At 67.7% G+C, this 51,049-nt stretch carries 62 protein-coding genes; 34 read left to right on the top strand and 28 right to left on the bottom strand.

Annotated features, from left to right (window positions below; all coding sequences use genetic code 11):
* On the top strand, positions 1 to 131 hold a 131-nt coding region (locus H5U26_RS13155), incomplete at its 5' end, for an IS3 family transposase (protein ID WP_366055942.1).
* Between the two features lie 150 nt (positions 132 to 281).
* Here the strand turns inward: H5U26_RS13155 and H5U26_RS13150 are convergent.
* From H5U26_RS13150 to nifH, 6 genes are all read right to left on the bottom strand, one after another.
* Entirely contained in the window at positions 282 to 725 is a 444-nt protein-coding gene (locus H5U26_RS13150; protein WP_290620437.1) for a hypothetical protein, read from the bottom strand.
* 80 nt (positions 726 to 805) lie between these two features.
* Entirely contained in the window at positions 806 to 1,273 is a 468-nt protein-coding gene (locus H5U26_RS13145; RefSeq protein WP_290620434.1) for a hypothetical protein, read from the bottom strand.
* Between the two features lie 30 nt (positions 1,274 to 1,303).
* The gene (locus H5U26_RS13140; RefSeq protein WP_290620432.1) at positions 1,304 to 1,627 is read right to left on the bottom strand and encodes a hypothetical protein; all 324 of its coding nucleotides are present in this window, start codon (positions 1,625 to 1,627) and stop codon (positions 1,304 to 1,306) included.
* A 274-nt stretch (positions 1,628 to 1,901) separates the two neighbouring features.
* Positions 1,902 to 3,461 (bottom strand): nitrogenase molybdenum-iron protein subunit beta, encoded by a 1,560-nt coding sequence (gene nifK / locus H5U26_RS13135; RefSeq protein ID WP_290620430.1) that lies wholly within the window; start codon positions 3,459 to 3,461, stop codon positions 1,902 to 1,904.
* Between the two features lie 107 nt (positions 3,462 to 3,568).
* Positions 3,569 to 5,023 (bottom strand): nitrogenase molybdenum-iron protein alpha chain, encoded by a 1,455-nt coding sequence (gene nifD / locus H5U26_RS13130; RefSeq protein WP_290620428.1) that lies wholly within the window; start codon positions 5,021 to 5,023, stop codon positions 3,569 to 3,571.
* A 146-nt stretch (positions 5,024 to 5,169) separates the two neighbouring features.
* Positions 5,170 to 6,075 (bottom strand): nitrogenase iron protein, encoded by a 906-nt coding sequence (nifH, locus tag H5U26_RS13125; RefSeq protein WP_068802292.1) that lies wholly within the window; start codon positions 6,073 to 6,075, stop codon positions 5,170 to 5,172.
* A 487-nt stretch (positions 6,076 to 6,562) separates the two neighbouring features.
* Between nifH and H5U26_RS13120 the strand changes: the two genes are divergently transcribed.
* The 3 genes from H5U26_RS13120 (at position 6,563) to H5U26_RS13110 (ending at position 8,400) form a co-directional block, all read left to right on the top strand.
* Entirely contained in the window at positions 6,563 to 6,976 is a 414-nt protein-coding gene (locus H5U26_RS13120) for a hypothetical protein (protein ID WP_290620425.1), read from the top strand.
* 126 nt (positions 6,977 to 7,102) lie between these two features.
* Positions 7,103 to 8,023 carry an ADP-ribosyl-[dinitrogen reductase] hydrolase gene (draG, locus tag H5U26_RS13115; protein WP_290620423.1) on the top strand — a complete coding sequence of 307 codons (921 nt, stop codon included), beginning with the start codon at positions 7,103 to 7,105 and terminating at the stop codon, positions 8,021 to 8,023.
* Positions 8,014 to 8,400 (top strand): ArsC/Spx/MgsR family protein, encoded by a 387-nt coding sequence (locus tag H5U26_RS13110; RefSeq protein ID WP_290620421.1) that lies wholly within the window; start codon positions 8,014 to 8,016, stop codon positions 8,398 to 8,400. The genes draG and H5U26_RS13110 overlap by 10 nt, the downstream gene beginning before the upstream one ends.
* Here the strand turns inward: H5U26_RS13110 and H5U26_RS13105 are convergent, their stop codons facing one another.
* The gene (locus tag H5U26_RS13105) at positions 8,401 to 9,825 is read right to left on the bottom strand and encodes a PLP-dependent aminotransferase family protein (protein ID WP_290620419.1); all 1,425 of its coding nucleotides are present in this window, start codon (positions 9,823 to 9,825) and stop codon (positions 8,401 to 8,403) included. It abuts the gene before it with no gap.
* 144 nt (positions 9,826 to 9,969) lie between these two features.
* Between H5U26_RS13105 and H5U26_RS13100 the strand changes: the two genes are divergently transcribed.
* The 9 genes from H5U26_RS13100 to H5U26_RS13060 all read left to right on the top strand — a co-directional run bounded on the left by H5U26_RS13100 (position 9,970) and on the right by H5U26_RS13060 (position 15,290).
* Positions 9,970 to 10,761 carry a PhzF family phenazine biosynthesis protein gene (locus H5U26_RS13100; RefSeq protein ID WP_290620417.1) on the top strand — a complete coding sequence of 264 codons (792 nt, stop codon included), beginning with the start codon at positions 9,970 to 9,972 and terminating at the stop codon, positions 10,759 to 10,761.
* Between the two features lie 45 nt (positions 10,762 to 10,806).
* Positions 10,807 to 11,328 carry a DinB family protein gene (locus H5U26_RS13095; protein ID WP_290620415.1) on the top strand — a complete coding sequence of 174 codons (522 nt, stop codon included), beginning with the start codon at positions 10,807 to 10,809 and terminating at the stop codon, positions 11,326 to 11,328.
* Positions 11,325 to 11,723 (top strand): nuclear transport factor 2 family protein, encoded by a 399-nt coding sequence (locus tag H5U26_RS13090; protein ID WP_290620413.1) that lies wholly within the window; start codon positions 11,325 to 11,327, stop codon positions 11,721 to 11,723. The genes H5U26_RS13095 and H5U26_RS13090 overlap by 4 nt, the downstream gene beginning before the upstream one ends.
* Complete coding sequence (locus H5U26_RS13085; RefSeq protein WP_290620411.1) at positions 11,704 to 12,147, top strand: PaaI family thioesterase; 444 nt, start codon at positions 11,704 to 11,706, stop codon at positions 12,145 to 12,147. The genes H5U26_RS13090 and H5U26_RS13085 overlap by 20 nt, the downstream gene beginning before the upstream one ends.
* Before the next feature lie 25 nt (positions 12,148 to 12,172).
* The gene (locus H5U26_RS13080; protein WP_290620409.1) at positions 12,173 to 12,529 is read left to right on the top strand and encodes a nuclear transport factor 2 family protein; all 357 of its coding nucleotides are present in this window, start codon (positions 12,173 to 12,175) and stop codon (positions 12,527 to 12,529) included.
* Positions 12,530 to 12,544: 15 nt separating this feature from the next.
* Complete coding sequence (locus H5U26_RS13075) at positions 12,545 to 13,036, top strand: cupin domain-containing protein (protein ID WP_290620407.1); 492 nt, start codon at positions 12,545 to 12,547, stop codon at positions 13,034 to 13,036.
* Positions 13,037 to 13,060: 24 nt separating this feature from the next.
* Positions 13,061 to 13,666: a 2-hydroxychromene-2-carboxylate isomerase gene (locus H5U26_RS13070; RefSeq protein ID WP_290620405.1), complete on the top strand. Its 606-nt coding sequence runs from the start codon at positions 13,061 to 13,063 to the stop codon at positions 13,664 to 13,666.
* Positions 13,667 to 13,879: 213 nt separating this feature from the next.
* Positions 13,880 to 14,599, top strand: coding sequence for an SIMPL domain-containing protein (locus H5U26_RS13065; protein ID WP_366055960.1), 720 nt, complete (start codon positions 13,880 to 13,882; stop codon positions 14,597 to 14,599).
* Between the two features lie 154 nt (positions 14,600 to 14,753).
* The gene (locus tag H5U26_RS13060) at positions 14,754 to 15,290 is read left to right on the top strand and encodes a DUF924 family protein (protein WP_290620401.1); all 537 of its coding nucleotides are present in this window, start codon (positions 14,754 to 14,756) and stop codon (positions 15,288 to 15,290) included.
* A 6-nt stretch (positions 15,291 to 15,296) separates the two neighbouring features.
* Here H5U26_RS13060 and H5U26_RS13055 read toward each other — a convergent pair whose 3' ends face one another.
* The 14 genes from H5U26_RS13055 to nifB form a co-directional block, all read right to left on the bottom strand.
* Positions 15,297 to 16,148, bottom strand: coding sequence for an SIR2 family protein (locus H5U26_RS13055; RefSeq protein ID WP_290620399.1), 852 nt, complete (start codon positions 16,146 to 16,148; stop codon positions 15,297 to 15,299).
* Positions 16,148 to 16,369, bottom strand: a complete 222-nt coding sequence (locus H5U26_RS13050; RefSeq protein WP_290620397.1) for a hypothetical protein — start codon at positions 16,367 to 16,369, stop codon at positions 16,148 to 16,150. The genes H5U26_RS13055 and H5U26_RS13050 overlap by 1 nt, the downstream gene beginning before the upstream one ends.
* A 39-nt stretch (positions 16,370 to 16,408) precedes the next feature.
* Positions 16,409 to 16,714, bottom strand: a complete 306-nt coding sequence (locus H5U26_RS13045; protein ID WP_290620395.1) for a 2Fe-2S iron-sulfur cluster-binding protein — start codon at positions 16,712 to 16,714, stop codon at positions 16,409 to 16,411.
* 25 nt (positions 16,715 to 16,739) lie between these two features.
* On the bottom strand, positions 16,740 to 17,894 hold the full coding sequence (locus H5U26_RS13040) for a DegT/DnrJ/EryC1/StrS family aminotransferase (protein ID WP_290620393.1): 1,155 nt from the start codon (positions 17,892 to 17,894) through the stop codon (positions 16,740 to 16,742).
* Positions 17,891 to 18,142: a DUF6129 family protein gene (locus tag H5U26_RS13035; RefSeq protein WP_290620391.1), complete on the bottom strand. Its 252-nt coding sequence runs from the start codon at positions 18,140 to 18,142 to the stop codon at positions 17,891 to 17,893. Before H5U26_RS13035 ends, H5U26_RS13040 begins: the two co-directional genes overlap by 4 nt.
* Before the next feature lie 10 nt (positions 18,143 to 18,152).
* Entirely contained in the window at positions 18,153 to 18,365 is a 213-nt protein-coding gene (gene nifT, locus H5U26_RS13030) for a putative nitrogen fixation protein NifT (protein WP_290620389.1), read from the bottom strand.
* Between the two features lie 34 nt (positions 18,366 to 18,399).
* Positions 18,400 to 18,762 carry a hypothetical protein gene (locus H5U26_RS13025; protein WP_290620387.1) on the bottom strand — a complete coding sequence of 121 codons (363 nt, stop codon included), beginning with the start codon at positions 18,760 to 18,762 and terminating at the stop codon, positions 18,400 to 18,402.
* Between the two features lie 10 nt (positions 18,763 to 18,772).
* Entirely contained in the window at positions 18,773 to 19,012 is a 240-nt protein-coding gene (locus tag H5U26_RS13020; protein ID WP_290620385.1) for a nitrogen fixation protein NifZ, read from the bottom strand.
* Positions 19,009 to 19,329, bottom strand: a complete 321-nt coding sequence (locus tag H5U26_RS13015; protein ID WP_290620383.1) for a nitrogen fixation protein NifZ — start codon at positions 19,327 to 19,329, stop codon at positions 19,009 to 19,011. The genes H5U26_RS13020 and H5U26_RS13015 overlap by 4 nt, the downstream gene beginning before the upstream one ends.
* Complete coding sequence (locus H5U26_RS13010) at positions 19,322 to 20,119, bottom strand: 4Fe4S-binding leucine-rich repeat protein (protein ID WP_290620381.1); 798 nt, start codon at positions 20,117 to 20,119, stop codon at positions 19,322 to 19,324. The genes H5U26_RS13015 and H5U26_RS13010 overlap by 8 nt, the downstream gene beginning before the upstream one ends.
* On the bottom strand, positions 20,106 to 20,600 hold the full coding sequence (locus tag H5U26_RS13005) for a hypothetical protein (protein WP_366055959.1): 495 nt from the start codon (positions 20,598 to 20,600) through the stop codon (positions 20,106 to 20,108). Before H5U26_RS13005 ends, H5U26_RS13010 begins: the two co-directional genes overlap by 14 nt.
* An 87-nt stretch (positions 20,601 to 20,687) precedes the next feature.
* Positions 20,688 to 21,068, bottom strand: coding sequence for an iron-sulfur cluster assembly accessory protein (locus H5U26_RS13000; protein ID WP_068802278.1), 381 nt, complete (start codon positions 21,066 to 21,068; stop codon positions 20,688 to 20,690).
* A gap of 8 nt (positions 21,069 to 21,076) precedes the next feature.
* On the bottom strand, positions 21,077 to 21,301 hold the full coding sequence (locus H5U26_RS12995; RefSeq protein WP_290620375.1) for a 4Fe-4S binding protein: 225 nt from the start codon (positions 21,299 to 21,301) through the stop codon (positions 21,077 to 21,079).
* A gap of 29 nt (positions 21,302 to 21,330) precedes the next feature.
* The gene (nifB, locus tag H5U26_RS12990; RefSeq protein WP_290620373.1) at positions 21,331 to 22,890 is read right to left on the bottom strand and encodes a nitrogenase cofactor biosynthesis protein NifB; all 1,560 of its coding nucleotides are present in this window, start codon (positions 22,888 to 22,890) and stop codon (positions 21,331 to 21,333) included.
* A gap of 1,129 nt (positions 22,891 to 24,019) precedes the next feature.
* On the opposite strand from nifB, the gene H5U26_RS12985 reads away from it, so the two are divergent.
* The 8 genes from H5U26_RS12985 to H5U26_RS12950 all read left to right on the top strand — a co-directional run bounded on the left by H5U26_RS12985 (position 24,020) and on the right by H5U26_RS12950 (position 32,225).
* Complete coding sequence (locus H5U26_RS12985) at positions 24,020 to 24,811, top strand: enoyl-CoA hydratase-related protein (RefSeq protein WP_290620371.1); 792 nt, start codon at positions 24,020 to 24,022, stop codon at positions 24,809 to 24,811.
* Positions 24,812 to 24,855: 44 nt separating this feature from the next.
* A complete protein-coding gene (locus H5U26_RS12980) occupies positions 24,856 to 25,635 on the top strand; it encodes an enoyl-CoA hydratase-related protein (protein WP_290620369.1) in 780 nt (259 codons plus the stop codon).
* 7 nt (positions 25,636 to 25,642) lie between these two features.
* Positions 25,643 to 26,104 (top strand): MaoC/PaaZ C-terminal domain-containing protein, encoded by a 462-nt coding sequence (locus H5U26_RS12975; RefSeq protein WP_290620368.1) that lies wholly within the window; start codon positions 25,643 to 25,645, stop codon positions 26,102 to 26,104.
* Between the two features lie 38 nt (positions 26,105 to 26,142).
* Positions 26,143 to 28,278, top strand: coding sequence for an indolepyruvate ferredoxin oxidoreductase subunit alpha (locus H5U26_RS12970; RefSeq protein ID WP_290620366.1), 2,136 nt, complete (start codon positions 26,143 to 26,145; stop codon positions 28,276 to 28,278).
* A 15-nt stretch (positions 28,279 to 28,293) separates the two neighbouring features.
* Entirely contained in the window at positions 28,294 to 29,883 is a 1,590-nt protein-coding gene (locus tag H5U26_RS12965; protein WP_290620363.1) for an indolepyruvate oxidoreductase subunit beta family protein, read from the top strand.
* A gap of 10 nt (positions 29,884 to 29,893) precedes the next feature.
* Positions 29,894 to 30,223: a 2Fe-2S iron-sulfur cluster-binding protein gene (locus H5U26_RS12960; protein ID WP_290620362.1), complete on the top strand. Its 330-nt coding sequence runs from the start codon at positions 29,894 to 29,896 to the stop codon at positions 30,221 to 30,223.
* Between the two features lie 55 nt (positions 30,224 to 30,278).
* Complete coding sequence (locus tag H5U26_RS12955; RefSeq protein ID WP_290620361.1) at positions 30,279 to 31,205, top strand: VOC family protein; 927 nt, start codon at positions 30,279 to 30,281, stop codon at positions 31,203 to 31,205.
* A gap of 63 nt (positions 31,206 to 31,268) precedes the next feature.
* The gene (locus tag H5U26_RS12950) at positions 31,269 to 32,225 is read left to right on the top strand and encodes a VOC family protein (RefSeq protein WP_290620360.1); all 957 of its coding nucleotides are present in this window, start codon (positions 31,269 to 31,271) and stop codon (positions 32,223 to 32,225) included.
* Between the two features lie 167 nt (positions 32,226 to 32,392).
* Here the strand turns inward: H5U26_RS12950 and nifA are convergent, their stop codons facing one another.
* A complete protein-coding gene (nifA, locus tag H5U26_RS12945) occupies positions 32,393 to 34,036 on the bottom strand; it encodes a nif-specific transcriptional activator NifA (protein ID WP_290620359.1) in 1,644 nt (547 codons plus the stop codon).
* Positions 34,037 to 34,385: 349 nt separating this feature from the next.
* Between nifA and H5U26_RS12940 the strand changes: the two genes are divergently transcribed.
* From H5U26_RS12940 to iscX, 8 genes are read left to right on the top strand one after another with little or no spacing between them, the layout of a single operon-like run.
* A complete protein-coding gene (locus H5U26_RS12940; protein WP_290620358.1) occupies positions 34,386 to 35,597 on the top strand; it encodes an IscS subfamily cysteine desulfurase in 1,212 nt (403 codons plus the stop codon).
* Between the two features lie 27 nt (positions 35,598 to 35,624).
* Positions 35,625 to 36,014 carry a Fe-S cluster assembly scaffold IscU gene (gene iscU, locus H5U26_RS12935; protein WP_290620356.1) on the top strand — a complete coding sequence of 130 codons (390 nt, stop codon included), beginning with the start codon at positions 35,625 to 35,627 and terminating at the stop codon, positions 36,012 to 36,014.
* Between the two features lie 12 nt (positions 36,015 to 36,026).
* Positions 36,027 to 36,368, top strand: coding sequence for an iron-sulfur cluster insertion protein ErpA (gene erpA / locus H5U26_RS12930; RefSeq protein ID WP_290620354.1), 342 nt, complete (start codon positions 36,027 to 36,029; stop codon positions 36,366 to 36,368).
* A 12-nt stretch (positions 36,369 to 36,380) separates the two neighbouring features.
* The gene (gene iscA / locus H5U26_RS12925; protein WP_290620352.1) at positions 36,381 to 36,704 is read left to right on the top strand and encodes an iron-sulfur cluster assembly protein IscA; all 324 of its coding nucleotides are present in this window, start codon (positions 36,381 to 36,383) and stop codon (positions 36,702 to 36,704) included.
* 5 nt (positions 36,705 to 36,709) lie between these two features.
* Positions 36,710 to 37,225, top strand: coding sequence for a Fe-S protein assembly co-chaperone HscB (hscB, locus tag H5U26_RS12920; RefSeq protein ID WP_290620350.1), 516 nt, complete (start codon positions 36,710 to 36,712; stop codon positions 37,223 to 37,225).
* A complete protein-coding gene (gene hscA, locus H5U26_RS12915; protein ID WP_290620349.1) occupies positions 37,225 to 39,081 on the top strand; it encodes a Fe-S protein assembly chaperone HscA in 1,857 nt (618 codons plus the stop codon). The genes hscB and hscA overlap by 1 nt, the downstream gene beginning before the upstream one ends.
* Positions 39,081 to 39,419: an ISC system 2Fe-2S type ferredoxin gene (gene fdx / locus H5U26_RS12910; RefSeq protein ID WP_290620347.1), complete on the top strand. Its 339-nt coding sequence runs from the start codon at positions 39,081 to 39,083 to the stop codon at positions 39,417 to 39,419. The genes hscA and fdx overlap by 1 nt, the downstream gene beginning before the upstream one ends.
* The gene (iscX, locus tag H5U26_RS12905; protein ID WP_290620345.1) at positions 39,416 to 39,610 is read left to right on the top strand and encodes a Fe-S cluster assembly protein IscX; all 195 of its coding nucleotides are present in this window, start codon (positions 39,416 to 39,418) and stop codon (positions 39,608 to 39,610) included. Before fdx ends, iscX begins: the two co-directional genes overlap by 4 nt.
* Before the next feature lie 104 nt (positions 39,611 to 39,714).
* On the opposite strand, the gene yihA is transcribed toward iscX, so the two are convergent.
* Positions 39,715 to 40,332 (bottom strand): ribosome biogenesis GTP-binding protein YihA/YsxC, encoded by a 618-nt coding sequence (gene yihA, locus H5U26_RS12900; RefSeq protein ID WP_290620343.1) that lies wholly within the window; start codon positions 40,330 to 40,332, stop codon positions 39,715 to 39,717.
* 182 nt (positions 40,333 to 40,514) lie between these two features.
* Between yihA and H5U26_RS12895 the strand changes: the two genes are divergently transcribed.
* A complete protein-coding gene (locus tag H5U26_RS12895; protein WP_290620341.1) occupies positions 40,515 to 41,120 on the top strand; it encodes a c-type cytochrome in 606 nt (201 codons plus the stop codon).
* A gap of 23 nt (positions 41,121 to 41,143) precedes the next feature.
* Positions 41,144 to 41,755 carry a thiol:disulfide interchange protein DsbA/DsbL gene (locus tag H5U26_RS12890; protein ID WP_290620339.1) on the top strand — a complete coding sequence of 204 codons (612 nt, stop codon included), beginning with the start codon at positions 41,144 to 41,146 and terminating at the stop codon, positions 41,753 to 41,755.
* A gap of 72 nt (positions 41,756 to 41,827) precedes the next feature.
* Here the strand turns inward: H5U26_RS12890 and H5U26_RS12885 are convergent, their stop codons facing one another.
* The 4 genes from H5U26_RS12885 to H5U26_RS12870 all read right to left on the bottom strand — a co-directional run bounded on the left by H5U26_RS12885 (position 41,828) and on the right by H5U26_RS12870 (position 46,483).
* Complete coding sequence (locus H5U26_RS12885) at positions 41,828 to 42,928, bottom strand: zinc-binding dehydrogenase (protein ID WP_290620337.1); 1,101 nt, start codon at positions 42,926 to 42,928, stop codon at positions 41,828 to 41,830.
* Entirely contained in the window at positions 42,925 to 44,400 is a 1,476-nt protein-coding gene (locus H5U26_RS12880; protein ID WP_290620335.1) for an aldehyde dehydrogenase family protein, read from the bottom strand. Before H5U26_RS12880 ends, H5U26_RS12885 begins: the two co-directional genes overlap by 4 nt.
* A 142-nt stretch (positions 44,401 to 44,542) precedes the next feature.
* On the bottom strand, positions 44,543 to 45,733 hold the full coding sequence (locus H5U26_RS12875) for an aromatic ring-hydroxylating dioxygenase subunit alpha (RefSeq protein ID WP_290620333.1): 1,191 nt from the start codon (positions 45,731 to 45,733) through the stop codon (positions 44,543 to 44,545).
* 30 nt (positions 45,734 to 45,763) lie between these two features.
* A complete protein-coding gene (locus H5U26_RS12870; RefSeq protein ID WP_290620331.1) occupies positions 45,764 to 46,483 on the bottom strand; it encodes an iron-containing redox enzyme family protein in 720 nt (239 codons plus the stop codon).
* A 176-nt stretch (positions 46,484 to 46,659) separates the two neighbouring features.
* Here H5U26_RS12870 and H5U26_RS12865 point away from each other — a divergent pair, with 176 nt between their 5' ends.
* Entirely contained in the window at positions 46,660 to 47,730 is a 1,071-nt protein-coding gene (locus H5U26_RS12865; RefSeq protein ID WP_290620328.1) for an LLM class flavin-dependent oxidoreductase, read from the top strand.
* 44 nt (positions 47,731 to 47,774) lie between these two features.
* Here the strand turns inward: H5U26_RS12865 and H5U26_RS12860 are convergent, their stop codons facing one another.
* The gene (locus tag H5U26_RS12860; protein WP_290620326.1) at positions 47,775 to 49,055 is read right to left on the bottom strand and encodes a glycerophosphodiester phosphodiesterase family protein; all 1,281 of its coding nucleotides are present in this window, start codon (positions 49,053 to 49,055) and stop codon (positions 47,775 to 47,777) included.
* A 264-nt stretch (positions 49,056 to 49,319) separates the two neighbouring features.
* Here H5U26_RS12860 and H5U26_RS12855 point away from each other — a divergent pair, with 264 nt between their 5' ends.
* The gene (locus H5U26_RS12855) at positions 49,320 to 49,973 is read left to right on the top strand and encodes a hypothetical protein (RefSeq protein ID WP_290620324.1); all 654 of its coding nucleotides are present in this window, start codon (positions 49,320 to 49,322) and stop codon (positions 49,971 to 49,973) included.
* 63 nt (positions 49,974 to 50,036) lie between these two features.
* The coding region (locus H5U26_RS12850) for an aldehyde dehydrogenase family protein (RefSeq protein WP_290620322.1) at positions 50,037 to 51,049 on the top strand (1,013 nt) is incomplete at its 3' end.

Below are 51,049 nucleotides of genomic sequence, written 5' to 3'. Positions count from 1 at the left end.
GCCGCTACGCCAATCCCAACGAAGCCATCGCCGACGTCACCCACTACATCGTCGGCTTCTACAACACCCACCGGCTGCACTCCACCCTCGGCTACCGTTCCCCGGCCGACTACGAGAAAGCCACCACCTGAAATCCCCTATCCCGGTGTCCACTGAAACTTGACCATGACAGAAGATTCGCGGCGAGGGCGCCGCTCCCACAACACAGCGCCCGTGGGAGGCCCGCCCTCGGGCCGAATCCTCCCCCTCCCCGCCCGCAGCCATCAGGCCACGCAGCCTGCTCAGAACGCCGGCAGCGCCGCTTCGGTCAGGTCCGAGAGGTCTTCGCCGTGCACGGCTGCGGCGTCGAACACGCGGCGCCACGCCGGGCTGTCGAAGGGTATTTGTCGCTCGGCGAAATAGTCGTGGGCGTTGCCGAGCACGTCATCGAGCACCGCCGCCACGTAACGCGGCGCCAGCGTCGAGTGAGCCAGCTGCGCCGGCACGGCGGCGTGGAAGCGCAGCACCGGGTCGTCGGCCGTGTAACCGCCCATGCGCATGCCCTCGAAATCCGGCTGCAGGTCCGCGCACGCCAGCAGGAACGTGATCTCCAGACTCGGGCCGGCGGGCAAGGCGCCTTGCAGGCGTTGGCGGGCCAAGGCCACGGCCACGCGGGTGACCGCCTTGTCGATGGGCGACTTTTCCAGCGCCCCGGATTTGGTGATGTTGATGAAGATGCTGCTCATGGGCGGCTCCCGATCCGGATGGGCAAGGTGTTCAGGCCCGCTGCCTGCGGGCAGGCCGCCTGCGCTGGCGCGCCGTGCGTTCACAAATCATCCGCCAGCACCTCCAGCGCGATCAGCTGTTCCCGCAGGGCCATGTGGGCGTAGAAGCCGTCGCGCCCCTGGTACAGCGGATCGCGGTACAGCGCATCGAGGGCTGTCTGGTCGTCCGGGTACACGCGGCAGGTCTGCAGCGTGTCGACCAGTGCCGCGACGCAGGCGCGCAGCTCGCTGACCGGTTCGGCCTGATAAATCCCCTCCCCCAGCAAGGCGTCGGCGCGATACAGCGGCGTGTCCCAGCCGTGCAGCTGCGCCAGTGCCGCGATCCAGGGCGGCGCCGTGTCCGGCGCCTGGCCGCTGGCGGCCAGCAGTTCGCGCGGGCTGGCCACGGCATGCAGCTGCCCGTCCGGCCGCGCCCGCGCGGCGCGAATCTTGCCGATCAGGTCGGTCTCGTCGAAGGCGAACCACGCCTGCGCACGGCCTTGCTGCGGCACTTCGAGTACGTGGATCATGGGCCCTGCTCCACGCGCCGGCACGGCGCCTCATTCATCGATGCGCAGCTTCAGGATGTCGTCCGCGGCGTGGCGGATCCGCTCCGCAATGGCCAGCGGGCTTGCTTCATAGGCCGCCCGGGCGGCGTCCAGTGCGGCCTGGGCCTGGGCCGCTTCCTGGGCGGTGAGCGGCACCCGGCCGGCCATGTGGGTGGCATCCGGCACCGCCCGCCAGATGGCGGCGCGGTTCGGGTGCCGGTGCACCGGCGTCAGGGCGTCCGCCTCGCGGCGGCCATCGAGACAGATGGCACGGCCGACCACTTCTACTCGGCGGCCGTCCTGGGTCAGCTTGATCGGTGTCCTTGACGTGTCCATGGGCGTGGGAGTTGCGACCGGTGGGGAGCCTGAGCTTGCAAAGCAACGCCCGGGCCAGTCCGCACAGGCTGTAATTCACGCCGTTTCAGGGACATGTCGAGCGCCCGGGAACCTGGGCTGTGTCGCGTTTGTCGCGCCTGTGACAGGCGGCATGGATGCCGCAGTGACGCGCCGGACATTTCCAAGGCGCTTTCCCGCGCTTCGGGGATGTGGCGACGACAAAAAAAGGCCGCGCAGTTCGCGCTGCGCGGCCTTTTGCTCGGACGACTCGCTGCTAGCGAATGATGTCGAAGCTGTAGTCGGTCTTGGCCGGCACGATGGTGTTCTTGTCGATCTCGTCGAAGATCTTGTCCAGGATCCACACCAGGACGTTCATCGCGCCCTGGTAGCCCCACACCGGGTAGCGGTGGTGGTGGTGGCGGTCGAACACCGGGAAGCCGATGCGGATCAGCGGCGTGCCGGTGTCGCGCTCCAGGTACTTGCCGTAGGTGTTGCCGATCAGGAAGTCGACCGGCTCGGTGAACAGCAGCGAGCGCATGTGCCACAGGTCCTTGCCGGCGTAGGCATGGCAGCCCTTGCCGAAGGGTGAGCTGTCGAACAGCGCCTGCATTTTGGCCTCCCACTCCTTGCCGCCGTTGGTGGACAGCACGTGCGTGGGTTCGGCGCCCAGTTCCAGCAGGAAGGACGCCAGGCCATAGCACAGGTCCGGATCGCCGTAGATTGCGAACTTCTTGCCGTGGATGTGGGCGCTGGAATCGGCGATGGCGTCCACCAGCCGGCCGCGTTCCTTGGCGAGTGCCTCCGGGATGGCCTTGCCGGTCAGGCGGGCGATTTCCATGAGGAACTGGTCGGTGCCGGCGACGCCGACTGGGTGGTTGAAGGCGAGCGTTTCCTGGCCCTTGCTGGCGCAGAACTCCAGCGTCTTGGTGGTGCAGTATTCCTGCATGGAAACCGTCGCCTTGGCGTTGAGCGCGGCGGCAGCGTCTTCCAGCGTGGTGCCGCCGTCGTACATGCGGAATTCGCCGTCGGTGGGCGTGTCCCACACGTCCGATGCATCGCACAGCATGGTGTATTCGATGCCCATCAGGTCGAAGATGCGCTTGATTTCGCGCTGGTTGCCGACGGTGTAGCCGTCGAAACCGCCCACGAAGTTGATCTTCTCGTTCGGCACGCGCTCGGGCACCGGCACGGTGCCGGCCTTGCCGTCCCAGAAGTGCTTGATCACGCCCAGCAGCGCATTGTCGTAGCCAGTGATGTGGCTGCCGACGAAGGCCGGGGTATGGGCGAAGGGCACGTCGAATTCTTCCGGCACCGAGCCCTTTTCCTTGGCGTTCTTGATGAAGGCGTTCAGGTCATCGCCGATCACCTCGGCCATGCAGGTGGTGGACACGGCGATCATCTTGGGCTTGTACATGCTGTAGGCATTGGCCAGGCCGTCGATCATGTTGTTCAGGCCGCCGAATACCGCCGCGTCCTCGGTCATGCTGGACGACACACAGGAACTGGGTTCCTTGAAGTGACGGCTGAAGTGGCTGCGGTAATAGGCGACGCAGCCCTGCGAACCGTGCACGAACGGCAGCGTGCTTTCAAAGCCGACCGCCACGAACACCGCGCCCAGCGGCTGGCAGGCCTTGGCCGGATTGACGGTCAGGGAGTCGCGGGCGAAGTTCTTTTCCCGGTATTCCCAGGTCTTGGTCCACTCGCGGATTTCCTCGACCCGGTCGGTGGGTTCGGCGTTTTCGAAGTTTTCTTTCTTGGTCTTGAACATATCCACGTATTCCGGACTCCGGAACAAGTTGAAATGATCGACCACGTTGTCGGCGTTCTGGCTCATGATAATGCTCCTGCGGTTGTAGGGTGGGTTAGCGGCACAGCCGCGTAACCGGCCAAATCTTCAGCGGTGGGTTATGGCGCCGTTCGCCTAACCCACCCTACGCTTTCCTATTTCCAGGGTGTCTTGGTCAGCGCCCACACCGGGCTATTGATCGCCATGTCCATGTCGCGGGCGAAGATGGCAAAGCCGTCATAGCCGTGATAAGGACCCGAGTAATCCCAGGAGTGCATCTGCCGGAACGGATAGCCCATCTTCTGGAAGACGTACTTTTCCTTGATGCCGGAAGCCACCAGGTCCGGCTCCAGCGCCTCGACGAACTTCTCGAACTCGTAGCCGGTGACGTCGTCGTAGATCAGCGTGCCGTCCTTCACGTAGTGGGTGGTGCGCTGGTAGTCGTCGTTGTGACCGAACTCATAGCCGGTTCCGATGACCTCCATGCCCAGATCCTCGTAGGCACCGATGACATGGCGCGGGCGCAGGCCGCCGACGAACAGCATCACCTTCTTGCCTTCCAGGCGCGGGCGGTACTTGTCGATCACCGCCTGCATCAGCGGCTGGTACTTGGCGATGACCCGCTCAGCGCCTTCCTTGATCTTGTCGTCGAAATGGCCGGCGATTTCGCGCAGCGATTCGGCGATCTTGGTCGGCCCGAAGAAGTTGTATTCCACCCACGGAATCCCGTACTTTTCTTCCATGTGCCGGCTGATGTAGTTCATCGAGCGGTAGCAGTGCAGCACGTTGAGCTTGGCCTTGGGCGTGTTCTCAAGCTCGGCGATGGAGCCGTCGCCGGACCACTGCGCCACCACGCGCAGGCCCATTTCCTCCAGCAGGATGCGCGAGGACCAGGCATCGCCGCCGATGTTGTAGTCGCCGATGATGGCGATGTCGTAGGGCGAGCTCTCGAACGGCGCCGGACGGTCCGGGTCGAGCTTGTCGAACACCCAGTCGCGGATCGAATCGTTGGCGATGTGATGGCCCAGCGACTGGCTCACGCCGCGGAAGCCCTCGCAGCGCACCGGCACGATGGTCTTGCCGCCGTATTCCTTCGACTTGGCCTTGGAAACGGCCTCGATGTCGTCGCCGATCAGGCCGATCGGGCATTCGGACTGCACCGTGATGCCGTGGTTGAGCGGAAACAGCACCTCGATTTCGTCCATGATCTTGGCGAGCTTCTTGTCGCCGCCGAAGACGATGTCCTTTTCCTGGAAATCGGAGGTGAACTGCATGGTCACGAAGGTATCCACCCCCGTGGTGCCGATGTAGTAATTGCGCCGCGCCGCCCAGGAATACTGGCCGCAGCCCACCGGACCGTGGGAGATGTGGATCATGTCCTTGATCGGACCCCACACCACGCCCTTGGAACCGGCGTAGGCGCAACCACGAATGGTCATCACGCCGGGAATGGATTTGACATTGGACTTGACGCCGCAGTCGGACTTGCCTTCCTCGAAAGTGCCCAGATGCTTGCCGCGGCGCTTGGCGGTCTTATCCGGATAGACCTCCAGCACTTCGTCGATGAGCGCCTTGTTGCGCTCTTTGGTTTGTTCGACTGTCAGGCTCATGTTCGGTCTCCTAACTTACACCTTGGAACTGAAGTTTCCGTTGAACCCCAAGCCGATCGGGTTGCTGTGCATGCCATCGGGTGGGGATGAGTCGAAGGGCACTGCCCAGGGCTTGCGCCCTGGGCAGATTCCGTTTGCTTGGGGCCTCAGGCCGCAGCCGCCGCCGCGGCATCGGCCGCGAGTTCCGCTGCGGTCTTGCCGACGATGGATTCGTCCACCCGCTTCATGATGCCGTGCTCCATCAGCAGGTCTTCGAGTTCATCCATGGTGATGGGCGTCGGAATGGTGCCGTTGCCCTTGTTTTCATGGATCTTCTTCGCCAGCGTCCGATACTCGTCGGCCTGCTTGGAATCCGGCGCATATTCCAGAACCGTCATGCGACGCAGTTCGGCGTGCTGGACGACGTTGTCGCGCGGAATGAAGTGAATCAGCTTGGTGCCGAGCTTCTTGGCCAGCGAATCGGCGAGCTCATATTCCTTGTCGGTCTGCCGCTCGTTGCAGATCAGGCCGCCCAGGCGCACGCCGCCGGAGTTCGCGTACTTCAGAACGCCCTTGGCGATGTTGTTGGCCGCATACATGGCCATCATCTCGCCGGACATGACGATGTAGATTTCCTGCGCCTTGTTCTCGCGGATGGGCATGGCGAAACCGCCGCACACCACGTCGCCCAGCACGTCGTAGGAAACGTAATTCATGTCGTCGTAGGCGCCTTCCTCTTCGAGGAAGTTGATCGAAGTGATCACGCCGCGACCGGCGCAGCCGACACCCGGCTCGGGGCCGCCCGACTCGACGCAGCGGATGCCCTTGTAGCCGGTTTTCATCACCTGATCGAGTTCCAGATCCTCCACGCTGCCGGCGGCCGCGGCCAGGGACAGAATGGTGTCCTGCGCCTTGGCGTGCAGGATCAGGCGGGTGGAGTCGGCTTTCGGGTCGCAGCCGACGATGAGAATTTTCTCGCCCAGGTCGGCCAGGGCCGCCAGAGTGTTCTGAGAGGTGGTGGACTTGCCGATGCCACCTTTGCCATAAAAGGCGATTTGACGCAGATCAGACATGGTTTTTGCTCCTAGAGATGGTGACCAACACTCGGCAAGCGCGAATTGCGATTGCCTTGGCACGGGCCCATCCGGTCGGCAGGGTGACGCCCTGTGGTCTTATTCTGCGACCGCGCCTTCCGCCCAAACTGGTCCCTCGGCGGTCTTAACGCAACCGCTGTGCCAAGCTCGATTGTTTAAATTAACGTATTGAAGTGAATATTATTTTTTAATAAAAACCAAGGCCAGGCGGGCTGTTCGAAAGGCGACACAGCGGTGGGCTGTGTGACAAACACAACAGCGGCCAGCACTGCCGCGGATCGAAAAGCCAGCCCGACGCCGGACAAACAAAACACGTCGCTGCGCCCTCCCCTGTCTGCCAGGGCCCGACTCACGCGGAAAATGCCTGCGACGGATGACGCATCCGTCGCCCTGCTCGTACGCAAAAAAAGAAACGGTTCGAATCTTGCTTGGAGGTCCCGCACAGACAGCTTTGCGGAGGCAAGCCATGCAAATCGGAGTAGACGCAGCCCGCGCGGTGGAGAACCGGCGCGTGTTCGTGGTGGACGACGACGACATCACCGCCACGGTCCTGCAATTCATGCTGCAGGACGAGAACGAGACTCACCTGTTGACCGACCTGGCGGCACTGGCCACGGCGCCGCTGATGCCAGACCTGTTGCTGGTCGGCGTGGCCCTGCTGGCCGCGCACGGTGCGCCGAGCGCCCTCAAGACCGAATGCGGCGGTGCCCGGCTGCTGGCGGTGGCCGACCGCGACGCGGGCACGGCCGCCGAGTGGGCGACCACCGCCGGCGCCGACGGGGTGCTGTGGAAACCGCTGACGGTGGAGACCGTGCGCCGGGCGGTGGACCGCCAGCTCGGCCGGCGCACGGAACTGCACATTCCGGTTGCCGTGCGTTGACGGGCGCCTGCCGCGCTGCCGCGGCGGGCCTCCCCGGCACGGCGAAAACCTGCGCAATGGCGCCCGGCCTGCTCGCACAGGGCGCGCCCCGTTTCATGACTGTCGGACATCGGCCATGGATCGCCCGTGGCTGAATCGTTCGACTGGGCGGACATCGAGCGCCGCGCGCTGGGTGCCTACCTGGGCTTCGCGGTCGGGGATGCGCTGGGCGCCACCGTGGAGTTCATGAGCGTGGCCGAGATCGCCGCCAGCTTCGGCGTGCATCACAACCTGCGCGGCGGCGGCTGGCTGAAGCTGCGCCCCGGCCAGGTGACCGACGACACCGAGATGTGCCTGGCGCTGGGCGCCAGCATCATCGACGGTGGGGGCTTCGATCCACGTGCCGCGGCCGAGGCGCTCGCCGCCTGGCTGGTCGGCACGCCGGTGGATGTCGACCACACATGCCGGCGCGGTCTGCGGCGCTATCTTGGCGACCGCAGCCTGAGCGCGCCGCCCAGTGCCGGCGATCCAGGCAACGGCGCCGCCGTGCGCAACCTGCCGGTGGCGCTGGCCAGCCTGGGCGACCACGCCGCGCTGGAGCACTGGACCCTCGCCCAGTGCCACCTCACGCACAACCACCCGCTGTCGGACGCCGCCGCCGTGGCCTTCGGGCGCATGCTGCAGGCGCTGCTGCTGGGCGGCGGCCACAAGGCCTGCCGGGCCGAGGCCAACCGCCTGATCGCCGCCTGGGGGCAGTTCAACTTCCGGCCCTACCCCGGCCGCGCCAGTACCCTGGTGGTGGAAACCGTACAAACGGTACTGCACGGCTACTTTCGCACCGACAGCTTCGAGCGCTGCCTGATCGACGTGGTCAACCGCGGCGAGGATGCCGATACCACCGGCGCGCTGGCCGGCATGCTGGCCGGCGCCACCTACGGCGTCGGGGCCATCCCGCGCCGCTGGCTGGGGCGTCTCGAAGCACCGGTCAGAACCGCCATCGAGGCGCAGGTGCAGGGCCTGCTGAGGATCGCCCGTGAGCGCCTTCAGGACACGATCGGATGCGCGTGAACTTCTACGAGAAGCCGGGCTGTGCCAACAACACCCGCCAGAAGCGCCTGCTCGAAGCCGCCGGCTGCCAGGTGCTCGCCCACGACCTGCTGCGCGAACCGTGGACCACTGAGCGTCTGCGGGCTTTCTTCGGCGACCGGCCGGTGGCGCAGTGGTTCAACCGCGCCGCGCCGCGGGTCAAATCCGGCGCGGTCCGTCCGGACGACCTGGACGCGACCACGGCGCTGGCCCTGCTGCTGGCCGAACCGCTGCTGATACGCCGCCCGCTGATCGAGGTGGCTGGCTGGCGCACGGTCGGCTTCGACGCGGCGGAACTCGAACGGCAGATCGGCGTGCGCTTCGCCAGCGCCGCGCCGGACGGCTGCTCGCGGCGCTAGCTAGCCGGCGGCGGCGTCCAGCAGGCGCGCCAGCCGCCCCACGGCCGCCTCGACGCGGCCGTCCCAGCGGCAGGCGCACGACAGACGCATGAAGTTCCGATACTTCTGGGTGGCCGAGAAGATCGGCCCGGGCGCGATGCTGACGCCCTCGGCGCGGGCCAGCTTTGCCAGCTTGAGGCTGTCCACCCGCGGCGCCAGTTCCACCCAGATCACGAAACCGCCGGCCGGCTGGGTGATGCGCGTGCCGGCCGGGAAATGCCGCGTCACCGCCTCGATCATCCGGCCCACGGCACGCGCATAGTCGCCGCGCACCGCGCGCAGGTGGCGCTCGTAGCCGCCGCTGTGCAGCACGTCCGCCAGCGCCAGCTGCGGCACCGTCGGGCTGGCCATGTTCAGAACGTACTTGAGGTATTCCACCCGCGCCTGGTGCCCCCCCGGCACCAGCCAACCCACGCGCAGCCCCGGCGACAGGGTCTTGGAGAACGACGCGCAGTACAGCACCTCGGCGCCGGTCCCCGCGCTGAGCGCCAGACACGGCGGCGGCCGGCGCGGGCCGAAGCCCAGATCGCCGTAGATGTCGTCCTCGATCAGCGGCACGCCGCGGGCGCCGAGCAGCGTCAGCAGGCGCCGCTTGCGCGCCTCGGACATGCAGTACCCCAGCGGGTTGCTGAAGTTCGGCGTGGCGATGCAGGCGCGCACCGGCCAGCGGTCCAGCGCCAGCTGCAGGGCCTCCAGCGACAGGCCGTCCACCGGGTCGGTGGGGATCTCCAGCGCTTCCAGTTGCAGGGAATCGAGCGCCTGCAACGAGCCGTAAAACGTCGGCGACTCGATGGCCACAACGTCCCCCGGCCGCGTCACGGCGCGCAGCGCCAGCACCAGTGCTTCCTGACAGCCGTTGGTGATGACGACATCGTCGGCGCCGACGGCGCAGCCGTAGGCGGACATGCGGCGCGCAATCTGCCGCCGCAGTTCCGGCAGGCCGGGCGGAAACTCGTACGCCGCCGCCCGGTTGCGGTGCTGGCGGGCGGCACGGGCCAGAGCCCGTTCCACCGCCCGCACCGGCAGGAAGCTGGGGTCCGGCACGGCGGCACCGAACTGCACCACCGCCGGGTCGTTGCTGGCCTTGACCAGGCTCAGCACCAGCTCCTGTCCGGTCACCGGACTCGGCTGCGCGGCCGGCGCCGAACGCGCCGGCGCCGGCACCCGGGCGGCGGGCCGCGCACTCACGTAGTAGCCGGAACGGGCACGCGCCTCGATCAGAGCGTCGGCCTCCAGGCGCCGGTAGGCGGCCAGCACGGTGGCCACGCTGACGCCGCGCGTGCGGCTGAGCACCCGCACCCCGGGCAGTCGCTCGCCGGCGCCATAGACGCCCTGCTCGATGTGCTCGCGCAGGTCGGCGGCCAGGCGGTCATACAACAGGTCCATCGCAGCTCCGGTACAGCAGGCGGCCGGCGGGACCGGCACAGGCGTGATTCATCGACAACTGTGCCGCAACAATAATCTGTTTTTGAATCTGTACCGCTACCCTGCCCCGCACGTACAGTGCGCCGACCGCTGCGAAGGACCGCCATGACCACACCGCTGTACATCGTCGACGCCTTCACCGATTGGCCCTTCGCCGGCAATCCGGCCGCCGTCTGCCTGCCCGATACGCCGCGCGATACTGCCTGGATGCAGGCCCTGGCCGGCGAGCTCAACCTGTCCGAGACCGCTTTCCTGCGGCCGCGCGCCGACGGCGACTGGGACCTGCGCTGGTTCACGCCAGCAGTCGAGGTGGACCTGTGCGGCCATGCCACGCTGGCCAGTGCCCATGTGCTGTGGCACGAGCGCCGGCACGCCGACTGGCCGCTGCGTTTTCATACCCGCAGCGGACCGCTCACTGCCACGCGTCACGGGCGGGGCATCACGCTCGACCTGCCAGCCGACCCGCCGCTGCCAGCGTCCGCGCCAGCGGGACTGGTCGCCGCGCTGGGCGCCTCGCCGGTGTGGACCGGCCGCTGGCCGAAGGGCCACGTGGCGGTGCTGGAGCACGCCGCCCAGGTGCGCCAACTGACGCCAGACATCGCCGCGCTGACGGCAGCCGGTATCGAGCGGCTGATCGTCACCGCGCCGGGCGACCGACCGGACCAGGATTTCGTCTCGCGCTTTTTCGCTCCCGGTGTCGGCTTACCGGAAGACCCGGTCACCGGCTCCGCGCACTGTGTACTGGCGCCTTACTGGTGCGCGCGCCTCGGCCGCACGCGACTGACTGGCTTCCAGGCCTCCCGGCGCGGCGGCGTGGTCGGGGTGGAACTGGCCGGGGATCGGGTGCGCCTGACCGGGCAGGCGGTCACCATCCACTCGGGAGCGCTACATGTGTAAGCCCCTCATGCCCGCCCGACCTCGCTTCGCCAACCAGGAGACCGCATGGACGCCCTGACACAACTGCGCCTTTCCGCGGCCTACAACCGCTGGGTCAACACACGCCTGTATGACGCCTGTGCCGGCCTGAGCGCTGCTGACTACCGGGCCGACCTGGGCGCGTTCTTCCGGTCCGTGCACGGCACGTTGAACCATCTTCTGCTGGGCGACCTGCTGTGGCAGGCGCGCATCCGCGGCACCGCACCACCGGCCAGCCGGCTGGACGCCGAGCTGGCTCCCGACCTGCCGGCCCTGCGCCGGCGTCAGGCGCAAGCCGACGCCGCGCTGCACGACTACCTGCAGACCTGCCGGGAAACCGACCTGATGCAGCCGGTGCGCTACACCAGCGTGGTGACCGGCAAGGTCATGACCCTGCCGCGGTGGACTGCCCTGACGCATCTGTTCAACCACCAGATTCACCACCGCGGGCAGCTGACGGCGCTGCTGAGCCGCCTGGGCGTCGACTACGGCGACATCGATCTGGTTTGGATGCCGGGCGTGGCCCATGTGGACGAGGCCAGCACATGATCACCACCGGCTTTGCCCGGCACTTCGCCGTCGCCTGGATCGGCGCCTGGAACCGGCACGATCTGGACGCCGTGCTGGCCCACTGCGCGGACGACATCGAGCTGACCGCTCCGCGCCTGCCGGCACCAGGCAGCCGCCTGCGCGGCAAGACCGCAGTGGCTGCCTGGTGGGCACGGGCACTGACCGCCGCCTCGCTCACCGTGGCGCCGCGCCTGCAGCTGGCGGCAACCGCCACCCTGACCGGCACCGACAGCATGGTCCTGCTGTACCGCAGCGGCGGCCGGCTGCATGCGCAGACCTTTCGTTTCCGGCCGAACGGCCTGCTGAGCCACACCGCCATCCATCCACTGGCGCCGCGCGCGCCGGAGAAGCCGCATGTCATTCACCGCTCCTGACCCCGACTATCAGCGCCGCGTGCGCGACAGCTTCGCGGCGCAGCCGTTCATGGCCACGCTGGGCGCTCGCCTCACCGGGCTGCAGCCGGGTAGCTGCGAGATCACGCTGGCGTTCGACCCCCGGCTGACGCAGCAGCACGGCTTCCTGCACGCCGGCGTGGTCAGTACGCTGGCCGACAACGCCGCCGGCTATGCGGCCTTCTCGCTCATGCCGGCGCAGGCGCAGGTGCTGACCACCGAGTTCAAGATCAACCTGCTCAATCCGGCCCGCGGCCAGGCGTTCTTCGGCCGGGCGCAGGTGCTCAAGGCCGGTCGCACGCTGACCGTTTGCGATGCCAACGTGTACGCCCGGGACGGCGATACCGAGACCCTGTGCGCCCGCGCCCTGGTGTCGCTGATGGCCCTGTTGCCGTCCGCTGCCTGAAACCCATTCGCACAGGAGCCGCGCCGTGCTCGACCCCGACTTCGCCCACCGCTTCGCTGCCGACTGGATCGACGCCTGGAACCGGCACGATCTGGACGCCATCCTGTCCCACTACGCCGACGACTTCACCATGAGCTCGCCGCTGATCGCGCAGCTCGCCGGCGTGCCATCCGGCCGGCTCAGCGGCAAGTCCGCGGTGGGCGCCTACTGGTCCGAAGCGCTGCGCCGCCTGCCGGATCTGCGGTTCACGCTGATCGACGTCTTTGTTGGCGTCGACAGCCTGCTGCTGCATTACCAGGGCGCCCGCGGCCCGGCGGCGGAGTGGTTCGAGTTCGGGCCCGATGGCCAGGTCATCCAGGCCGCCGCCCATTACGCCGCCTGACCGGGGGGAAATCCCATGCCCGACCCCAAACCGCCGATTGCCGTGCGCGCCGCCGACTGCCCGCCCCGCCGCCGCGTCTCTGCCTATCCGGATGCCGTCGTGGCGCAAGTGGAGGCGGCGCTGGCCGGGCGCGAGAAGCGTGCACTCGGTGCCGTGTTCGGGCTGGGCAATTTCGGCGTCAACCTGACCCGCCTGGCGCCGGGCGCCATCTCGGCCTTGCGCCATGCCCACACCGCGCAGGACGAGTTCATCTACGTGCTGGCGGGCTGCCCGACACTGGTCACCGACGCCGGCGAGACCCTGCTGGAGCCCGGCATGTGCGCCGGTTTTGCGGCCGGCAGCGGCGACGCCCATCAGCTGATCAACCGCAGCGCTGCCGAGGTGCTGTACCTGGAAGTGGGCGACCGCACGCCGGGCGACCGGGTGACCTACCCGGACGACGACCTGGCCGCCGAACTCACCGGCGCCGGCTGGCGCTTCACCCGCAAGGACGGCACCGCGTACTGACGCTGCGTCACCGAGGAGCAAGTCATGGCCACGCCCATCACGCTGTACTTCGATCTGGTCAGCCCCTACGCCTGGCTGGCGCTGCACGCCGTAGACGCCATCCAGCAGGCCACCGGCCGCGCCGTGATCGTCACGCCGGTCGCCTTCGGCGCCATCCTCAAGCGCCACGGCCAGCCGGCGCCGGTGGAAGTGCCGGGCAAGCGCGCGCAGATCTTCGACGACATCCGCTGGCGCGCCGCCGAGCGCGGCCTGCCCTTCACGGGCCCGCCGGCGCACCCGTTCAACCCGCTGCACGGCCTGCGCCTGTGCCTGGCGGTGACCGACCCCGCCCGGCGCGCGGTGCTGGCCCGCCACCTGGCCGACGCCGCCTGGTCACAGGGACGCGACCTGCAGCAGGCGCAGGTGGTGCTGGATGTCGCCGGCGCCTGCGGGCTGCCGGAAACCTGGGCCAGGGCGCAGATTGCCGACCCCGGCATCAAGCAGGCGCTCATTGACACCACCGACCGGGCCGCCGACGGCGGCGTGTTCGGCGTGCCCACCTTTGCGCTCGACGGACGCCTGTTCTGGGGCAACGACCGCATCCCCCACTTGCTGGCGGCGGCGCGCGGCGAGGGTCCACCCGCGGCGTGAACCGCAGCATGGATGCGCTTCCCGGCGAATACTGCCGCGCGGCGCGTGCCGGGGCATCACTGTGGCGGAATCACCGAATGCGCCTGCGGTCTCGGCGTCACGCCACGACCGGTCGGGCGAGACCCGAACCGGTGTCATGCCGACTGACATGAACCTTGGGTTACGCTGCCGACTCCCGTGTCCGGAGCACACGACACCGTGATGGGCAACACCATGCTGCGCAACGACAGACTCGGCGCCCTGCTGCTGGGCGTGTTCATCTTTCTCGGCCTGAGTTCCCTGGGCTACCTGCTCGGGACATCGGCCATCCGGGTGAAACAGTACGAACGCAGCGTGACGGTGAAGGGACTGTCGGAGCGGGAATATCCGGCCGATGTCGTGATCTGGCCGATACAGTTCACCGCCGCCGGCAACGATCTGCAGGCCCTGTACGCCGTGACCGAGGACAACACGGCCCGGGTCAGAACGTTTCTGGTCGAACACGGCGTCGCCGAGGGCGAAATCACCGCGTCCGCCCCTGCCGTGACCGACAAGTCAGCCCAGCAGTACGGCAACAATGCCAGACCGGAGTTTCGCTACACGGCCCAGCAGACCGTCACCGTGTACTCGGAAAACATCGACGCGGTGCGCTCGATCATGGGCGCGCTGTCCGAGCTCGGCAAGCAGGGCATCGCCTTTACCGGCGGCGACTACCAGTCACAGACCGATTACCTGTTCACCCGGCTTAATGCGGTAAAGCCGGAGATGATCGAAGAAGCCACCGACAACGCCCGACAGGTGGCACAGAAGTTCGCCGCCGACTCGCACAGCACACTAGGCAAGATCAAGAGCGCCTCCCAGGGCCAGTTCAGCATCGAGCCGCGGGACAAGAACAACCCGCACATCAAGAAGGTGCGGGTGGTGTCGACGGTCGAGTACTACCTGTCGGACTGACGCGGTACGAGTGGATGCCACATTCCTGCGTCGGCTTTGGCACAGTCGATTGGCCGTCGCACGCGTCTGCTGGCGACCAAATGCATGGCTCCTAGGCTGCTGATCTTCTTAAGTAAGCTGTCGCAGCCCCTCGGCTACCGGCAGCACCGCCCGCATGCATGACGACGTTCTCGCTTTCTGGTTCGAACAGACCGAGCCCGCCCAGTGGTGGGCCGGCGTCCCGGCCTTCGATGCGCTGATCCGCCGGCGTTACGCGGCGCTGCTGCAGCAGGCCGCCAGTTGCGAGCTGTACACCTGGCGTGCCACGCCGCATGGACGGCTGGCGGAAGTGATCGTTCTGGACCAGTTCTCGCGCAACATCCACCGCGACACGCCGCACGCCTTCGCCCAAGACGGCATGGCCCTGGCACTGGCGCAGGAGGCGGTGGCCGCCGGCGTGCTCAGGGCACTGGAGCCGGTGCAGCGCTGCTTCATGCTGATGCCCTACATGCACAGCGAGTCGCGCACCATCCACGCGCTGGCGGAGCCGCTGTTCGCGGCCTTCGCGCCGCAGGACAACCACCAGTACGAACTGCGCCACAAGGCGGTAATCGACCGCTTCGGGCGCTACCCGCACCGCAACGCCATCCTCGGCCGTCCCTCGACCCCCGATGAGGCGGACTTTCTGGCGCAGTCGGACGCGGACTTCTGAGCCGGCTCAGCCAGCCAGCGCCTGTGCCGGCATTGCCTCACCGGCCAGGCAGGCTGTGAAGTCGGCCAGCGACAGCGCCAGCACCTCGATGCCGTGCTGCGCCAGAAAGCGCGCCTCGTTGCGGCTGGGTGTTTCCGGCAACACCGCGTAGTGCTGGTCCGACGAGCGCTTCATGACCTGGCGGGCAAAGGTGCGGCCGAGCTGGTCGTCGAAGCGGCAGCCCAGGAACAGGAACTGCCGCCCGGCGCGGCGGCGCTGCACCTCGGCCGGGATCGGCGTCTGGATGTCGATTTCGGTCAGCACCTCGACGAAGTCCGAATCGGACACCAGAAAATTGCCGGCCGGCGCCACCGAGCCCAGCGGCTGGTACAGCAGCGTGGTCCAGGCGCCGGCCGCCTCGGGGGTGGTAAGGGTGCCCGCGGCGTCGAAATGGTGACACCAGACGCCCTGATGCTCGGCCTGGCTGACGCCCTGCACCATGCCCCAGTCGCCCCGGCCGGCCAGCGCCCGCTGCGGCAGGTCGTCGTACCAGGCGTGCACGATCAGCGGCAGGCCGGCGATATCCGCCAGCAACCGGTGCAGCGCCGTGGGCGCGACGGCCGGGGCGAAGGCCTCGCGCATGGCGGCGGCGACGGTCTTGCGGTGCTTGAAGTTCTCGATGAACTGCGCCGCCGCGGTGAGGTTGCCGAGCAGCTTGTGCGGCACGCTGGCCTTGGCCGTCAGGTGCTTGACCAGTGCCTGTGGCGAGGCCGGCAGCGGGCAGGCCGGGCCGGCCAGCGCCAGCACGCCGGGGCCAAGGTAAGGCACCACCTGTCCGGCAGACAGGCCGGCCAGCACGGCGGCGACGGCGGTGTCCATCAGGCGGCCTCGTCCAGTTTGGCCTGCACGGCGCCCAGCGCCGCCGGTGGCAGGCGAAACAGGCCGCGCCCGCCGGACAGGGCGGCAAAGTATTGCCCGGCGACCTCGCTGAGCAGGTTGAACCAGTCCTGTGCGCCAAGACCGGCCGGGCGGGCGCCGATCTCGGTGACGGTGCCGTCCGGGGCGAAGCGCACGTGAATCATCGTTTCATCCGCGGCCATGTGGGTATCTCCAGGTGTGGGGGATTGAACCGGCGGCGGTCACAGACCGGAGCCGAAACCGAGCAGTTCGACGGTGACATCCTCCGTGCCAAGGAGCGACTGGCAGGCCAGGCGCGACTTCGAGCCGACGCCGACGATGGCGTCCAGGCGCTCGTTCTCGGCCGCCCCGATCTTCGAGATCGACTTGCGGCCTTCATGCACGAACACATGGCAGGAACCGCACTGCGCCTTGCCTTCGCATTTGTGGGGAATGGGTTCGCCCGCGGCCAGCAGGGCGGCCAGCAGGCTGCTGCCGGTCGCGGCCTCGAAACGGTTGCCGGACGGCTGGACGGTGATGAATGGCATGGACGGTCTCCTTATGGGTTGCTGACTACAGATAAATCGCCGCCCCGGCGCCGACGTTGACCGAGGCGTCCTTCATGGTGGCCACGACGAAGGCCACCTGTTCCTCGGTCAGGTGCCCGTGGAACGGCAGCGCGACGGCGCGGTCGGCCAGTTTTTCGGTGACGAACAGCTTGATCGCCGCCGTGCCGGCCGGCAGATAGGCGCGCTGGCGATGCAGCGGCTGGCAGTAGGGATGCGACTCGACATCCTCGGTGCGCAGATCCTCGACGATGGCGTCGCGACTGGAGCGGCTAAAGCGCGTGCCCAGGTGCACCACGTACAAGAACCAGTGCACCTGGTCGACCTCGGGCGCCTGGTAGGGCGGCTTGATGCCCTCGAAGGACAGCACGTGCTCGCGGTAGTAGGCCTCCACCTGCAGGCGCCGCTCCAGGATGGCCGGCAGGCGTTCGAGCTGCACCCGGCCCAGCGCTGCCTGTATTTCCGATAGGTCTGCCGCGTAGGGCACCACGCCGGAACCGACGATGTTGCCCCGGTCGGCCGGCCGCCGGCCGCGCAGCCGGCGCGCCATGGCGGCCAGATCGGCGTCGTCGGTGACCAGCATGCCGCCGCTGCCGCAGCACAGCGCTGCCGGCTGGCTGAAATCGAACACGGCCAGGTCGCCGAAGCTGCCGACCGGCTGGCCGCGGTAGAGCGAGCCGATGGCCTCGCTGGAATCCTCGATCAGGCGCAGGCCGTGCTGGTCGGCCAGCGCCCGCAGCGGTTCCCAGGCGGCCGGGTGGCCGAGCGTGTTGGCCGCCAGGATGGCCCGCGTGGCCGGCGTGACGGCAGCGGCCACCTTGTCCGGCGCCAGCGTGCCGGACCAGTAGTCGACGTCCACGAAACGCGGTGTGGCGCCGGCCAGCGCAATGGCATGGGCGGTCTCGCGCCAGCCATAGGCGGACGCGATCACCTCGTCGCCCGGGCCTATCCCCAGGCCACGCAGCGCCAGCAGCAGGCCGATGCGACCGCTGGCCACCGCCACCGCGTGACGGCGGCCCAGATAGGCCGCGAACTCGGCCTCGAAGGCGGCCACCTGCGGGCCGTCGCCCAGATTCGGCGAGCGCAGCACGGCGTCCACCGCTGCCAGCTCGGCAGTCGAGATGTCGGGGTCGGAAAACAGGATGGTGCAGTCGTCGCTCACGGTGCGCGCCTCGCCAGGACGATGCCGGTGGCCTGCGCCGGGTCGGCGGTGAGCTGCCAGCAATGGCCGGCGCCGTTGACCAGGTGCAGATCGAAACCGGGGTAGCTGCGGTAGGGCGACTCGGCCAGGTCGGCGGCGTCACAGCGGGTGACCGTCAGACGTGGAAAGCGCGCGCGCAGCGCCGCGCCGTCCGGGCCACCGGCGGCGGCCAGCAGGGCATCCAGGGCTTCGAGGTCGACGCTTTCCATGGCGGCCGGCTCAGGCGTCTTCCAGCCGGCGGGCTTCCACCGTCACCGGCAGGCGCGTGTCGGCCGCCAGGTCCGGCAGCTCCAGCCGCCAGCCGTTGGCGAGCGTCACCTGACCGCCCCACATCTGCGTTTTCTCCATCGCCACGATGGGTTCTTCCAGATCCTTCTTGGGCACGTAGGCGCTCAAGCTGCCGGCGGCGTCTTTGCGGATCATCACTTTCATGGCATGGGCTTCCGGTGGCAGGGTGTGGTCAGGGTCAGCGCCAGAAGCGCCGTTCGGGATCGGTGCACAGCAGATCGAGCGCATCGGCCAGGCGCCGGTGGCTGCCGCAAAACTGCCAGGCGCCGGCGACGTGGTCGCGGGCGTACAGGCACCAGGGGCCGCTGTCCGGCGCCGCGTCGGCGCGGTGTTCCAGCAGCGCGATGTCGATCACGCCGCCGCCGGGGTCGACGTTTCGCGAACAGCACGGGCTGTCGATGCGGTAGCCGCCGGGCGCGGCATGCACGCTGGGCGTCACGTAGCGGTAGCGCCGGCGGCTGTGCAGGGCGCGGGCAATGCGTTTCAGGTCCACCTCGTTTGGATGGCGCGCGGTGGCTTGAAGGGCGCTGGGCGCGGTCATGGCCATGTCCTCAGGCCGGGTCCAGTTCCTGTTCCAGGCAGCCGACCACGCGGCCGGGGCCGAACTCGATCAGGTATACCGACACGCCGGACTCGACCTCGACCCCGACCTGCACCACCTCGCCGGTGCTGCCGGCCGGGGCCAGCAGAGCGTCTTGCGGCAAGCCGGGGTAGGAGCCGTCGTTGTGCAGGTCGATCAGCGCCCGCACCCGCTGACCCCAGGAAAACCGGGCCGGTTCGCCGGGCGTCATGGTTGGGCCTGCCTATCGGTCTCGGTCTGCGCAGCCTCCACCGCTGGCTCGACCGCTTCCAGTTCGCGGGTTTTCATGCCCACGCGGTAGCCGTGCGACACGAAATCGACGCCGTATATGTAGAACTGCTGCAGGAAGGTGCCGATGCTGGTGACGTAGCCGACGTCGCCTTTCTTGACCAGCACGTCGCCGATTTCCCGGCCGGTGAAGGTGCCGTCGTTGCGCACTGTCTTGCGGCTGCGCACCTTGTCGCCGTAGTTGAAACGCGGCGGACCCACCAGTTCATTGGTGTCCGAATCGCGGGCAATGTCACCCATGCTGTTCACCCTGACGGTCAGTGGGGAAAGACGGCTCCCGGCACTCGGCGAGGCGCTCGTTCGCCAACGCGTGCACCAGGGGGTCGGGGTCTGCGAGCAGCGCCGCGAGCTGCTTCGGCGCGATGCGCTCGGTCACGGCGTAGCGCACGCGCCAGTCGGCATCGCCGCTGAGCCAGACCAGCAGGTGCGGCGGCAGGCGGCGGGCCACTTCAAGGCGGACCTCGGCATCCTCGTCGGCGGCCAGGCAGATCAGCCGTGACGGATCCAGCCGCCGCGCCAGTTCGCGCCGCACCTGCGGTTCCGGATCATTCAGCAGCAGGCCCAGGCGATGCTCCGGCAAGCGTCTGGCGACCACCAGGCGCACGTAGTAGTCCGTGTCGTGGCGCATGGCTTCCAGGTCACTGCCTTGCAAGCGGTGGGCGACGCGGATGCGCACCTCGCGGTGCGGATCGTCCCGCAGGCGCAGCAGGTGGCGTTGCGGCAGGCGGGCGGCGGCGCTCCAGCGCACGGTCTCGTCCGGATCGTCCAGCAGCGGCAGCAGACGAAACACCGGCGCGTACTTGGCGGCCACGGCGCGCGCCTCGAAATACGGGTGCTCCAAGTAGTCCGCGGCCAGTTCCGGGTGCCAACTGAAAAAACGGTCGATGCGCCGCGCGTAGCGGTCGTGCACGCAGGCCTGGCCCGGCCGGCAGGCGCCGTCGGCCAGCCAGTCCCGGTGCCGGCAGGCGGCACAGGGCAGCGCCTGGCCGCGAAAATCGAGTGCGTCGATGTCCGACTCAGTCGTCGTCATCGCCCTGCTCCAGGCGCAGCAGCACGTCCAGCAGAACCTGTCCGCCGATGCGGTCGGCAGGGTCCAGTTCCAGCAGCTTGCGCGCCGCCTGCTGGCCCTCACCGAGTTGCCCCAGGCGCAGGTGCAGATAGGCATAGCCCTTGAGCGTGAACAGATAGAACCGCGCCAGCACGGCGTCGTAATCGTCGAAGTCGGCGGCGCTGCGCCGCACCTCGGTCCAGTCGGCCGGTAGCCCCAGATGCCGCGCCGCCCAGACCAGGCACTGCTCGGCCACCGCCAGCGCCTGCGCCCAGCGACCCTTGTAGAAGAAGTACCGGTAGCGGCCGATCAGCACCGCCGCATGGTCCGGCGCCAGCGCCGCCGCGGCGGCCAGGTGCCGCTCCGCCACGGCATCGTCGGGGTAGTTCAGGCCGGCGGCTCGCAGATGTCTTTCGGCATCGGGCGGCAATGCGCCGCCCAGCACCGTGGTCGCCAGGAACACCTGCTCGACGCTGGTCGGAGCGGCTGCGGCCGGTTCGGGCGCTGATGCACGGCGTAGCGGTTCCAGAACGGCGGCCACGGTCCGTCCCTACGAGCGGCGCTGACGGCCGATGCTGGCCACGTCGACCGTGGCCAGGGCCGGCGCGGTGGGCGCACTGGCCGTGCTGCTGCAGCTGCCGGCGCCGGCGACGTTGCGAAAGGTCAGGCCCGACTCGGTCGGCGTGTCGGCGAAATCCACCGTCGCGCCCTGCAGCAGCAGGCGGCTCTGGGCCGGCAGGAACAGCTTGAAGCCGTCCATCTCCAGGGCCACATCGCCGGCCGGCGGCGCCACCTCGACGGTGAACTCGCTGGCCAGGCCCGAGCAGCCGCCCGGACTCACCAGCAGCCGAAAGCCGGTCACGCCGTCGCCGCCGAAGCGGACCATGCGGCGCATGAACTTCTGCGCCGCCGGGGTCAGGGTGATATCCACGGCGGGCCTCACGCGCTGGCCTGATAGCGCGGGTAGGCGAGGTCGATGATGCAGGTGTCGTCCACCGGGCATACCGCCGCGCACTGCGCCTCGTCGAAGTAATTGATGCACTCGGTGCATTTCTTGGGGTTGATCACGAATACCCCGTTCTTTTCCGAGATGGCCTGGTTGGGACATTCCGGCTCGCAGGCCGAGCAGCCGGTGCACTGGGAGGCGACGATCTTGTAAGCCATGACGCAAGGCTCCTTTGGGTCAATGAAAATCAGGCGGCGATGTAGGCGCCCTGGCGGATGTCCGCATCGCCTCGGGATTGGTGGGTGATCTCGCCGGCCCGAACCTTGCCGACGTAGTCCATGAAATAGGCGATGGCCGACTGCTCGATGTACTGGTGGGCGTACTTGTCCACCGGGTCGATGCCGGCCTTTTTCAGGTCGTCTTTCGGGCAGCCGCCGATCTTGGCGACGAACACGGCATGGCAGTCGTTGATGGCGCGGATGACGGTCACCAGCGAGTCTTCCTCGCCGTAGCCGCCCTGGCAGTACAGGTCCACCCGGCGGTGGCCGACGAACTTGGCGCCCTTGGCGTTGACTTCGTAGATCTGGAACTCGGTGGCGTGGCCGAAGTGCTCGTTGACCTTGCCGTGGCCCTTGGTGGCCACCGCGATCAGCATCGAGATGCCTTCCGCATCCGCCAGTTGCGAAAGCTGTTCCTGCTCGGCCTTCTTGGCCGCCACTGTCGCCTGGCGCTCCTGTTCGACCACCTGCTGGTACTCGCGGCGGGTGGTGGCGTCGTAGACGACCTCCATCTGGTCGATCTTTTCGGTGGTGAACTCGGCGCTGCGATCCTCGCCCAGCAGCCCGACCGCGTCGGCGCGGCACTGGCGGCAGTGGCGCATCATGTTCATCTCGCCCTCGCAGGCGTCCTGCAAGGCCTTCAGTTCCTGCGCGGTCGGGCCGCGCTGGCCGTTCAGGCCGAACACGGTGCCGTGCTCCGGCGCCGAGATCAGCGGCATGATGTTGTGCAGGAAGGCGCCGCGGGACTTGACCGCCCGGTTCACCTCGACCAGGTGCCTGTCGTTGATGCCCGGAATCATCACCGAGTTGACCTTGCACAGGATGCCGCGCGCGGTGAGCATCTCCAGTCCCTGCATCTGCCGCTCGGTCAGAATCCGCGCCGCATCGATGCCGGTCCAGCGCTTTTTCTGGTAGTAAATCCACGGATAGATGTGCTGGCCGACCTCCGGGTCCACCATGTTGATGGTGATGGTGACGTGGTCGACGTTGAACGACTGGATGGTGTCGACGTGATCCGGCAGCGCCAGGCCATTGGTCGACAGGCACAGCTTGATGTCCGGCGCGGTCTTGGCGATCAGCTCGAAGGTCTTGAAGGTCTTGTCCGGATTGGCCAGCGGATCGCCGGGGCCGGCGATGCCGAGCACCGTCATCTGCGGAATGGTCGAAGCCACCGCCAGCACCTTCTTGGCGGCCTGCTCGGGGGTCAGCTTTTCGCTCACCACACCGGGGCGGGACTCGTTGGCGCAGTCGTACTTGCGGTTGCAGTAGTTGCACTGGATGTTGCAGGCCGGCGCCACCGCGACATGCATGCGCGCGTAGTGGTGATGGGCTTCCTCGGAATAACAGGGATGGTTCTTGACCTTCTCCCACACCTCCGGAGTCATGTTGTCCGGACCGCCGGACGAGCCGCAGCTCGCCTTGCCGCCCTCGCTGGAGGTGCCGCAGCCCTTGTGCTCGGCAGCCTTCTGCAACAGCGCGTCCAGCGGCAGCAGTGGCTGGATGTTCGGATGATTCGTTTCAGCGTGCATGGCGCCTCCTGATGTGCGTTGACTGTGGCCCGGTGCCAGCGGGCCGCGAGCGCTACGGTGCGATCGCGTGGGGGAAGTCAGCACACCTTTCGCAACCGCCGTGCCAGCGGCTCATGAAGGCGCAACAGTCTGATATGGCGTTTGTTTATCGAGAATTGTCGGATGTCGCAGACGCGACAATCCGGGCGCACCCCCGATAGGGGTACGACAAACGCGACGCGCTGCATCCATCAGTGGCAGAAGAAGGCCGACACCGTCCGCCTGCGCCGGCTGCTGGGTGTCAGTCGCTCGGGCTTCAGACGCTCGGCCACCGTTTCCCCCCTCGCCCGATATCTCGGCGTCGTTGCGAGGCCGCGCAGCCGCCGCGGCAACCTGGCCTTGACTGTACGTCGGCGCTGCCGACGCAACCCATGAAGGCAAGGCCCTCACGTCGCTGCGCTCCTCAGGGCGATGGGACCCGCCCAAGCGGCACGGCAACTGGACATGTCGGCCAAGACCCCTGGCCAACTGGCTGGGCGCATCCGGCCCCTCGCTGAGCTCGCCCAGCCGCCAGGCGGTCAGCGAGCTGGCCCGGCTGCGGGCCAAGAACGCGACGCTCAAGATGGAGCGCGAGATCCTGAAATTAAAAGCGACTGCGTTCTTCGCCAGGGAGCCCAAGTGAGGTACGCCTTCGTCGCGCGTGAACGGGCTCGTTATCCGCTGCGGTTGCTGTGCCGCGGGCTGGTGGTGTCCCACTGCGGCTTCCACGACTGGCGGCACCGCCAAGTCAAACACGCCGTAGCGCGTCCTCAACCTGTCCGGCCATCGCTCCGGGGATCAGCCGCAGAACGTCCTCGCCGGGGGGCAAGACGTAATCGCTTCCACAGGGGCGCGGCTGGGCGGCGCCTTGGCCTTTTCGCATGCGCTTCTCACATGCGCTTCGGCCCGCTGGCCAGCGGTGGACCCCGTCGAAAAATCCGCTCTGCGCGCCGGTGCTGTGCCTGGCGCCTTTACAACACGCCCGTCCAGGCGCTTGTGTCCCGATGCTGATTGCAACGCTCCCAAACGGCGGGTAGGCCGGCGCGCCGTGCGTTATCCTTGCGCATCGGTTTCGGCCTCAAAACAAACCATTCGGCATCAGGAGGAAGACATGTACCAGGATTACCAGCGCCTGAAGTTCCACCGCGACGGCAGCATCCTGACCATTGCGCTGTCGAATCCGACCGCGCGCAATGCGGTCGACGCCGACATGCATGCCGAGCTGGCGCGGGTGTTTCTGGAGGTGGCGCTGGACACCGACACGCGCGTGGTGGTGCTGACCGGCGACCCGGACGGCAAGGCCTTCTGTGCCGGCGGTGACCTGAAATGGATCGAGAGCATCGAGGGCAAGGGCGAACGCTACGCGGTGGTGCTCAAGGAAGGCCTGGACATCGTCAAGACCATGTCCAACACGCCGCAACCGATCGTGTCGATGATCAACGGCCACGCCATGGGCCTGGGCGCAACCATCGGCCTGTTCGCGGACGTCAGCTTCATGGACGAGACGGCCAAGATCGCCGACCCGCACGTGTCGATCGGCGTGGTGGCCGGCGACGGCGGCGCCATCATCTGGCCGCTGCTGATCGGCCCCAACCGGGCCAAGGAATTCCTGATGACCGGCGATGCGCTGACCGGCACCCAGGCGGCCGCGATCGGCCTGGTCAATCACGCCGTACCGGCCGCCGAACTGCAGGACCGCGCCTACGCCTTGGCCCGCAAGCTGGCCAGCGGACCGCAGCTGGCGATCCAGCTGACCAAGCGCTCGGTGAACCTGTTCGTCGGTCAGGTCATCGAGCAGGTGCTGACCGCCTCGCTGGCCATGGAAGGGCTGACCTTTGCCAGCGCCGATCACCGCGAGGCGCTGCGCGCCTTCTTCGCCAAGGAAAAGCCCAAGTTCCAGTAAGCCTGCCAGTAAGCCTGCGCCACCCCTGCCCGCCCGAGAGCACCATGGAAACCATCACCTACGCCGTCGACGGCGCCGTCGCCACGATCACGCTGAACCGCCCGCAGGTCCGTAACGCCATGAACGGGCGCATGATCGAAGAGCTGCGCCAGACCCTGGAGGCGGTGAACCTGGACACCGGCGTGCGGGTGCTGGTGCTGCGCGGCGCGGGGCCGGTGTTCTGCGCCGGCGGCGACCTGCGCGACCTGTTCACGGACACGCACCCAGTGGCGATCCGCAACCTCATTGCGCTGCGCATCCGGCCGCTGTCGCGGGCGCTGATCACGCTCGACAAGCCGCTGGTGTGCGCCCTGCAGGGCCCGGTGGCCGGGGCGGGCCTGGCGATGGCGCTGGCGGCCGATTTCGTCATTGCCACCGAGGAAGCGAGCTTCGTCACCGCCTTCGGCAAGATCGGGGCGATTCCGGACGCCGGCGTCATGTGGCTGCTGGCCCAGCATGTGGGCCTGATGCGCGCCAAGGACATCGTGCTGCGCGCCAAGACGCTGACCGCTGCGCAGGCGCTGGACCTTGGCATCTACACCGAGGTAGTGCCCAAGGCCGGCTTCGACGACGCGGTGAACGGCCTGGTGGCGGAACTGGCCGAAGGCGCCACGCTGGCCATGACCTTCGCCAAGCACGCCCTGCGCGATGCCGTGCGCATGCCCTTCGACGCCTTCATGGATCTCGAATCCGCCGGTCAGGGCCTGATGCACGCCTCGCACGATCACCACGAGGGCGTGCAGGCCTTCCTTGAGAAGCGCGCACCGCGCTTCACCGGCCGCTGAGGTGCCCATGGCCGTGCCCATGCCCGTGCAATGGTGGGAAGACTACGCACCCGACTGGACGCTCACCACCGGTCGGCGCACAGTGACCGAGTTCGACATCCTGAGCTTCGTGACGCTGGTCGGCATGAACGAGGCGCTGTTCATGGACGCCGAGTACATCGCCAGGGACACGCCGTTCGGGCGGCGCATCGCGCCGGGCGCGCTGGTGTTCAGCTACGCCGAGGGCCTGGTGATCCAGACCGGCCACCTGCACGGCAGCGCCATCGCCTTCCTGGGTGCCGAACTGAAGATGCAGGGCCCGGTGTACCTGGGCGACACCATCGAAGTGAACGTCTCCCTGGCCGAGCGGCGCGAAACGTCCAAACCCGACCGCGGCCTGGTCACCACCCGCAACCGGGTGACGAACCAGTCCGGCGATGCGGTGCTGGAGTATCTGGCCACGCGCATGCTGCGCCGCCGCCCGGTCTGATCCGGCCCCTCCCCTCACCTGTCTTCGAGAGCCGTCCCATGAGCCACGCATTCAATACCTCCGAAATCGACCAGCTGGAACACACCAGCGGCCAGACCCTGTACGGCGACGGCGCACTGGTGGTGCTGAAGGGCCTGCTCGAAGCCGGCATCAGCTACTTCGGCGGCTATCCGGGCGCGCCGACGGCGAACCTGATCGACGCTGCCGCCGACGCCTACGAGCCGGTGCTCAAGAAATACGGCGTGTACGTGGAATCGTCCGCCAACGAGATGTCCGCCGCCGCCATGTGCACGGCCTCCGTATTCGCCCCGGTGCGCGGCGCGGTGACCTGGAAAGTGCTCGGTAACGGCGTGTCGACCGACGTGGTCGATCACGTGTCGCAGATCGGCCCGCTGGGCGGCTGCGTGCTGGTGGTCGGCGAGGACTACGGCGTGTCCAGCACCACCGTCGCCCAGCGCACTCTGCCGTGGGCCATGAAGTCCGGGATCATCGTGATCGACCCGCGCGCCGACCAGCAGCTGCTGCTGCGCATGACGCGCGAGAGCTTCGAGCTGTCCGAGGCAGCGACCAGCGTGGTGGCCCTGCTGCTGCGCCCGCAGCTGTCGCATGCCAATGCGCAGGTCACCGTCGGCGACAACCGCATCGGCCAGTACAACGTCATCCACAAGCTGAAGGAAGGCATCAAGGACCCGGCCCGCTACCCGCTGCCGCCCAACACCCAGCGTCAGGAACTGGAGCGCTACCGCGACCGCCTGCCCAAGGCGCGCGAGTACATCGTTCAGCACGGTCTGAATGAGATTTTCGGCGCCCCGGACGCGCCGATCGGCCTGATCACCCATGGCACCGTGTTCAACACCGTGATGCGCGTGCTGGCCAATCTGGGCCTGGCCGACGAGGACGGGGTCACGGATCCGGCCATCAGCGTGCTGCAACTGAACGTCGTCTACCCGCTGTGCGACGAGCAGATCATCGATTTCATCAAGGACAAGCGCGAGGTGCTGCTGGTCGAGGAAGGCCAGCCGGACCTGATGGAACAGCAGATCCGCGCCATGCTGCACCAGCGCGGCATCGCCACGCCGTTCCACGGCCACGACCTGATCCCCGGCGTCGGCGAACTGGTGCCCGGCCGGGTGTTGCCGGCGCTGGCGCAGTTCATGGCCCGCCTGCTGCCGGAGCGCGCCGAGGCCATCAGCGCCACCGCCAACGGCTACGTGGAGCGCCAGAAGCTGGCCGCCACGCTGTTCCCCAAGCCGGTCACGCCGCGCCCGCCGACCTTCTGCACCGGCTGCCCGGAGCGGCCCGTGTTCAGCATGATGAAGATCAACGAGATGCTCACCGGCCAGAAGGACTGGCACGCCACCGACGTCGGCTGTTACGGCATGGCCGGCCTGGCGCCTTTCCACATGGCCGACTCCAACATCGGCATGGGCGGCGGTCTTGCGGCGGCCACGGCGCTGTCGGCCATCTCGGAACAGAAGAACGTCTCGGTGGTCGGCGACGGCACGCTGTGGCACTCGGCGCTGAACACCTGCGTCGTGAACGGCCTCTACAACAAGCAGGACGCCACCTACCTGGTGCTCGACAACAAGTGGACCGCCATGACCGGCGCCCACGAGAACCCCAACTCCGGTGCGCAGCTGACCGGCCAGGCCAGCGGCGGCGTGTTCAACATCGAGCGCACCTTCAAGGGCCTGGGCGTCAAGCACGTCGAGAAGGCCAACCCATACAACTTCCGCGACTTCCAGAAAAAGCTGAAGAAAATCCAGGCCGATCCTGACCCACAGCTGCGGGTGCTGATCTCGGAGGCCGAGTGCCAGCTGCAGCGCCAGCGCACGGTCAAGCCCATGCGCGCCAAGGCGATTGCCGAAGGCAAGCGCACCGAGGTCGAGCGCCTGGGCGTGGACGAGGAGGTCTGCGTCGGCGATCACTCCTGCATGCGCGTCAACGGCTGCCCGTCGCTGACGCTGGAAGAATCCCCCAACACGCTCAAGACCGCGCCGGTGGCGGCCATCGACACCACCTGCGTCGGCTGCGGCGTGTGCGGCGAAATCGCCCACGCCGCCCAGCTGTGTCCGTCCTTTCACAAGGTGACCGTGGTGCGCAACGCCAGCCGCTTCGAGCGCTTCATGCAACGCCTCAGCGAGCGCCTGCTGCCGGCGCTGCGCGCAGCCTGACTCCGGAACCAAGCAATGCCCCAGAAAAAACGCGCCACGCGCATCCTCATCGGCACCGTCGGCGGCCAGGGCGGCGGCGTCCTCAGCGACTGGATGGTCAAGGGCCTGATCAACGCCGGCTGGCAGGCGCAGAGCATCGGCCTGCTCGGCCTGTCGCAGCGGGCAGGTTCGGTCATTTACTACGTCGAGGCGCGACCCCACGGCGACAAGCCACCGATCCTGTCCGCCTACGCCGTGCCGGGCGACGTGGACCTGCTGCTGAGCCAGGAATTCCTGGAACTGGGCCGGCTGCTGCAGGGCGGTTTCGCGCACCCGGACTGCACCATCATCGCCAACACCTACCGCTACTACGGCACGCTGGAAAAAACCCCGGCCGAGGGCGGCATCTACCCGTCCGGCGTCATCCGCAAGGCGGCCGAGACGCTGTCCAGCGACAGTTACCTGTTCCATGCCCAGGAAGTGGTGGCACAGGCCGGCCTGTCACTGCTGTCGAGCAATGCCGTGCTGCTGGGCGCCGTGGTGGCGAGCAAGGTGTTCGACCTGCCGGCGGAACCCTTCCACCGCGCCATCGAGGAGGCCGAAGTCGGCGTCGCCGACAACCTCAAGGCCTTTGACCTGGGCTACCGGATGATGCGGGACGGCACCCTGCCGCGCGCCCTGTTCAAGGAAAGCGAGGTGCTGGACTGGCAGCAGCTGGCGCAGCAGCGCGAACAGGCCCTGCCGCAACGCCGGCGCAGCGACTACCGCAGACTGCTGGATCAGGCGCGCAGCGCCGTGCCGCCGCTGTCGCGCATTTTTGCCGAGGCCTGCTACCGCCTGCTGGACTTCCAGGACGCCGCCTACGTGCGCGACTACATCGCCCGCGTGCAGGAAGTCCACGCCGCCGAGACCGCCAAATCAGGCGCCGACAGCTCAATCGTTACCGCAGCTTACGCACAGCACCTGGCCAACTGGATGAGCTACGAGGACGCCCAGCGCGTGGCCCAGCTGAAGCTGCGTCCGGAGCGTTTCGCCAAGATGCGCCAGGACCACAACGTGCGCGGCGAAGACCCGTTCTGGGTCGACGATTTCCTGGCCCCGGACCCGCCGCAGATCTACGGCATGCTGCCGGCGCCGATCGGCCGCTGGATACGCGAGCGCGGCCGGCGTTGGCGCGCGGACTTCGACCACATCGCCATGCCCATGCGCGTGCGCATCAACCGGCCCTGGGGCTATCTGACCATGTCCCTGGTCGCGGCCATGCGCCATCTGCGCCGCCGCTCCCTGCGCCATCACGAGGAACTGATCCTGCTGCAACGCTGGCGCGACGCCGTGCTGCACTGGCTGGGGCGCGATGCGACGCTCGGGCGGCTGGCCGCCGATGCCGGCCGCGTGGTCAAGGGCTACGGCCGCGTGCGCGACAAGGCGCTGGATGATCTTTGGATGTTCATCGACCAGGGCCTGCCGCTGCTCGAACAGCTAGCCGCCGCCGGCGGTGACGCCGCAGCCGTGGGCGACGAGGCCCTGAAACTGCTGGCGAGCGAAGCCGGCAAGGGCGCCGCCTGCCTGTACCTGCTGCGCGATCGCCTGGCCGCGGCGCTGCCGGCATCCAGCGCCGCGGCCTAGGCGCCGTCCCATGCAGGTCACCTTGCGTCACGCCGGCCAGTCCGAAATCAGCTTTGCCTGCGAAGCGGACGACACGGTGCTGGTCGCCGCCCGCCGGGCCGGCGTGACGCTGCACGTGGCCTGCGAACAGGGCGGCTGCGGTGCCTGCCGGGCGCGCCTGCTGCAAGGCGCGGTGCACTATCCCCTGCCCGCCTCGTCGCGCTGGCTGGACGAAGGCTCCGGCAGCGAGGACTACACCCTGCTGTGCCGAGCCGTCCCGATCAGCCCGCTGGTGGTCGAAACCGCCCATCCGTGGCGACAGCGCGACAGGGCGCCGCTGTCGCGCATCCTGGGCGGATAATCGAATTGAACTGACGGGGCGCCAGACCCCGAACACCCCCACAGAGGAGCCAGACATGGCCGTCAGCCGATTCTCATACGCAAGCATCAACGTCATGGACGTGGAGGCCGCCGCGCGGCACTACGTCCACGTGGTGGGCCTGCGTGAAACCGACCGCGATGCGCAAGGCCGCGTCTACCTGCAAGCCGCCGACACCCAGGACCACCACTGCGTGATCCTGAATCCGGCAAAAACCGCCGGGGTCGAGCACCTGGGCTTCAAGGTCAGCGATCCGGCCGACCTGGACGAAGCCGCCGCCGCCGTGACCGCGTATGGTTTGCCCGTAACGCGGGTACCCGCCGGTGCGGTCAAGGGCCAGGGCGAGGGCGTGCGCTTTCCGCTGCCGTCCGGGCAGCACATGGTGCTCTATTACCACGCCGATAAAGTGGGCTACCTCACCGGCATGGAGAACCCCAATCCGGTGTCCGCACACAGCACCCCCGGCGGGCGGGTGACGCATCTGGATCACACCCTGATCTCGGCCCAGAATCCGGGCGACAACGTCAAGTTTCTGACCGAAGTGCTTGATTTCTCGTTGACAGAGAAAGTCGTCGATCCGGCCGGCAACACGCTCGCCGCGTTCCTGACCTGCGGCCACACCATGCACGACCTGGCCATCGGCCCCGGCCCGGACAACCACTTCCACCACATGGCCTTCGGCATGGACAGCCGCACCGAGGTCATCCACGGCGTGGACCTGCTGAAGGAAAAAGCCGTCCCGGCGCTCGAATACGGAATCACCCGGCACGGCATCGCCGGCGTCACCACCATCTATTTCCACGATCCGTCCGGCAACCGCAACGAGTTCTACAACGGGGCCTATCTGGCCCCCGGCGCGCCCGGCTGGGTGCCGCCCATCGTCTGGCAGGCGGAGCATTTCCCGCGCGGCGCGTTCTATTACGAGAACGCCGTGCCGGAGGCTTTTTTTGCAGAAGTCACCTGACCTGACGTTCGGCAATACGACCCAACACGCGGCCCGCGTCGGCGGGCAAAGGAGAATCCCGGCATGGCCCTGAAACACGGCGGCATCATCCGCATCGCCTATGTGCGCCTGGCGCTGAACGACTCGCGCCTGCGTCAGGCGCAGTTCTTCTACTGTGAATCCCTGGGCCTGGTCGAAACCTACCGTCAGCCGGACCGCCTCTACCTGCGCTGCTGGCACGAGGCTTTCCCCTACTCCCTGGTGCTGGACGAGGCGCCCGAGAATCGCCTGGTCGAAATCGGCTTCCAGGTGCGGGATTCTAAGGACATGAAACAGCTTGAAAACAATGTGATAAGGGCCGGAGTGGAAGTCGCTCATCATCCAGCCGGAGTTCTGTCCGGCATGGGCGAATCCATCACCTTCGCCGTCCCCGGTGGCCCCACGCTGCGCCTGTTTGCCGACCTGCCGCAGATCGGTTACATGACCGGCTTCGACTCACCCGACTGGGTCACGCCGCGGCCCCTGCGCGGCACCCCGGCGCCGTTTTTCCTGAACCACGCCGGCATCACCGTGGCGGACCCGCAGGCGGCGGTGGACTTCCTGACCCAGGCGCTCGGCTTCGTGATCTCCGAGCGCATCGACAGCGACGACGGCCGGCGGCTGCTGTCGGCGCTGCTGTTTCGCATGCAGAAGGAAGCCGGCGGCCAGGAGCTGGCCATCTTCCCCGGCCCGGCCGGGCGCCTGCACCACATCGCCTTTACCAAGGAAGACCCGAACGACATCCTGATCGATGGCCAGTACCTGCGCGAGGCCGGCGTGAACATCGACATCTACGGCCCGACCCGCCAGTCCTACGGCAAGACCTTCTCGCTGCACTTCCACGATCCGTTCGGCGTGCGTCTGGAGCTGTGCGCCGGCGGGCGCATCACCGAAGTTCACCCGGAATTCGAGGCCGTGCGCTGGACCGAGTCGCAACTGGGCAAGGCGCTGTCGTACTTCGATCGGGACCTGCAGGCGGCATTCCTGCAGCCGTCGCTGTAACGCCCCGTCGTCCTGAGGAGCGCAGCGACGTTAGGACCTTGCCTTGCCGCCCGCCGGCACGCCCCCGGTCAAACCAAAGGCAAGGTTGCCACGTCGCGCCGCGCGCTCCTCGCAACGACGGGGGATCATGGGTTCAGAGGTTTCCTTACCACCCAAGTGAGCTGACCTCAGAAGCGCCGTACCTGCACGTTGTATTTGCGCAGTGCGTAGCCGATCTGGCGCGGCGTGATGCCGAGCAGGCGCGCCGCCTTGGCTTGCACCCAGCCGCATTGCTGCATGGCCCACACCAGGCGCTCGTGTTCGTCGTCAGGTGGCGCGTCGCCGGATGCGGTGGCCGGGGCTACCGCTGCGCCGGGAGTTGCAACAGGACTGGGCAGGCGCGCACGCGCGACCGGCGGCAATACCACCGACTCCCGCTGGGTCGTGGTGTAGCCCTGCAGCACCAGCGAGAAGCACTTGCCGTGCTGGCAGGGCATGTCGGTGGCGCGGATCGTATCGCCGCGGGTCATGGTGGCGCAGCGCTCGACGCAGTTTTCCAGTTCCCGCACGTTACCCGGCCAGTTGCATTCCAGCATGATCTGCAGCGCCTCGGGGCTGAGCGTGATGGCGCGGTGGCTTTCCTCGTTGTAGCGGGACAGGAAGTGCTCGACCAGCGGCGGGATGTCCTCGCGCCGCTCGCGCAGCGGCGGCAGGAACACCGTCACCACGTTGATGCGGAAATACAGGTCCTCGCGAAAGGTGCCCTTGCCGACGGCTTCTTCCAGGTTGCGGTTGGTGGCGCAGATCAGGCGCACGTCGACCTTGATCGGTCGGCTGCCGCCGACGCGCTCGAACTCGCGCTCCTGCAGCACGCGCAGCAGCTTGGTCTGGAAGCCCGGCGACACCTCGCCGATCTCGTCCAGGAACAGCGTGCCGCCGTCGGCCAGCTCGAAGCGGCCCTTGCGGTCGGCGTGGGCGCCGGTGAAGGCGCCCTTCTCGTGGCCGAACAGTTCCGATTCGAGCAGGTTCTCGGACAGCGCGGCGCAGTTGACGCGCACGAACGGCCCTTCCTTGCGCGGGCTCAGGAAATGAATGGCGCGGGCGATCACTTCCTTGCCCGTACCGGATTCGCCGCGCAGCAGCACGGTGGCCCGCCCGGCCGCCACCTGGTGCACCTCGGCGAACACTTCCTGCATGCCCTTGCTGGCGCCGATGACGTTGTCGAGCCGGTACTTGGCGTGCAGTTCCTTCTGCAGGCGGCTTTTTTCCTGCAGCAGCTCGGCCCGCTCGGCGGCCACGTTGCTGTGCAGGCGCGCGGTCTGGCCGATGAGGTTCGCCACCATGGTCAGGAAGCGCACGTCGCGCTCGAAATTGGCCGGCTCGTCGGTCACGTCGCGGTCGACCGTGAGCACGCCGACCGTGTCGCGGCCGACCTTGATCGGCACGCCGATGAAGGCGATCACCTGCCCGGCGGCCAGGTCGCGGGCGCCGGTGCGGTTCAGGAACAGCGGTTCCCGGGCGATGTCCGGCACCACGCACGGCGAGCCGGTTTGCAGGATGCGCCCGGTGATGCCCTCGCCGATGCGGTAGTGCGCGCGCAGCACCGCCTCTTCGGACAGGTCGGCGGCGCCGATGGCGCGCAGCTCGTCGCCGGCGTCGAGCAGGCTCACCGTGCCGCGCTGCATCCGCATGTAGGAGGCCAGCAGGTTCAGCACGCCGCGCAGCGTGCGCTTCAGGTCCAGGGACGAACTCAGGATCTTGCTGATTTCGTAGATCGCGAGCAGTTCGGTGCCCTGCTGTCTGGGGCTGTCGACCAGCGCCGCTGTGGACATGGGCATACCTCGGCAGGAATTGGGTATCCACCCGCCAGGGCGCGGGCGTTGTCACCAGTTCAAAGCATGCAATACGGGTGCCAGCCGCGGGAAATCGCCACCACCGCGCATCGACGGCAGGCGCACGGCAATCCACCCGGGGCCCTGGCCAGACAGCCCGCACATGACCTGTAGCCAACGCGACAAAGCCGACAGACGGCCCATCCGTACCGCCGCCCCGGCATTGGTGATCGCTTCATATTCAGCCGCTTAGCCCGCCCGCCGGAGGCTGGCACACGGCTTGCGTTAGCCCTGCCAGAACCCCGGCCCAGCCGTCCTGTGGCGGCCGAACTCAAGGCGGATGCACACCATGCTCGAACTTCCGGTTTATCTGGACTACGCCGCCACCACACCGGTCGACCCGCGGGTGGTGGCCCGGATGCTGCCCTATCTTGGGCAGCATTTCGGCAACCCGGCCAGCCGCTCGCACCGTATTGGGTGGGTGGCCGAGGAAGCGGTGGTCGAGGCGCGCGCCGAAGTGGCGGCGCTGGTCGGCTGCGAGCCGCGCGAGATCGTCTGGACCTCCGGCGCCACCGAGTCGGACAACCTGGCCATCAAGGGCGCCGCGCAGTTCTATCAGGACCGCGGCCGGCACCTGGTGACGGTGACCACCGAGCACAAGGCCGTCCTCGACAGCATGCGGGCGCTCGAGCGCCAGGGCTTCGAGGTGACGTACCTGTCGCCGGACGCCAACGGCCTGCTGGACCCGGACCGTTTCGCCGCCGCGCTGCGCCCGGACACCGTGCTGGCGTCGGTGATGCTGGTCAACAACGAGATCGGCGTGGTGCAGGACATCGCCACCCTGGGCGCGCTGTGCCGCGAGCGGGGCGTGCTGTTTCATGTCGACGCGGCACAGGCCACCGGCAAGGTGGCGATCGATCTGTCCACCCTGCCGGTCGACCTGATGGCGTTCTCGGCCCACAAGACCTATGGCCCCAAGGGCATCGGCGCGCTGTACGTGCGCCGCCAGCCGCGCGTTCGCCTGGAAGCGCAGATGCATGGCGGTGGCCACGAGCGGGGCATGCGTTCGGGCACGCTGGCGACGCACCAGATCGTCGGCATGGGCGAGGCCTTCCGCCTGGCGCGCCTTGAAATGGCGGACGACAACGCCCGCATCGCGGCGCTGCACCAGCGTCTGAAAGACGGCCTGATGGCCCTCGACGAAGTACACCTGAACGGCGACGCCGTGCAGCGGGTGCCGCACAACCTGAACCTCTCGTTCGCCTTCGTGGAGGGCGAGTCGCTGATGATGGCCATCAAGGACATCGCCGTGTCCAGCGGCTCGGCCTGCACCTCGGCCAGCCTCGAACCGTCCTACGTGCTGCGCGCGCTGGGCCTGCCGGACGAGCTGGCCCACAGCTCGATCCGCTTCAGCCTGGGCCGCTTCACGACCGAAGCCGAAGTCGATTTCGCCATCAGTGAACTGACCAGCCAGGTCGGCCGCCTGCGCGAGCTGTCGCCGCTGTGGGACATGCATCAGCAAGGCGTCGACCTTGCCAGCGTCGAGTGGGCCTCGCATTGACCTTCAACCCCTGACCGGAGACTCCCCATGGCGTACAGCGATCGCGTGCTTGACCACTACGAAAACCCGCGCAACGTCGGCAGCCTGGACGTGGCCGACCCAAAGGTCGGCACCGGCATGGTCGGCGCGCCGGCCTGCGGCGATGTGATGCGCCTGCAAATCCGCGTCGGCGAGGACGGCGTCATCGAGGACGCCCGCTTCAAGACCTACGGCTGCGGCAGCGCCATCGCGTCCAGCTCGCTGGTCACCGAGTGGCTCAAGGGCCGCACGCTCGACCAGGCGCTCGAAATCCAGAACACCGCCATCGCCGAGGAACTGGCGTTGCCGCCGGTGAAGCTGCACTGCTCGGTGCTGGCCGAGGATGCGATCCGCGCCGCCATCGACGACCTGCGCCAGAAACAGGGCGCCCCAGCCTGAAAGGAGACTGCCATGAACGACCTCGTCTCACCCCTGTTGTTCACGTCCGCCGCCGCCGACAAGGTGCGCACGCTGCTGGACGAGGAAGGCAATCCGGCGCTGAAGCTGCGCGTGTTCGTGTCCGGCGGCGGCTGCTCCGGCTTCCAGTACGGGTTCTCGTTCGACGAGGTGGCGGCCGACGACGACACCGCGGTCGAGCGCGACGGTGTCACCCTGCTGGTGGACGCGATGAGCTTCCAGTACCTGTCCGGCGCCGAAATCGACTACCAGGAAGACCTGTCCGGCGCGCGCTTCGTCATCAAGAACCCGAACGCCGCCAGCACCTGCGGCTGCGGCAGTTCCTTCACCGTCTAGGAGCACCCCGCCATGGCCATCACTCTCACCGAAGCCGCCGCCCGCCACGTCAGCAAGGCCCTGGCCAACCGCGGCCGCGGCGTCGGCCTGCGTCTTGGCGTGCGCAGCAGCGGCTGCTCGGGCCTGTCCTACGTGCTCGAATTCGCCGACCAGGCCAGTCCGGACGACCTCAGCTTCCACAGCGGCGGCGTGACCGTGCTGGTGGACCCCGGTAGCCTGATCCATGTCGACGGCACGCAGCTGGACTTCGTGCGCGAGGGCTTGAACGAAGGCTTCAAGTTCAACAATCCCAACGCCCGCGGCGAGTGCGGCTGCGGCGAGAGCTTCAGCGCCTGATCGCCATGAGCGCCGCCGTCGACTTCTACGCCCTGCTCGGCCTGCCGCAGCGCTTTGCGCTGGACCGCGAGCAGCTCGACGCCGCCTACCGTGAGCGCGCCCGGCGCGCCCACCCGGACCGCCATGTGCAGGGCGCCGCCGCCGCGCAGGAGCAGGCGCTCAGTGCCGCCACGGCCATCAACGAGGCCTATCGCATCCTCAAGGACCCGGCGCGGCGCGCTGCCCACCTGCTTGCGCTGCGCGGCGTCGACGCCAGCCAGGCGCGCCCGTCATCGGCCCTGCTGATGCAGCAAATGACCTGGCACGAAACGCTCGACAACGTCCGGGACAGGGGCGATGGCGAGGCCCTGCAGCGCCTGGGCGCCGAACTGCGGGCGCAGCTTGATGCCTGCGAGGCCCGGCTGGCCGCCGCGCTCGACGCCGCCAGCCCCGACACGGCCAGTGCCTGCCTGCTCGAATACGGTTTCCTGCGCCGGCTGCTCGACGCCGTGGTCGAGGCCGACGAGGAGGTACAGGTCTGATGGCCCTGCTGCAGATTGCCGAGCCCGGCCAGAGCACCGCCCCGCATCAGCATCGCCTGGCGGTGGGCATCGACCTGGGCACCAGCCACTCATTGGTGGCCACGGTGCGCGACGGCCTGCCGACGGTACTGGCGGATGCCGACGGCGCGCGCCTGCTGCCGTCGGTGGTGCGCTACCACGCCGACGGCGCGATCAGCGTCGGCGCCGCGGCGCGCGCCGCCCTGGCCGACGATCCGGCCAACACCATCGCCTCGGTCAAGCGCCTGATGGGGCGCGGCCTGCATGACGTCGCCATCCGGCCCTCGTATCGGCTGCTGGACGCCCCGGGCATGGTGCAAATCGCGACCGCCGGCGGCGTCAAGAGCCCGGTCGAAGTGTCGGCGCACATCCTGCGCAGCCTGCGCCAGCGCGCCGAGGCCGCCCTGGGCGGCGAGCTGGTCGGCGCTGTAATCACCGTGCCGGCCTATTTCGACGAGGCGCAGCGCCAGGCCACCAAGGATGCCGCGCGCCTGGCGGGCATCGAGGTGCTGCGCCTGCTGGCCGAACCGACTGCCGCGGCGCTGGCCTACGGTCTGGATCAGGCGGCCGAGGGCGTGTACGCGGTCTACGATTTGGGTGGCGGCACCTTCGACATTTCGGTGCTGCGCCTTACCGGCGGGGTGTTCGAGGTGCTGGCGGTCAATGGCGACGCCGCGCTCGGCGGCGATGATTTCGATCATGTGGTGGCCGACTGGATGGCAGCTCAGGCGCACCTGGACGCGCCGACGTCCAGCCAGCGCCAGACGCTGCTGGGCCTCGCCCGGGCGGCCAAGGAGGCGCTCAGCGAACGCACGGAGGTTGCCGTCATACACAGCCTGCCCGGCGGGCAGGTACTGGACCTCACGCTCAGTCGCAGCCACTTCGAGGCCCTGACCGCCGATTTGGTCGCCCGCACCCTGCCGCCGGTGCGGCGGGCGCTGCGCGATGCCGGCGTCACGGCAGATGAGGTGACCGGCGTGGTGCTGGTCGGCGGCGCCACGCGCATGCCGGCCATCCGTGCCGCGGTGGCTCAGTTTTTCGGCCGCCCGCCGCTGACGGATCTGGACCCGGACGCCGTGGTGGCCATCGGCGCCGCCCTGCAGGCCGATGCGCTGGCCGGCAACCGCAGCGACGACTGGCTGCTGCTGGACGTGATTCCGCTGTCGCTGGGTATCGAGACCCTGGGCGGGCTGACCGAGAAGATCATCCCCCGCAACAGCACGCTGCCGGTGGCCCGCGCGCAGGACTTCACGACATTCAAGGACGGCCAGACCGCCATCGCCATCCAGGTGCTGCAGGGCGAGCGCGAGCGGGCCGACCAGTGTCGCACTCTGGCGCGCTTCGAGCTGCGCGGCATCCCGCCCATGCCGGCCGGTCTGGCGCGGGTGCGCGTCACCTTCCAGGTCGACGCCGACGGCCTGCTGCGCGTCGCCGCCGTCGAACAAAACAGCGGCGTGGCCGCCGAAATCAGCGTCAAGCCGGCCTACGGCCTTGACGAGCCGACCATCGCCGCCATGCTGGCCGATGCCAGGGCGCATCTGCTGGAGGATGCCGACGAGCGGCGCCTGCGCGAGCTGACGGTGGAGAGCGAACGGATCATGCTGGCGACCGCCCGCGCACTGGAAGCCGACGGCGAGCGGCTGCTCAACGCCGTCGAACGCCGCGCCATCGTCAGCGCCATGGACACCCTGCGCACGGCGCTGGGCGAGGGCCGGATCGAGCCCATCCGCGTCGCCATGGATGGGCTCGACGCCGTCACCGCCGAGTTCGCCGCCCGGCGCATGGATGTCGCCGTGCACACCGCCCTGACCGGCCAGCACCTGGCGGCGCTTCCCTGATGCCGACCGTCACCGTCCTGCCGCACCCGGAGCTGTGCCCGCAGGGTGCGCGTTTCGAAGCCAGCACCGGCAGCCACCTGTGCGATGCCCTGGCGGCGCACGGCGTGGCCATCGACCACGCCTGCGCCAAGGCCTGCGTGTGCACCACCTGTCACGTCATCGTGCGCCAGGGCTTCGCTTCGCTGCGCGCCGCCAGCGACGACGAGGAAGACCAGCTCGGCAAGGCCTGGGGCCTGGAAGCGCACTCACGCCTGTCCTGCCAGGTGCGCATCGCCAGTGCCGATCTGACCATCGAAATCCCCCGCTACACCCTCAACCAGGTCCGCGAAGCCACATGAAGTGGACCGACAGCCAGGCTCTGGCCGAGGCGCTGGCCGAGCTTTATCCGCAGGTCGACCCCGCCACCGTGCGGTTCACGGACCTGCGCGCCTGGGTGCTGGCGCTGCCCGGCTTCGACGACGCGCCCGAGCGCTGCGGCGAGCGGATTCTGGAAGCCCTGCAACAGGCCTGGATCGCCGAACTGGACTGATGGGCCGCCGCCAGATACGCTGGCTGTACAGTTTTCCGATGGGTCACACGTTTTGGCAGCGCGTCCCTGCGCTGCGGGAAACGCGGAATGCTTCCGGGTTTCCTTCAGTCGGCATCCGCATCCAGCCAGGCCCGCACCTGCTCGCGAATCGCCGGCGCGCCCTCCCCGCTCAGGTTCGACAGCGGCAGCGGCGGCAACACCGCCTCGAACACCGACAGCTCTTTCTGCAAGGCGCGCATTGCGCTTTGCAGCGCGCCGCGGCCGAGCTTGTCCGATTTGGTCACGGCCGGCTGCACCGGCAAGCCAAACTCGCCCGCGGCCAGAATCAGCTGCCGATCGCCCACCTGCAGCGGGCGGCGCACGTCCATGAACAGCAGCAGCCCGCGCAGGCTGCGCCGGCTGGCAAAGTAGGCTGGGATCACTTCGCCCCAGTCGCGCCGACGGGCCGCCGAGGTGGCGGCGTAACCGTAGCCGGGCAAATCCACCAGACGACGGTGATCGTCCAGTTGAAAGAACAGCAGCTCCTGCGTGCGCCCCGGCGTCTTGCTGACCCGCGCCAGCGCACGCTGGCCGGTGAGCGTGTTCAGCGCGCTGGACTTGCCGGCGTTGGAGCGACCGGCAAAGGCCACCTCCGCGCCCTCGTCCGGGGGCAGATGGTCGAGCGCCGTGGCGGCGCGCCAGAAGCGGGCCCCTTGCAGGGGATTGGGAACCGGATCGGTCATCGGGAAGGTACAGCAGGTGACGTTGAAGGAACGGGCCCTGGCAGAACCGGCCGTGGCCGACCCGATCCGGCAGGACCGGCCAGTGACTGCTGCTAGAATACCGCGCCGTTTGCGCTGCCCCGAATGCAGCGCAGCGAACCAACCCCAATACCCCCAACCAACACTCAACCGGGAGTCTGCGGATGCGAGGCTGCAAGTGGATCGTGGTGGCTGCCGCCCTGACAATGGCGGGCGGCGCGCAGGCGGCGGGCGATGCCACCGCCGGCCAGCAAAAATCAGCCCCCTGTCAGGCCTGCCACAGCACCGACGGCAACAGTCCGGTCGGCATGTACCCGAAAATCGCCGGCCAGCATGCCGGCTACATCGTCACGCAACTGAAGGCCCTGCGCGATGGCCAGCGCAAGAACCCGCTCATGTCGCCCATGGCCGCCAATCTGAGCGATCAGGACATCGAGGATCTGGCGGCCTTCTATGCCAGCCAAACCGTCAAGCTGGGCAGCGTTCCGCAAGACGTCGTTGCCGCCGGCGCCCAGGTGTACCGGGCCGGCAACGCCAAGACCGGCGTGCCCGCCTGCATGGCCTGCCACGGCCCACAGGGCCTGGGCAACGACCCGGCCGGCTGGCCGGCACTCAGCGGTCAGCACCCGGAGTACGTCACCACGCAGCTTGGCCTGTACGCCAGCGGCGAACGCAGCACTGACATCAACGGCATCATGCGCGACATCGCAGCACGCATGAGCAAGGCGGAAATCGACGCCGTGTCGCAATACGTCTCCGGCCTGCACTGAAGTCGCGCTCCAGGAGGACGCCCATGCGCCTGCCGCTGCTCACCGGCCTGTTCGCCCTGCTGCTGACCACGCTCGGTGCCCAGGCCGAGCCCTGGGTGGAACTGGCCCAGCCGCAGCCCACGCGCGATCCCGCCAAGGTCGAGGTGATCGAGTTCTTCTGGTACGGCTGCCCGCATTGCTACCACGCCGAGCCGCAGATTGCTGCCTGGCGCAAGAAACAACCGGCATCGGTGGAATTCATCCGCGTGCCGGCCATCTTCAACCAGCGCTGGGCGGTGCTCGGTCGCGCCTACTACGCCATGCAGCAGCTCAAGCTGGGCGAGGACGTGCACAAGGCCCTGTTCGAAGCCATCCACCGTGACCGCAAGGACCTGAACGACGAGGCCAGCCTGACCGAGTTCTTCGCCGGCCAGGGCGTGCCACGCGAGAAATTCAGGGAAGCCTTCAACTCCTTCGACGTGGACGGCAAGCTCGGCCGCGCCAATCAGATGACCCGTGCCTACGGTCTGGAAGGCGTGCCGACCTTCATCGTCAACGGCAAGTACCGCGTCGACGGCACCAGTGCCGGCAGCGAAGAGGGCATGTTCGCAGCCCTCGACCAGCTGGTGGCGAAGGAACTGAAGGCCGCCGAATAAGGCCAAACAAAAAAAGCGGCGGCTACCCTGCGCCTGGGTAGCCGCCGCTGGATTACCCCTCCCCTTCTTTGTCTAGCTCTTGAACGGATCCACCACCGGCTTGATCTCCTCCAGCCGGTGCATGCGCTCCATGGCTTTGGGTATCTCGGCCAGGCTGTAGGTTTCGCCGAACAGCCGCTCGAACGGGAAGTTGTCCTTCTGCGCGGCCAGGAAGGCCAGCGCCTCGCGGTAGTACTCGATGCCGGCCGAGCGGATGCCGTGGACGCTGATCTGCTTCATCACGAAGGCCATGCCGGGAATCTGCGCCGGCTGCGGGTCACCGGCGCCGATCACCACGATGCGCCCGCCCATGCGGGTGATGCCGATGGCTTCTTCGAGTGCGTGGTGCGAGCCCGAGCACTCGAACACCAGATCCGCGCCGCGGCCGTCAGTAAAACTTCGGACCAGTTCCGCGCGCTGCTTGGCGTCGGTTTTCTCGATGTTGCACACGGCGTCGGCGCCAAACGCCGTGGCCACGTCCAGCCGCCCGTCCGGGGCACCGAAGCAGATCACCCGCCGGGCACCGAAGGCGCGCGCTGCCGCCACGCCGTACAGACCCACCGGCCCGCTGCCCTGCACCAACACCGTCTCGGCCGGGCGGATGCCGCCGGCGCGCGCCGTGGCGTGCATGATGGTGCGCAGCGCGCAGCTGGCGGACGAAGCCCAGTGGCTGGGCACCTCGTCCGGCACCTTGACCACGTGGCAGGCCGGCAGGATGTAGGCGTACTGCGCGAAGCCGCCCAGCAGATGCGGCGGCTTGCCGCAGTCGGCGTAGCCGTAGGGCGTGAAATTGGTGCACAGCGTCGGCTGGTGGGCCACCACGCAGTAATAGCACTTGCCGCAGTAGGCATAAGCCCAGATCACCCGGTCGCCCTTGGCCAGCGGCGCCCCGGCCACGTCGGTATCCCGACCGGCACCGAGCTTTTCGATCACGCCGACCATCTCGTGGCCAAGGATGGCGGGCGTTTTCGACACCGGCTGCAGCAGGCCCATGTGCACATGATGGTCGGTGCCACAGATCGTCGCGCGGTCGATCCGGACCACGATGGCACCGGGCTCCGGCTCCGGCACGTCGAACTGACGGACTTCGAGCGGTTCCTTGTAGGCCGCCAGTACCAGCGCTTTGGCTTTCATATCAATCGGATCTCCACGTTTTTTCGACCTTCTGCGCCGAAGTAATGCACCGCTTTCAGCTGCGTGAACGACACCAGCTCTTCGAGGGTTTCTTCCTGACCAAGGCCGGAATCCTTCTGGCCGGCGAAGCCGAAACCCGGGAAGTGCTTGGACGAACCGTTGATCCACACCGTTCCGGACTCGACCCGGCGCGCGAACTCCATCGCGGTGTCCAGACTCGACGTCCACACGCTGGCCGTGAGGCCGTATTCAACAGCGTTGATGTCGGCCAGCATCTGCTGCTCGTCGTCCCAAGGGATCAGCGCCAGCACCGGGCCGAAGACTTCCTCGCGAAACAGCGTGTGCTCGCGGGTGACGTCGTAGAACACCGTCGGCGGCACGTAAAAGCCCTTGTCGAACGGCGGCGTGGTCAGGCGCGCACCACCGGTCAGCAGCGGCAGACCCTCGCGCTTTGAAAGCTCGATGTAACGCAGGGTCTTGTCGAACTGCTGCTGCGTCGACAGGCCCGCCATCAGCGTATCGGGATCCTGCGGATCACCGATGCGAATCGCCTCGCAGGCCGTCTTGATGGCCGCCTTGGCCTGCTCGTACAGCGAACGATGGATGAAGATGCGGCTGGTCGAGCCGCAGCTCTGGCCGGCCGTCTGATAGAAGTTCATGCCATGCACGGCCGAGGTGAAGGCCTTCTCGGCGTCCGCGTCCGGATAGATCACCATCGGGTTCTTGCCGCCCAGCTCGAAGGTGAAGTCCTTGAGGTGCCCGGACTCGGCGGCGATGCGGTAGAAGGCCAGCGCCGCCGCCTTGCCGCCGGTCAGCGTGATGCGCTTGATGTCCTTGTGACCGACGATGGCTTCGCCCACCGGAATGCCGCCGGTGAGAATCTGGATCAGGCCCGGCGGGATGTGCGGGGCCAGGATCTCGCCGATGCGCAGCGTCGACAGACTCGTGTGCTCGGACGGCTTGATGATCAGCGAATTGCCCATCAGCAGCGGCGCCGCGATGCGCATGATGCTGAACATGAGCGGGTGATTGAAGGCACAGAAGCGCGCCACCACGCCGAACGGCTGCGGCAGCGTGAAGTGGATGTTGTCGCCGGTGAAGCGGTCCCCGGAGCGGCCGAACACCTGCGGCGCCAGGCCCATCTGGTGGCGCAGCATGCCGACCGAGGCGCGGACGTCGGCACGCATGACGTGAATCGGACTGCCGGTATCGAGCACGTCCAGCTGCGCCAGTTCCTCGCCGTGCTGTTCCAGCACGGCCGCCAGCTTGCCGACCAGACCCACCCGCTGGAACAGCGGCACCTTGGCCCATTCGCGCTGGGCGGCCAGCGCCCCGCGCACCGCCTCGTCCACCAGGCCGGCGCATTCCGGCACCGAACCGATGGTCTCGCCGGTGGCCGGATTGATGGCTGCAAAACGCTCACTGACCGCCGGAAACGTGTTGTTTACCAGCGGCGCGAAGTCATAACTCACGCGGTGTTCTCCTCGACCGAAGCGGCCATGCGCAGGACCGGACCAGGCCCGCTCGCAGCTCGGTAAACGAAGCTGCGGCTGTTTTCACCCGACCGGCCCTGGCAGGACCGCAAAAAACCTTATTTCGCTGTCGACCGCCGCTTCAGGCCGCGGCGCGGCTGAAACCCATCTGCTTGCGGTACCACTCCCACCAGACGATGTTGGCGATCTCGTCGTTCTGGCCGGACTTGTACGGATCGGCGTCCTTGCGCACGCCCTTCATGAAGTAGGCATTCGGCGTGCCGGCCTTGAGCGCGTTCTGGATGCGGTGGAACACGGCCGCGTCCTCCAGGCTGACCAGGCCCGACGGGCCGAGCAGATTCGAGGACTGGCGCAAACGGTGGCGCACCATGTCCTCGTCATCGTCCTCGTGGCAGAAGTAGGCCCAGTGGACTTCGGTCTTGAGCGGCCCACGCGGAATGCCGAAGCGGAAATTGAACATGTCCAGGTGCTTGCTGCCGAACGACAACAGCGACGGACACACCACGTAGGACCCCTGGCTCGGGTCGACACCCTTGAACTGTACCAGGCTTGGATCCTGCAGGAACTCGGTGTTGCGCACCGCAGCCAGCTGCGACACCAGCGCGATGTTGCCGTTCTCGGAAATCGTGCACTGCCCCTTGCCGCCCTGCCAGTTGAGCATCTTGAAGGCGGCGTGCAACAGCGGCGGGTGATAGCCATCCTGGTCGCGGTAGGTCTTCCAGTTGGCGTTGTACATGACCTTCTGGTAGCCGAGCAGCTTGAGCCTGCCGTCACCACCCAGCGAGGCCGCCAGCGGCGCCGCGATTTCGCCAAGCTGCTCCGAAAGCGGCGCCGCGTGGTCGTCCAGGGTGGCGAACACCAGGCCGGTAAAGACCTCGAAGCGAATCTTGCGCAGGCCGAAGTCGGCCTTGCAGAAGTCTTCCGGAAAATCGTTCTCGCCCGGCACGCCGCGCAGGTTGCCGCCGTTGTCGAACAGCCAGCGGTGATACGGGCACTGGAACTCGGTGCCATTGCCGCGCACCTCGGGCACCAGCAGGGTGCCGCGGTGCGAGCAGGCGTTGTGGAACACGCCGACGGCGCCGCCTTCCAGGCGGGTGATCAGGATCGGCACCTCGCCGATATAGAAGGTCTTGTAGTCGCCCGCGTTCGGGATCTCGCCCACGTGCGCCACCGGATGCCAGTGCGGCCCGTAGAACAGCCGCTCCATTTCGAGCTGATAGATCTCCGCGCTCTCGTAGAGCATCTTGGGGATGGCATTGGTCTTGGCCGGGAAGGTGACCAGATCCTGGATGAACTGGGTGTTGGCATTCATGTGAGGAGGCTCCGGAAAAAGCGGGATGACTCAGGCGGCCGACGGCAGCTTGACGCCCTGCGCGTCGAGCTCGGCGGCCAGGTCCATCACGCCCTCGTAGAAGATGCGCGAGGCCTCCAGCGCCGTATCCAGACCGGCCAGCACGTCGGCGGCCAGCTCCGGCGTGGTCACGTGGCGCTTGATCGGCGCCCATACGACCTTGCCGGCGTGTTCCATGTCGGCCTTCTCGTGGTAGCGGAAGAAGAACAGCTGTTCGTCGGTCAGGCCAAGGTCCTTCTGCCACTTGTCGGCGCTGATGTTGGTCTCGCGGTCGATGGCGGTCAGCACGAATTCTTCCAGCGAGGTCGACAGCCAGCCGATGATCCAGTGCCGGTTGCGGCACAGGTTCTCGGTCACCTGGTGCCAGATGTCGGTCTTGGCGTTGGGCACGGCTTCGTGCAGCTGCTTGTCGGTCAGGCCGAGCGTGCGGGCCATCTCGAACAGGATCTTGGTGTGCGGCGCCTTCAGGTTCTCGTCATAGACCAGTTCTTCGAGCATCTGGCCGATGGTCTTGCGCACCACCGCCTGGTCCGGGCAGCGGCTCATCCAGGCCGGGCGGTAGCTGGCACTGAACTGGCGGTTGCGGATGGAGTGCTGGATCATCCACGCCTGCGCCATGCCGACCGTCAGCTTGCCGGTCAGCCACGGCCAGGTGTTGGCCGATTCCACGCAGCGGGCGGCAATGCGGTCGACGATGTCCTGCTGGTTCATTGTGTTTCTCCTCTGCGCGTTGGGGTGCGTGGACGGCGCGTGGCAACCGGTGGTCGAATAGCCGCCCACGGAACGTTCGGTCAGCCATGCGCGCATGGTCGCGCCGTGGTCACCCGCAAGTCAAGAAAACCGCAATCCGGCGCCGTGCGCGCCGCCAATCCAAGGAGTGGTCCGGCATGAAATTCGGTCTGTTTTACGAGATGCAGGGCGCCGCCGATCGCAGCGACGCCGAGCTCTACCAGGAGCACCTGGACCAGTTCTGCCTGGCCGACGAACTGGGCTACGACTGCCTGTGGCTGGCCGAGCTGCACTTCCAGCGCGCCTATTCGATTCTGCCGGCGCCGCTGCTGCTGGCCGCCGCCGCCAGCCAGGTCACCAAACGCATTCGTCTGGGCATGGGCATTTCGGTGCTGCCGATCAACCAGCCGCTGCGCCTGGCCGAGGAACTGGCCACGCTGGACATCCTGTCGGGCGGCCGCGTCGACTGGGGCATCGGCCGCGGCCACCCGATGACCGGCATCTACGACCATTTCAACATCGACATCGACCAGAGCAAGGCACTGTTCCGGGAACACCTGGACATCATCCGCCTGGCCTGGACCGAGGAAGAATTCAGCTTCAAGGGCAAGTTCAACACCATCGACCGGGTGCGCGTGGTGCCCAAGCCGCTGCAGAAGCCGACCCTGCCGACTTTCGTGTCGGCCTTCAGCCCGGACACCTTTGATCTGGCCGGCGAGTACGGCTTCAACCTGTTCCTTCCAGCACAGGTGCTGCCGCTGGAACAGCTCAAGCAGGCCGTGGGCGGCTACAAGGCGGCCCTGGCCAAGTACGAGCGGGACCCGGCCAAGTTCCGCCTGCCGGTGCTGCTGCCGGTATACATCGACAGCGACGGTGCGCGCGCCCGGCGTGACGTGGAAAAAGCCATGATGAGTTACTACGACATCATCGGCGTGATGATGGGCGAGATGATGGGCCGCCTGCAGAAAAAGCACGCCCAGTTCCCGGACAGCTACAAGGGTTATCTGCAGCTCGGCGAGCTGACCAAGGACCTGAACTACGACTTCGTGTGCCGCGAGCTGGCCATCTTCGGCAGCCCCGAGGAAGCCATCGAGCGCATCACCCGTCTGCGCGACGAGGTCGGCCTGCAGGACATCATCCTGTGGACCAACGTCGGCGCCATGCCGCACGACAAGGTCAGCAACTCCATGCGCCTGTTTGCCGACAAGGTGATGCCGCACTTCACTTGAGGACGGGGCGCGGGGCGGCGCCGTGACCGCCCCGCGCCGGCCTCTCAAAGACCCATGCAGTTGGCGTAATAGGTCACCGTGCCCGGCCAGTCGGAGAAAATGCCCAGCACGCCTACGCGCTTGGCCAGCACGTCGAGCGCCTTGTACATGTCGCTGTCCTTGGCGATCGCCCGGCCCTCGGGATCGAAGGCGTAGTAGAAACCCGCTTTCGACGCGCCCTGGCGCAGGTCCGAGCGCTCGAAAGTCCAGGTGATGATGTCGAACTTGAGCCGCTTGAGCTCGTTCGCCAGTGCCGACGGCACGATGCGGCCTTCGGCATCCACCGCCAGCAGGGCAGGAATCGGCGGGGCGATGATCTTCACGCCCTGGGCCTTGAGCGATTCGAGCGTGGCCCGCGGCAGCGGCGGCACCGTGTCGCGTGCCGCCGGATCGTAGTCCACCAGGTACACCGCCTGGCGGCCGTAGGCCGGCGCGTTGCGGATCCAGTACAGCACGTCGGCCAGGTCGAACGACTGCGGCCAGACGTCACGCGGGCTGACACCCGCCGCCTGCAGGTGGTCGATCAACGCCTGCGCGTACTGCGCCTGGCCGCCGAACACGGCCGCGATGCGCGCCGGATCGCCGCCCTTCAATTCCGGCGTGTGCTTGACGCCCAGCCGCTGATTCAGCGCGATGCTCTCGTCCAGCGTCATCAAGGTGCCGCGCCCGGTGTACAGGTTCGTGCGCCAGTCGGCAGTACCGCCCAGGAAGCCCTGCGCATCCGGCGCCGCCGGGTTGCTGGCGTCCATCTTGCCCGTGAGCGTCCGGAACTCGGCCAGCGTGATGTCGCTGGTACAGCACTTCGGCGACGAGCCAGGCCCGCTGTACGGCACCGAGCACTTGCTGTTCAGATCGGTGGCAACGATGTTGGTCGTCGTGTGCAGGTCGCACTCGGCGTGGCGGCACACCAGCGCGCCATCGCTGGTGAACGTCACATCGCATTCGACGATGCCGGCGCCCATCCGGGCAGCGGCCTCATACGATTCCTGCGTGTGTTCCGGGATCTGCAGCCCCGCACCGCGATGGCCGATCGAGAAATCAGTGCGCCGGAACGGCCCGTCCGCACAGCGCTGCAACTTCGACTTCAGGGCGCCCTCGTCCATGCCTGCTACCAGATAGAACGGTCGCGGCCCCACCTGAACGCTGGCACGCAGGTCCGGCTTGCCGAACGCCGACAGCGGGCCCTGATGGTCATCAGCCGGCCCGGCAGCATGCAGCGCGGCGCTGACCAGGCAGCCGGCCGCAAACAGCGCGCCCGTGAATCGAGAAAACAGTGTCTTTTCCATCGTTGCTCCCCGAATGCGTGCCCGAAGGCGTGAATGGTGGGTGGACGCCAAGGCATCCGCACCCAACTATCGGGGCCGCACTTTTCGAAACCGTGACCCTGGCGTGACCGGCCGGTGGCAGTTCCGTTGCGGGTCGATGACATCCGGACCGTCCCCGGTGCTCGACGATCAACGACGCGGCACAGCCCGATCCCGGCTGCGGACCGGGTGTTATCGTTGCCCGGTGGCGTATCCGCACCCCGATCGATGACGAGGAGACAACCGATGAACGCACCTACCAAAACCCAACCGCCGGCCATGCAGGCCATGCTGGACGAAATGCTGCGCATCGCCGGCGACGACGCGCACCGCCCCGGCGTGATGGAACGACTGGCCGAAGTCATCAAAAAAGCCGTCGCGGATCCCCAGCTGCTCGCCGCCCTGCGCGACGCGACCGCGGACGATCCCGACCTGTACGGCAGCATGAAGGATCCTGGCCTCGGCATCATGGGCGTGCACTCGTCCAAGATCGGCTACCGCGAGCCGCACGACCACGGCGCCTGCTGGGCCATCAACGTGCAGGTGGCCGGCAAGCTGCGCCTGGTGCACTGGACGCAGGACGGCGTGGACCCGGCCACCGGCAAGGTGCGCCTGCGCAAGATCGACGAGATCGTCATGGGGCCGGGTGATGTGGACTGCTCGCCGCCCGGCGTGGCCCACGAGCTGTACCCGGAAACCGACGACTCGATCGAGCTGGCCGTGCGCTGCCATTCCCTGGCCAGCATCATCCAGAACCGCTATGACCGCTCCAACGGCGTGCACATCCACTGGTCCTGGGGCCAGAAAAAGGCGGTCGAAACGGGGCAGTTCGAGGTGGTCGGCGAAGCCGGCCTGAATGCCCGGCCACCCGGCGAGGCCATGACCGCGCGCGTCAAGTAAGCGCCCTCCCGGCCCCGTCCGGCCGGTCAGGGCATCGTCCGTCCTTATCTTGCGGAGCACCCCATGCAGCGCTATCCCCTCTACATCGGCGGCGAGTTTCGCGACCCCGCCACCGGCGAGTGGTTCGACACCGAGAATCCCTACACGCTGGAACCGTGGGCGCAGATCGCCCGCGGCGGTCCGGCCGATGTCGATGCCGCCGTGGCTGCGGCCCGCACTGCATTCGAAAGCGGCTGGGGACGCAGCAAGCCGGCCTACCGCGCCGGCCTGCTGCGTGCCCTGGCCGATCGCCTGGAGCAGGCCGCCGGCGAGCTGGCCCAGACCGAAACCCGCGACAACGGCAAGCTGATTGCCGAAACCCGCGGTCAGGCGCGCTACCTGCCGTCCTGGTACCGCTACTACGCGGGTCTCGCCGAGAACCTGGAAGGCCGCGTCATCCCCATCGACAAGCCCGACGTCACCGTCTACACCCGCCCCGAGCCGCTGGGCGTCATCGCCGCCATCACGCCGTGGAACTCGCCGCTCATGCTGGCGACCTGGAAGCTCGCCCCGGCCCTGGCGGCCGGCAACACCGTGGTGCTCAAGCCGTCCGAGTTCACGTCGGCGTCTAGCATCGAACTGGCGCGCATCTTCGACGAAGTCGGCTTCCCGCCCGGCGTGCTGAACGTGGTGACGGGGTTTGGCGCCGAAGTCGGCGTGCCGCTAGTGGCGCATCCGAAGGTCGCCAAGGTCGCCTTCACCGGCGGCGAGGCCGGCGGACGCGGCGTGTACAAGGCAGCCGCCGAGCGGCTGATCCCCGCCACGCTGGAACTGGGCGGCAAGTCACCCAACATCGTGTTTGCGGACGCCGACCTCGATCAGGCGGTCAAGGGCGTCATCGCCGGCATCTTCGCCGCCAGCGGGCAAACCTGTATCGCCGGCTCGCGCGTGCTGGTCGAGGACAGCATCCACGACGCTTTCGTCGAGCGCCTGGTCGCCTTCGCCAAACGCGCCCGCCTGGGCGACCCGGCCGATCCGGGTACCCAGGTCGGCCCGGTCACCACCCGCCCGCAGTACGAAAAGATCCTCTCCTACAT

Origin of the sequence: Immundisolibacter sp. (assembly GCF_014359565.1) — a bacterium.
In the GTDB taxonomy this organism is placed as follows: domain Bacteria; phylum Pseudomonadota; class Gammaproteobacteria; order Immundisolibacterales; family Immundisolibacteraceae; genus Immundisolibacter.
This window is presented reverse-complemented; position numbering and strand designations above follow the sequence as displayed.

Coding starts and splice junctions, on each gene's coding strand:
- H5U26_RS13150 (WP_290620437.1), bottom strand. CDS start 725: ATGAGCAGCATCTTCATCAACATCACCAAATCCGGGGCGCTGGAAAAG.
- H5U26_RS13145 (WP_290620434.1), bottom strand. CDS start 1,273: ATGATCCACGTACTCGAAGTGCCGCAGCAAGGCCGTGCGCAGGCGTGG.
- H5U26_RS13140 (WP_290620432.1), bottom strand. CDS start 1,627: ATGGACACGTCAAGGACACCGATCAAGCTGACCCAGGACGGCCGCCGA.
- nifK (WP_290620430.1), bottom strand. CDS start 3,461: ATGAGCCAGAACGCCGACAACGTGGTCGATCATTTCAACTTGTTCCGG.
- nifD (WP_290620428.1), bottom strand. CDS start 5,023: ATGAGCCTGACAGTCGAACAAACCAAAGAGCGCAACAAGGCGCTCATC.
- nifH (WP_068802292.1), bottom strand. CDS start 6,075: ATGTCTGATCTGCGTCAAATCGCCTTTTATGGCAAAGGTGGCATCGGC.
- H5U26_RS13120 (WP_290620425.1), top strand. CDS start 6,563: ATGCAAATCGGAGTAGACGCAGCCCGCGCGGTGGAGAACCGGCGCGTG.
- H5U26_RS13110 (WP_290620421.1), top strand. CDS start 8,014: ATGCGCGTGAACTTCTACGAGAAGCCGGGCTGTGCCAACAACACCCGC.
- H5U26_RS13105 (WP_290620419.1), bottom strand. CDS start 9,825: ATGGACCTGTTGTATGACCGCCTGGCCGCCGACCTGCGCGAGCACATC.
- H5U26_RS13100 (WP_290620417.1), top strand. CDS start 9,970: ATGACCACACCGCTGTACATCGTCGACGCCTTCACCGATTGGCCCTTC.
- H5U26_RS13095 (WP_290620415.1), top strand. CDS start 10,807: ATGGACGCCCTGACACAACTGCGCCTTTCCGCGGCCTACAACCGCTGG.
- H5U26_RS13090 (WP_290620413.1), top strand. CDS start 11,325: ATGATCACCACCGGCTTTGCCCGGCACTTCGCCGTCGCCTGGATCGGC.
- H5U26_RS13085 (WP_290620411.1), top strand. CDS start 11,704: ATGTCATTCACCGCTCCTGACCCCGACTATCAGCGCCGCGTGCGCGAC.
- H5U26_RS13075 (WP_290620407.1), top strand. CDS start 12,545: ATGCCCGACCCCAAACCGCCGATTGCCGTGCGCGCCGCCGACTGCCCG.
- H5U26_RS13070 (WP_290620405.1), top strand. CDS start 13,061: ATGGCCACGCCCATCACGCTGTACTTCGATCTGGTCAGCCCCTACGCC.
- H5U26_RS13065 (WP_366055960.1), top strand. CDS start 13,880: ATGCTGCGCAACGACAGACTCGGCGCCCTGCTGCTGGGCGTGTTCATC.
- H5U26_RS13060 (WP_290620401.1), top strand. CDS start 14,754: ATGCATGACGACGTTCTCGCTTTCTGGTTCGAACAGACCGAGCCCGCC.
- H5U26_RS13055 (WP_290620399.1), bottom strand. CDS start 16,148: ATGGACACCGCCGTCGCCGCCGTGCTGGCCGGCCTGTCTGCCGGACAG.
- H5U26_RS13050 (WP_290620397.1), bottom strand. CDS start 16,369: ATGGCCGCGGATGAAACGATGATTCACGTGCGCTTCGCCCCGGACGGC.
- H5U26_RS13045 (WP_290620395.1), bottom strand. CDS start 16,714: ATGCCATTCATCACCGTCCAGCCGTCCGGCAACCGTTTCGAGGCCGCG.
- H5U26_RS13035 (WP_290620391.1), bottom strand. CDS start 18,142: ATGGAAAGCGTCGACCTCGAAGCCCTGGATGCCCTGCTGGCCGCCGCC.
- nifT (WP_290620389.1), bottom strand. CDS start 18,365: ATGAAAGTGATGATCCGCAAAGACGCCGCCGGCAGCTTGAGCGCCTAC.
- H5U26_RS13025 (WP_290620387.1), bottom strand. CDS start 18,762: ATGACCGCGCCCAGCGCCCTTCAAGCCACCGCGCGCCATCCAAACGAG.
- H5U26_RS13020 (WP_290620385.1), bottom strand. CDS start 19,012: ATGACGCCCGGCGAACCGGCCCGGTTTTCCTGGGGTCAGCGGGTGCGG.
- H5U26_RS13015 (WP_290620383.1), bottom strand. CDS start 19,329: ATGGGTGACATTGCCCGCGATTCGGACACCAATGAACTGGTGGGTCCG.
- H5U26_RS13010 (WP_290620381.1), bottom strand. CDS start 20,119: ATGACGACGACTGAGTCGGACATCGACGCACTCGATTTTCGCGGCCAG.
- H5U26_RS12995 (WP_290620375.1), bottom strand. CDS start 21,301: ATGGCTTACAAGATCGTCGCCTCCCAGTGCACCGGCTGCTCGGCCTGC.
- nifB (WP_290620373.1), bottom strand. CDS start 22,890: ATGCACGCTGAAACGAATCATCCGAACATCCAGCCACTGCTGCCGCTG.
- H5U26_RS12985 (WP_290620371.1), top strand. CDS start 24,020: ATGTACCAGGATTACCAGCGCCTGAAGTTCCACCGCGACGGCAGCATC.
- H5U26_RS12980 (WP_290620369.1), top strand. CDS start 24,856: ATGGAAACCATCACCTACGCCGTCGACGGCGCCGTCGCCACGATCACG.
- H5U26_RS12975 (WP_290620368.1), top strand. CDS start 25,643: ATGGCCGTGCCCATGCCCGTGCAATGGTGGGAAGACTACGCACCCGAC.
- H5U26_RS12970 (WP_290620366.1), top strand. CDS start 26,143: ATGAGCCACGCATTCAATACCTCCGAAATCGACCAGCTGGAACACACC.
- H5U26_RS12965 (WP_290620363.1), top strand. CDS start 28,294: ATGCCCCAGAAAAAACGCGCCACGCGCATCCTCATCGGCACCGTCGGC.
- H5U26_RS12960 (WP_290620362.1), top strand. CDS start 29,894: ATGCAGGTCACCTTGCGTCACGCCGGCCAGTCCGAAATCAGCTTTGCC.
- H5U26_RS12955 (WP_290620361.1), top strand. CDS start 30,279: ATGGCCGTCAGCCGATTCTCATACGCAAGCATCAACGTCATGGACGTG.
- H5U26_RS12950 (WP_290620360.1), top strand. CDS start 31,269: ATGGCCCTGAAACACGGCGGCATCATCCGCATCGCCTATGTGCGCCTG.
- nifA (WP_290620359.1), bottom strand. CDS start 34,036: ATGTCCACAGCGGCGCTGGTCGACAGCCCCAGACAGCAGGGCACCGAA.
- H5U26_RS12940 (WP_290620358.1), top strand. CDS start 34,386: ATGCTCGAACTTCCGGTTTATCTGGACTACGCCGCCACCACACCGGTC.
- iscU (WP_290620356.1), top strand. CDS start 35,625: ATGGCGTACAGCGATCGCGTGCTTGACCACTACGAAAACCCGCGCAAC.
- erpA (WP_290620354.1), top strand. CDS start 36,027: ATGAACGACCTCGTCTCACCCCTGTTGTTCACGTCCGCCGCCGCCGAC.
- iscA (WP_290620352.1), top strand. CDS start 36,381: ATGGCCATCACTCTCACCGAAGCCGCCGCCCGCCACGTCAGCAAGGCC.
- hscB (WP_290620350.1), top strand. CDS start 36,710: ATGAGCGCCGCCGTCGACTTCTACGCCCTGCTCGGCCTGCCGCAGCGC.
- hscA (WP_290620349.1), top strand. CDS start 37,225: ATGGCCCTGCTGCAGATTGCCGAGCCCGGCCAGAGCACCGCCCCGCAT.
- fdx (WP_290620347.1), top strand. CDS start 39,081: ATGCCGACCGTCACCGTCCTGCCGCACCCGGAGCTGTGCCCGCAGGGT.
- iscX (WP_290620345.1), top strand. CDS start 39,416: ATGAAGTGGACCGACAGCCAGGCTCTGGCCGAGGCGCTGGCCGAGCTT.
- yihA (WP_290620343.1), bottom strand. CDS start 40,332: ATGACCGATCCGGTTCCCAATCCCCTGCAAGGGGCCCGCTTCTGGCGC.
- H5U26_RS12895 (WP_290620341.1), top strand. CDS start 40,515: ATGCGAGGCTGCAAGTGGATCGTGGTGGCTGCCGCCCTGACAATGGCG.
- H5U26_RS12890 (WP_290620339.1), top strand. CDS start 41,144: ATGCGCCTGCCGCTGCTCACCGGCCTGTTCGCCCTGCTGCTGACCACG.
- H5U26_RS12885 (WP_290620337.1), bottom strand. CDS start 42,928: ATGAAAGCCAAAGCGCTGGTACTGGCGGCCTACAAGGAACCGCTCGAA.
- H5U26_RS12875 (WP_290620333.1), bottom strand. CDS start 45,733: ATGAATGCCAACACCCAGTTCATCCAGGATCTGGTCACCTTCCCGGCC.
- H5U26_RS12870 (WP_290620331.1), bottom strand. CDS start 46,483: ATGAACCAGCAGGACATCGTCGACCGCATTGCCGCCCGCTGCGTGGAA.
- H5U26_RS12865 (WP_290620328.1), top strand. CDS start 46,660: ATGAAATTCGGTCTGTTTTACGAGATGCAGGGCGCCGCCGATCGCAGC.
- H5U26_RS12860 (WP_290620326.1), bottom strand. CDS start 49,055: ATGGAAAAGACACTGTTTTCTCGATTCACGGGCGCGCTGTTTGCGGCC.
- H5U26_RS12855 (WP_290620324.1), top strand. CDS start 49,320: ATGAACGCACCTACCAAAACCCAACCGCCGGCCATGCAGGCCATGCTG.